Annotated in this window: 44 protein-coding genes and 1 rRNA gene (1 of these 45 running past the window's edge); 19 read left to right on the forward strand and 26 right to left on the reverse strand. The window is 45.0% G+C overall.

Annotated elements, in window-relative coordinates:
• A 16S ribosomal RNA gene (locus G493_RS0122805) occupies positions 1–200 on the reverse strand; the annotation flags it as partial.
• 450 nt (positions 201–650) lie between these two features.
• Between G493_RS0122805 and selA the strand changes: the two genes are divergently transcribed.
• From selA to G493_RS0122825, 4 genes are all read left to right on the forward strand, one after another.
• On the forward strand, positions 651–2,102 hold the full coding sequence (selA, locus tag G493_RS30895; protein WP_051309816.1) for an L-seryl-tRNA(Sec) selenium transferase: 1,452 nt from the start codon (positions 651–653) through the stop codon (positions 2,100–2,102).
• On the forward strand, positions 2,078–4,102 hold the full coding sequence (locus tag G493_RS0122815) for a tetratricopeptide repeat-containing diguanylate cyclase (protein WP_028582207.1): 2,025 nt from the start codon (positions 2,078–2,080) through the stop codon (positions 4,100–4,102). Before selA ends, G493_RS0122815 begins: the two co-directional genes overlap by 25 nt.
• Positions 4,103–4,165: 63 nt before the next feature.
• On the forward strand, positions 4,166–4,792 hold the full coding sequence (locus tag G493_RS0122820) for an LOG family protein (protein ID WP_051309875.1): 627 nt from the start codon (positions 4,166–4,168) through the stop codon (positions 4,790–4,792).
• Positions 4,793–4,824: 32 nt separating this feature from the next.
• Positions 4,825–5,907, forward strand: coding sequence for a type IV pilus twitching motility protein PilT (locus G493_RS0122825; RefSeq protein ID WP_028582209.1), 1,083 nt, complete (start codon positions 4,825–4,827; stop codon positions 5,905–5,907).
• Positions 5,908–5,997: 90 nt separating this feature from the next.
• Here the strand turns inward: G493_RS0122825 and G493_RS33225 are convergent, their stop codons facing one another.
• The 10 genes from G493_RS33225 to G493_RS0122875 form a co-directional block, all read right to left on the reverse strand.
• Positions 5,998–6,510, reverse strand: a complete 513-nt coding sequence (locus tag G493_RS33225; RefSeq protein WP_084813730.1) for a PilZ domain-containing protein — start codon at positions 6,508–6,510, stop codon at positions 5,998–6,000.
• Positions 6,511–6,649: 139 nt separating this feature from the next.
• Positions 6,650–9,157 (reverse strand): DNA internalization-related competence protein ComEC/Rec2, encoded by a 2,508-nt coding sequence (locus G493_RS0122835; protein WP_028582211.1) that lies wholly within the window; start codon positions 9,155–9,157, stop codon positions 6,650–6,652.
• Between the two features lie 9 nt (positions 9,158–9,166).
• Positions 9,167–10,471, reverse strand: coding sequence for a 3-deoxy-D-manno-octulosonic acid transferase (locus G493_RS30900; protein ID WP_051309818.1), 1,305 nt, complete (start codon positions 10,469–10,471; stop codon positions 9,167–9,169).
• A 429-nt stretch (positions 10,472–10,900) separates the two neighbouring features.
• Complete coding sequence (gene modC, locus G493_RS0122845) at positions 10,901–11,956, reverse strand: molybdenum ABC transporter ATP-binding protein (protein ID WP_028582212.1); 1,056 nt, start codon at positions 11,954–11,956, stop codon at positions 10,901–10,903.
• A 2-nt stretch (positions 11,957–11,958) separates the two neighbouring features.
• On the reverse strand, positions 11,959–12,639 hold the full coding sequence (gene modB / locus G493_RS0122850) for a molybdate ABC transporter permease subunit (RefSeq protein WP_028582213.1): 681 nt from the start codon (positions 12,637–12,639) through the stop codon (positions 11,959–11,961).
• A gap of 353 nt (positions 12,640–12,992) precedes the next feature.
• Entirely contained in the window at positions 12,993–13,745 is a 753-nt protein-coding gene (gene modA, locus G493_RS0122855) for a molybdate ABC transporter substrate-binding protein (protein ID WP_028582214.1), read from the reverse strand.
• A 34-nt stretch (positions 13,746–13,779) separates the two neighbouring features.
• Positions 13,780–14,568, reverse strand: a complete 789-nt coding sequence (locus G493_RS0122860; RefSeq protein ID WP_028582215.1) for a TOBE domain-containing protein — start codon at positions 14,566–14,568, stop codon at positions 13,780–13,782.
• A 450-nt stretch (positions 14,569–15,018) separates the two neighbouring features.
• On the reverse strand, positions 15,019–15,696 hold the full coding sequence (locus G493_RS0122865; RefSeq protein ID WP_035275778.1) for a lipid-binding SYLF domain-containing protein: 678 nt from the start codon (positions 15,694–15,696) through the stop codon (positions 15,019–15,021).
• Between the two features lie 81 nt (positions 15,697–15,777).
• Positions 15,778–17,217 (reverse strand): transferase, encoded by a 1,440-nt coding sequence (locus tag G493_RS0122870; protein ID WP_028582217.1) that lies wholly within the window; start codon positions 17,215–17,217, stop codon positions 15,778–15,780.
• A 222-nt stretch (positions 17,218–17,439) separates the two neighbouring features.
• Entirely contained in the window at positions 17,440–18,000 is a 561-nt protein-coding gene (locus tag G493_RS0122875) for a CBS domain-containing protein (RefSeq protein ID WP_028582218.1), read from the reverse strand.
• Between the two features lie 474 nt (positions 18,001–18,474).
• On the opposite strand from G493_RS0122875, the gene G493_RS0122885 reads away from it, so the two are divergent.
• From G493_RS0122885 to G493_RS0122895, 3 genes are read left to right on the forward strand one after another with little or no spacing between them, the layout of a single operon-like run.
• The gene (locus G493_RS0122885; protein WP_028582219.1) at positions 18,475–18,951 is read left to right on the forward strand and encodes an Lrp/AsnC family transcriptional regulator; all 477 of its coding nucleotides are present in this window, start codon (positions 18,475–18,477) and stop codon (positions 18,949–18,951) included.
• 1 nt (position 18,952) lies between these two features.
• Positions 18,953–20,212, forward strand: coding sequence for a diaminopimelate decarboxylase (locus G493_RS0122890; protein ID WP_028582220.1), 1,260 nt, complete (start codon positions 18,953–18,955; stop codon positions 20,210–20,212).
• 15 nt (positions 20,213–20,227) lie between these two features.
• The gene (locus G493_RS0122895; protein WP_028582221.1) at positions 20,228–20,965 is read left to right on the forward strand and encodes a 16S rRNA (uracil(1498)-N(3))-methyltransferase; all 738 of its coding nucleotides are present in this window, start codon (positions 20,228–20,230) and stop codon (positions 20,963–20,965) included.
• On the opposite strand, the gene murJ is transcribed toward G493_RS0122895, so the two are convergent.
• Entirely contained in the window at positions 20,929–22,551 is a 1,623-nt protein-coding gene (gene murJ, locus G493_RS30905; RefSeq protein WP_051309821.1) for a murein biosynthesis integral membrane protein MurJ, read from the reverse strand. The two genes, G493_RS0122895 and murJ, sit on opposite strands and share 37 nt — an antisense overlap.
• Positions 22,552–22,732: 181 nt before the next feature.
• Here murJ and fusA point away from each other — a divergent pair, with 181 nt between their 5' ends.
• Both fusA and G493_RS0122910 read left to right on the forward strand, forming a co-directional pair.
• Positions 22,733–24,799 carry an elongation factor G gene (fusA, locus tag G493_RS0122905; RefSeq protein WP_028582222.1) on the forward strand — a complete coding sequence of 689 codons (2,067 nt, stop codon included), beginning with the start codon at positions 22,733–22,735 and terminating at the stop codon, positions 24,797–24,799.
• 2 nt (positions 24,800–24,801) lie between these two features.
• Positions 24,802–25,320, forward strand: a complete 519-nt coding sequence (locus tag G493_RS0122910) for a MogA/MoaB family molybdenum cofactor biosynthesis protein (protein WP_028582223.1) — start codon at positions 24,802–24,804, stop codon at positions 25,318–25,320.
• Between the two features lie 334 nt (positions 25,321–25,654).
• Here G493_RS0122910 and purM read toward each other — a convergent pair whose 3' ends face one another.
• On the reverse strand, positions 25,655–26,704 hold the full coding sequence (gene purM / locus G493_RS0122915; protein ID WP_028582224.1) for a phosphoribosylformylglycinamidine cyclo-ligase: 1,050 nt from the start codon (positions 26,702–26,704) through the stop codon (positions 25,655–25,657).
• A 177-nt stretch (positions 26,705–26,881) separates the two neighbouring features.
• On the opposite strand from purM, the gene G493_RS0122920 reads away from it, so the two are divergent.
• From G493_RS0122920 to G493_RS0122935, 3 genes are all read left to right on the forward strand, one after another.
• Entirely contained in the window at positions 26,882–27,082 is a 201-nt protein-coding gene (locus G493_RS0122920) for a DUF2065 domain-containing protein (RefSeq protein ID WP_028582225.1), read from the forward strand.
• Between the two features lie 406 nt (positions 27,083–27,488).
• Entirely contained in the window at positions 27,489–28,871 is a 1,383-nt protein-coding gene (gene mgtE, locus G493_RS0122930) for a magnesium transporter (RefSeq protein WP_028582227.1), read from the forward strand.
• Between the two features lie 2 nt (positions 28,872–28,873).
• Positions 28,874–29,995, forward strand: coding sequence for a S1C family serine protease (locus tag G493_RS0122935; RefSeq protein WP_051309823.1), 1,122 nt, complete (start codon positions 28,874–28,876; stop codon positions 29,993–29,995).
• Positions 29,996–30,091: 96 nt separating this feature from the next.
• Here the strand turns inward: G493_RS0122935 and G493_RS0122940 are convergent, their stop codons facing one another.
• Together G493_RS0122940 and G493_RS30910 are read right to left on the reverse strand one after the other, a co-directional pair.
• Complete coding sequence (locus tag G493_RS0122940; protein WP_028582229.1) at positions 30,092–30,811, reverse strand: TIGR04211 family SH3 domain-containing protein; 720 nt, start codon at positions 30,809–30,811, stop codon at positions 30,092–30,094.
• Positions 30,812–31,036: 225 nt separating this feature from the next.
• Positions 31,037–32,173: a CNNM domain-containing protein gene (locus G493_RS30910; protein ID WP_084813732.1), complete on the reverse strand. Its 1,137-nt coding sequence runs from the start codon at positions 32,171–32,173 to the stop codon at positions 31,037–31,039.
• Between the two features lie 208 nt (positions 32,174–32,381).
• Here G493_RS30910 and G493_RS0122955 point away from each other — a divergent pair, with 208 nt between their 5' ends.
• The 5 genes from G493_RS0122955 to G493_RS0122985 all read left to right on the forward strand — a co-directional run bounded on the left by G493_RS0122955 (position 32,382) and on the right by G493_RS0122985 (position 40,064).
• Positions 32,382–33,920 (forward strand): leucyl aminopeptidase, encoded by a 1,539-nt coding sequence (locus tag G493_RS0122955; protein WP_028582230.1) that lies wholly within the window; start codon positions 32,382–32,384, stop codon positions 33,918–33,920.
• 256 nt (positions 33,921–34,176) lie between these two features.
• Positions 34,177–35,187: a class 1 fructose-bisphosphatase gene (gene fbp / locus G493_RS0122960; RefSeq protein WP_028582231.1), complete on the forward strand. Its 1,011-nt coding sequence runs from the start codon at positions 34,177–34,179 to the stop codon at positions 35,185–35,187.
• Between the two features lie 783 nt (positions 35,188–35,970).
• On the forward strand, positions 35,971–37,416 hold the full coding sequence (locus G493_RS30915; RefSeq protein WP_084813733.1) for an MltF family protein: 1,446 nt from the start codon (positions 35,971–35,973) through the stop codon (positions 37,414–37,416).
• A gap of 539 nt (positions 37,417–37,955) precedes the next feature.
• Positions 37,956–39,647: a 2-isopropylmalate synthase gene (leuA, locus tag G493_RS0122980; RefSeq protein ID WP_028582233.1), complete on the forward strand. Its 1,692-nt coding sequence runs from the start codon at positions 37,956–37,958 to the stop codon at positions 39,645–39,647.
• A gap of 102 nt (positions 39,648–39,749) precedes the next feature.
• Positions 39,750–40,064, forward strand: coding sequence for a hypothetical protein (locus tag G493_RS0122985; RefSeq protein WP_028582234.1), 315 nt, complete (start codon positions 39,750–39,752; stop codon positions 40,062–40,064).
• A 214-nt stretch (positions 40,065–40,278) separates the two neighbouring features.
• On the opposite strand, the gene G493_RS0122990 is transcribed toward G493_RS0122985, so the two are convergent.
• The 10 genes from G493_RS0122990 to G493_RS30940 all read right to left on the reverse strand — a co-directional run bounded on the left by G493_RS0122990 (position 40,279) and on the right by G493_RS30940 (position 52,687).
• Positions 40,279–40,494 (reverse strand): hypothetical protein, encoded by a 216-nt coding sequence (locus G493_RS0122990; RefSeq protein ID WP_028582235.1) that lies wholly within the window; start codon positions 40,492–40,494, stop codon positions 40,279–40,281.
• Between the two features lie 281 nt (positions 40,495–40,775).
• On the reverse strand, positions 40,776–42,170 hold the full coding sequence (locus G493_RS30920) for a sigma-54 interaction domain-containing protein (RefSeq protein ID WP_161629879.1): 1,395 nt from the start codon (positions 42,168–42,170) through the stop codon (positions 40,776–40,778).
• 202 nt (positions 42,171–42,372) lie between these two features.
• Entirely contained in the window at positions 42,373–44,715 is a 2,343-nt protein-coding gene (locus G493_RS0123000) for a putative bifunctional diguanylate cyclase/phosphodiesterase (protein ID WP_028582236.1), read from the reverse strand.
• Positions 44,702–45,790 carry a polyamine ABC transporter substrate-binding protein gene (locus G493_RS0123005; protein WP_161629880.1) on the reverse strand — a complete coding sequence of 363 codons (1,089 nt, stop codon included), beginning with the start codon at positions 45,788–45,790 and terminating at the stop codon, positions 44,702–44,704. Before G493_RS0123005 ends, G493_RS0123000 begins: the two co-directional genes overlap by 14 nt.
• Positions 45,791–46,424: 634 nt before the next feature.
• Entirely contained in the window at positions 46,425–47,636 is a 1,212-nt protein-coding gene (locus tag G493_RS0123010) for an ABC transporter permease (RefSeq protein ID WP_028582238.1), read from the reverse strand.
• A complete protein-coding gene (locus G493_RS0123015) occupies positions 47,636–48,346 on the reverse strand; it encodes an ABC transporter ATP-binding protein (protein WP_028582239.1) in 711 nt (236 codons plus the stop codon). Before G493_RS0123015 ends, G493_RS0123010 begins: the two co-directional genes overlap by 1 nt.
• Before the next feature lie 8 nt (positions 48,347–48,354).
• Entirely contained in the window at positions 48,355–49,650 is a 1,296-nt protein-coding gene (locus tag G493_RS30925) for an efflux RND transporter periplasmic adaptor subunit (RefSeq protein ID WP_035275813.1), read from the reverse strand.
• Between the two features lie 53 nt (positions 49,651–49,703).
• Positions 49,704–51,152 (reverse strand): efflux transporter outer membrane subunit, encoded by a 1,449-nt coding sequence (locus G493_RS30930; protein ID WP_051309828.1) that lies wholly within the window; start codon positions 51,150–51,152, stop codon positions 49,704–49,706.
• Positions 51,153–51,467: 315 nt separating this feature from the next.
• On the reverse strand, positions 51,468–51,968 hold the full coding sequence (locus G493_RS32690; RefSeq protein WP_051309830.1) for an EF-hand domain-containing protein: 501 nt from the start codon (positions 51,966–51,968) through the stop codon (positions 51,468–51,470).
• An 89-nt stretch (positions 51,969–52,057) separates the two neighbouring features.
• Positions 52,058–52,687 carry an SH3 domain-containing protein gene (locus tag G493_RS30940; protein ID WP_051309831.1) on the reverse strand — a complete coding sequence of 210 codons (630 nt, stop codon included), beginning with the start codon at positions 52,685–52,687 and terminating at the stop codon, positions 52,058–52,060.
• 602 nt (positions 52,688–53,289) lie between these two features.
• On the opposite strand from G493_RS30940, the gene G493_RS30945 reads away from it, so the two are divergent.
• Positions 53,290–54,690 carry an ATP-binding protein gene (locus tag G493_RS30945; protein ID WP_051309832.1) on the forward strand — a complete coding sequence of 467 codons (1,401 nt, stop codon included), beginning with the start codon at positions 53,290–53,292 and terminating at the stop codon, positions 54,688–54,690.
• 24 nt (positions 54,691–54,714) lie between these two features.
• Positions 54,715–55,401, forward strand: a complete 687-nt coding sequence (locus G493_RS0123045; RefSeq protein ID WP_035275782.1) for a response regulator — start codon at positions 54,715–54,717, stop codon at positions 55,399–55,401.
• Here the strand turns inward: G493_RS0123045 and G493_RS32695 are convergent.
• Positions 55,390–57,671 carry the 3' portion of a hybrid sensor histidine kinase/response regulator gene (locus tag G493_RS32695; protein WP_051309833.1) on the reverse strand. 37 nt of this gene lie beyond the right edge of the window, so the window shows 2,282 of its 2,319 coding nt (coding positions 38–2,319); the start codon falls outside the window, past its right edge — the gene reads right to left on this strand; the stop codon is at positions 55,390–55,392. The two genes, G493_RS0123045 and G493_RS32695, sit on opposite strands and share 12 nt — an antisense overlap.

Consider the following 57,671-nt stretch of genomic DNA (forward strand, 5'->3'; position numbering starts at 1 on the left):
GCAAAACTTATGAAAAGCAAGCATATCCGGTATTAGTCAGCCTTTCGGCTGGTTATCCCAAACATGGAGGTAGGTTATCTACGCGTTACTCACCCGTGCGCCACTCTACTCAAGTTCCGAAGAACTCTTTCGCGTTCGACTTGCATGTGTTAAGCACGCCGCCAGCGTTCGTTCTGAGCCAGGATCAAACTCTCCAGTTTATATCCTGACCAATCTTTCAAGATCGGACTTAACTTCTAAAAAATCTTTTTGAGTGCTGTGCACTCTTTGGCCCGCTTGTTTACTATTCAGTTTTCAAAGATCAAAGCCTCAACGAGGCCGTCCACGCTATGCGTTTTTGCTTCAGCGCGGAAGCTCAACTTAATCTATTTTTGTTTTTCCGTCAACAGAAAAGTTTTGCTTTTTGTTGTCTCGTTTGCGACGCTTTGTTGTCACGAGCAACGGGGCGGCAAAATACAGTACTTGGAGGTTCTTGTCAAAGATTTTTTTTTGAATTGAGTGAAAAAAAATAAAATGTGGTAAAAGCCGTCGTATTTCTCCAAACTGACATAGTGTTTGCCAGTGCGTCAGGTTTTATCGTAACATAAATCGTGTGTAAGCAAACACTGCTTTGAGTTATTGTAAACCGATTGACTTCAGTAGAACAACAGATGCAAGATATTAATACGAAATTACGCGCTATCCCAAAGGTTGATGAGTGTCTTCGCAGGCTGGAATCGCATTCGCAACTCGACCATATTCCATTGATGCAGAAAACCTATGCAATACGAAATTATCTTCAGTCACTCAGGCAGCGTTTGCTGGCCGATGACCCCTGTCCTGAGTTAGGTAAAGGTGAGGCACATTTTACCCAAGGTTTGGTTGGATATGTGCTATCCTCTGATAAGCCCAGGTTTCAACGTGTTGTTAACGGTAGTGGCGTGATTATTCATACAAACATGGGACGTTCGCTTTTGCCTCAGATCACTGTGGATATGCTTGCAAACGCTGCCAAATGGTACAGTAATCTTGAATTTGACCTGAAAACCGGTAAACGCGGCAGTCGTTATAGCCATGTTGAAGACCTCATTTGCCTGATAACAGGTGCTGAGGCTGCCCTGGTGGTCAACAATAATGCTGCTGCGGTGCTTATTGTTCTTGAGACTCTTGCAAAGCAACGTGAAGTAATTGTTTCCAGAGGACAACTGGTTGAAATAGGCGGTTCCTTTCGTATTCCTGAGGTTATGGAGAGAAGTGGAGCAAAGCTCGTGGAGGTCGGTGCAACCAATAGAACACATCTACGGGATTATGAAATTGCCATTAATGAACGTACAGGAGCGCTTTTACGTGTTCATTGCAGCAATTACCGTATTGTTGGATTTACCAAGGAGGTGAGTAATGAGGAATTGGTTGCCCTCGGTCATCAGCATTCACTTCCAGTAATAGAGGATTTGGGTTCAGGTTGCTTTGTTGACCTTAAGCAGTTTGGCCTGGAGCATGAACCTACTGTTCAGGAAGTTGTCAAGTCCGGCGTTGATGTAATAACTTTCAGTGGTGATAAACTTCTGGGTGGGCCACAAGCGGGAATTATTCTTGGAAAGAAAACATATATAGAAAAAATAAAACGTAACCCCCTCAATCGTGCTCTTCGAATTGATAAATTTACTTTGGCTGCGCTGGAGTCTGTACTGCGATTATATCGAGATGAGGAACGAGCCTTTCAGTTAATTCCAACTCTTGCCATGATTGCAGATCCCCTTGAGAGTTTGGCGAGTAAAGCTGAAGTTTGTATTGCTGCTTTAAAACAATCGGGTTTGTCCGGGTGTCGTTTTCAGGTAGTAGACAGCTATGCCAGGGTAGGGGGTGGGGCAATGCCTGAGCAGAGTTTAGCGAGTAAAGCTGTTGCTTTCACACCGGACTGCATGGGGCTTGTGGAATTTGAAAAACAACTGCGGGGTAGAGCAATTCCCATTATTGGTAGAATTGAAAATAGACAGTTGCTCATAGATATGCGCACCATTCAAGAAGATGAGATCTCTCTTGTGGTCCAGGCAATTTTTGAGATTTGTTCCGGGGTTGTAAATGAAAGAGAGGGATTGTGGGGCAATATAAAGAGAGTGTAGACCATTTTGAATTATTGGATTTTGTTTTGCTTCAGCCGGCTTTTGTGAGGCAGGTGCAAAGGGTATTTCCAGTATCAACCAGTGTGGAGTTTGTGTTTCATCATGATACTGTAGATTCTGGCTATGCCTCGCCAGTCCTTGAGGATAACCAGGTGGTATTTTTATTGCCCACTAAAGAGCAGGAAAGTGTTCTGGTACGTTGTTTCGATTATGATGTTATGCCATCTCAACTCGATGCAAATCAGCTCCAGAAATTGCAGGAAAGAATTCTATATGAATTGAACCTTGTACGGATGGCCTATATTGATCCTGTAAGTGGTATGTACAATCGACGTGCTTTACAGCTTTTTGAAACTGAAGGCGCAGAATACTCAGGAGCTTTTTTCCTTCTCCACATTGTTCCCGGTAGCCTGGCTTTACAGGCTACCACTTCACAGTATCTCAAGGTCCTTGAGGTTTTACACGGTCAAGGGCGTGGCTGCCGGTTTACTTTTGGCAGCAATCTGTTTGGAATGTTACTTTTTGAGACTGAACATGATGAAAATCTCCAGCTTGCCAGGCTATTGCTGAAAAGTTTAAAGCAGGAGCGTATCCGTCGGGTGCATATTGCACTATGTTGTACCAATTCTGGAAAGCATGTATTCACGAAGGCCTGGCAAGGAATATCGGAGGCAGAGCGTCGAGGTCCCTATGTTATATATGATTCCGCAGAACAATCGATCTGTCCATTTCGACAGCCTGAAAAAGAGATGCTGGCGAAATTACAGCATGCATGGAGGGGGTTGCAGGAGTTTTGGATCGTTGTCGCTGAATTGCAGGAAGAAGCTGACGTTGAGGCTGCTCTTGATGTAGTTGAAGGAGCTTTGAAGCCGCACCATTGTGCTCGGCTCCTTTGGGAGGGCAAAGGCTATTTTGTTGTACAGGGAGACTCTATCAGCTTGCCGGTAACCAAGCTTTCCGCTGCAAAAGAGGCACTTGCACGTACCGGAGTTGAAGGCGTTGGTGTGAGCCAGTGGCCGGGATTGGATACAAGAAAGAATCAGACAGTGGTAAATGCCCTTAAAGCATTACTGCATCGTACCTTTCTTGAACCTGGGACAACTGTGTGTTGCGACGCGCTCACTTTCAATATCAGTGGAGATTATTATTTTGAGCAAGGCGACTACAGGCTTGCTGCGAAAGAGTATAGGCTTGGCTTGCAGATGGATCCTGAGAATACCAATTTGCTTAATAGTCTCGGTGTGACCTTGACCGAGCTAAATCAGGCCAAGGGTGCTGCTAAGTGCTTTAAGGAGGTTCTCGCAAGGGATTCCCATAATTTTATGGCCCTTGTGAATTTAGGTTTTTTGCAAATGGCACAGGGAGATAAGGAACAGGCCCTTAGCCTGTTATCCAGAGGGTATTCTTGTGTGGAGAAGGAAAGTCATGTGGATGAAGAGCTGCTTCATTCGTTGAGTAGCTTGCTCATGGAAAAAGAGAACTATCCGCAAGCTGTAAAAGTGCTGAAGCGATGGGCTAAGCAATCTGGTAGTAATTTTCTGGTGTATCGTCTCCTTGGTATTAATTATTACAAAATGGCTGATTTCAGGCAAGCTTCTGTTGCCTGTCAACAGGCACTTAATATTTATCCCAATGATAATGTCAGTCTTAGTATCCTTGGTATGTGCTATGTTGAACTTGGAGAAGGGGTAGATATCGGAATACGTTTGTGTCGGCAAGCCATGGATTTGGATTCGGGTAATGCAGAGAATTGTATTCGTCTGGCTAAATGTTTGCTGGCTGCTTTACGCTGGGATGATGCGGTTCAGGCTTTACCACATCAGATTGGCGATCCTGTTCTCAAGTTTGAATCGTATATATTAAGGGCAAGAGTGCATCTGGAGAAAAAAGAAAACAGCGAAGCCATAATGCTTTTGAAAGGATTGAAAAAAAATAACAAGATTTCTTTAGAGCACAGGCAACAAGTGATAGAATTACTCAAGAGTATTGATGGAGAGTAAAAAAGGAGATCAGTTTTGAGCAAACAATTTGTTCACCGAGAAAAGCAGTATTGTCTTGATAATATGGAACGGGGTGATTCCTGGAGAATGTTTCGTATTTTGTCTGAGTTTGTCGAAGGGTTTGATACCATGTCTGGACTTAGTATGCCCGCTGTGACTATCTATGGCTCAGCAAGAACCCCAGAGACAAGCCCTGAATATATCACAGCCAGGGAGCTTGCTAAAAAACTGGCAACATTGGGGTATCCGATTATTACAGGCGGAGGCCCAGGGATAATGGAAGCCGCCAACAGAGGTGCTGCTGATGTCGGAGGACTGTCCATAGGGTTAAATATCGATCTGCCCCATGAACAGGAATCGAATCCATATGTTAATTTGCCTCTGGATTTCAGGTATTTTTTTGTCCGTAAAGTGATGTTTATGAAATATTCCATGGCTTTTATCTGTATGCCTGGCGGTTTCGGGTCTCTGGATGAGTTGTTTGAATCACTTACCCTTATACAAACACATAAGATTAAACCATTCCCTATAATACTTTTTGGATCATCTTTTTGGGGGGGATTAATTGATTGGATTCGAGAACAATTACTGAGCGGTGGTAGAATTTCGGAAGACGATCTCCTGCTTTTTGATGTTATGGACGATGTGGATGAAGTTGTACGATATATTCGCAAAACTCTTGTAATATGAGAGTGCTTTTGGATGGAATCAAGGAGTAGAGCATGGCTCAGATAGATGCATTTTTTAAATTGATGAATGATGAAGGTGCCTCGGATTTGCACATGATGGCAGGGCAGCAACCGGTCCTGCGTATTCGAGGTGATATGGAGCGGATCAAGTTCAAGACCATGGACGATGAAACGCTGAAACAGATGCTGTATGAGATTTGTCCTGAAGATAAAATAAAAATTTTTGAAGAAACCGGGGATATGGACTTTGGGTATGAAATTCCAGGTCTGGCCCGTTATCGTTGTAATTATTTCCAGCAAAAGTACGGGATAGGGGCCGTGTTCAGGGAAATCCCAAGCGATATTCTTACTGTGGATCAGCTCGGGCTGCCTAAAGTCGTTGCAAAACTGGCAAGCCTTCCCAAAGGCCTGGTTCTGGTGACAGGACCTACTGGTTCAGGTAAGTCTACAACGTTGGCCGCTATTCTTGATGAGTGTAATAAAACCAGGAAAGATCATATCCTGACCATTGAAGATCCCATAGAGTTTGTTCACAAGTCCCAGCAGTGCGTCATCAACCATCGTGAAGTGGGAACGCATACCAAAACATTTACAGCAGCCCTCAGGGGGGCATTGCGTGAAGATCCGGATATTATTCTGGTTGGCGAGCTTCGTGATCTTGAGACTATCTCTCTGGCTATGGAAGCGTCCATGACAGGTCATTTGGTTTTTGGAACTCTGCATACGATGAATGCCATGAAAACAGTTGATCGTGTGGTTGAGGTATTCCCGGCCAATCAGCAAGGTCAGGTTCGTTCAACGTTGGCAGACGCACTCAAAGCAGTGGTGTCTCAGACACTTTTTAAAAGGGTAGATGTAAAGGGCAGGGTGGCAGCACTTGAAATACTCATTTGTACTCCAGCCGTACGTAACCTCATTCGTGAGTCAAAAACATATCAAATACCGTCGGTTATGCAGACCGGAAAAAAATACGGTATGCAAACGTTGGATGACGCTATCATGGCTCATCTTGAGAAAAAAAGAATTAGTGCAGAGGATGCCTATTCCAACTGTATTGAAAAAGCGAAATTTGCTAAATTTCTCAAAAAGAATCCTGTGGACTTTACAGAAATTTAATATTTTCCGTGTTTCTGAGGTGTAATCGCCAGGTAACTGATCGCAATTCGTAACTAACTGAAAGAATAGTATTGTTAATCCCGTGATCAGTTACATCGCCTGGTATTTGATATAACGATACAAAACTCTTTTCTGCTTTTCATTCAGGTCCAGAAAACGTGCCCCTGTGACAAGTTTGGGAACAGGCATTTGCATGTTTTCTGGAGCGTGTTCGTATGTCGATAAGACTTCTATGGGGAGTTTTTCTAAAAGCGAGCCATCATCACAGCAATAGAGATCGATGTGTAGAGTTTGATTTTTCTGTAGACACAGATCGAAATTGCAGTCAAAACAGATCCCACCTTCACTTATGTTTTCTATGCGGGAATACTGAGTTTTTTTTCCGGGGATTTTCATGACAAATGTTCTTGGGAGCGTGACCCGCTGATGTCTGCGCAGGTCATATACCATTGTACAGATGCTGAAGGAAAGGAGTTTTTCCCCGCAATTGTTACACCTCAGTCTCGACGAAAAAGGGATTCTGCGAATCCAATTGTCACTTGGTATACGTTTGAGATCAGATCGTTCGCCGCATTGGGGACATTTTTTTCCTAAGATGACCATAAGTTAATGTATAACCAGGGGTATCTGTTGAGCACGTTGTCGTATAGCGATGATTGATAATTATATCCATTAAATATGTACACAGATTTTGAATGTTTTTCAAGGTGCTGGTGAACTGCTGGACTTATATTTTTAGTGATTACTTATTACTGTAGAGAATATTCTCTTTATAATCATATAATTGCATGTGGTTGTCACTGATATTGCAGCGCATGGTCCCGGAAATTGCTGTTGTTGTGAATGGAATGGAGAGTTTTTTCCAAAGGGCGACATTTCGTGGTGCCGGTAATCGATCCCGTTTAGCAAATCCGGAAGAAACGATGATGAATTTTGGTGATATTGTCTGCAGTAAATGACGACTTGTTGATGTCGTGCTACCGTGATGTGGCGCAACAAGTATGGTTGCGGCAGGAAGTGTCTGTTGGTTGAACAGCGCTTCTACGGACTTCGTAATATCTCCAGGCAATAGTATTGATGCGGAGGAGCCTGTTTGTAATAGTAATACCAGGCTGTTATCGTTTGTAGAGGTCTGTTTTGTTTCCGTCAATCCAGGGGTTCCCAGGCATAGCAAGGTATCTGTGCTGCCTTGATGCGCTCGTTCTCCTTTGCTTAACGACCTAATTTGCACTCCTTTCTCCTTTGCTTTGGTAAGCAGTCGAAGATAGCGCCATTCGTTGGTTTTTTGACCATTAATGTACAGTGTCTCCGGTGGATACTGATCGAGAAGATACGGTATGCCGTTGTAGTGATCACTGTGTGGGTGGGATATGACGAAAGTCTTGATTTTCCATATCCTCCTTTTTCGTAAAAACGGTGCTATGACTGCTTCCCCAACATTATACTTGGCTGATTGTTTCCCTCCGGCATCAATGAGTATGTTGGTTCCATCCTGTAATTCCAGAAGGGTTGAACTACCCTGCCCAACATCGATGAAATGAACTATGCTGCCAGAGCGTGAGGCTGGGTTCCATAAGGTATAGGTGAAAGAGTATAAAAGTAATGATGCTCCAATGGTTTGACTGATTATTTTCCAAGGCAGGGATAGAGAACGGATAAAAGTAAGGCTCAACAGGGTATAATAGCCTGCAATTTCCCACCAGGCCGGGCTGATCGTCCAGATTGAAGCAATCGGCAGTTGTGAGCCAAAGGAGAGAATATAATCACTTATGTAAAATCCAAACTCGCCGAGATGCAGCAGCGAAAGTGCTGCTTGGGGGAACATGTAGGAAAGCGGAAGGGCTGTTAAACCGAGAGGCAGTGCCCAAAAACAGAGTAATGGTTCTACCAGCAGGTTGACCATCGGGCCGATTAGAGAGATGCGCCCAAAGTGAGTTAACATAATAGGCAGGGTGGCCAGAGTAGCGCAAACTGAGATGAAAATTGCCATGGGCGGTAGAAGTAACAATGCCTTCCAGGGATAATTTTTTTTAAAAGCAAGCCACTTGGGGCCGATTTTTCTGGTAACAAGCACTATACCGAGCACTGCCATAAATGATAGTTGGAACGATGCTGTTGCCAGGGCAAGGGGAGATATGATCAAAACCAGCAGAGCTGCAGCTGCAATAAGGTGAATCGGAGACGTAAAGCGTTTGAGTAGTATGGCATATGTAGCAAGTATCGCCATGATAAGTGCTCGAAAAACAGGGAGGTTCATGCCTGCGATAAAACTGTAGGCCAAAAGAGCGGGTACGGTTAAGGTCAAGGCCAGGGATGGCACATGTGTGTGAAGTAACAGCCAGTGGGAACGCTTGAGCCAGAACATGAGAAAAAAAGTCATTCCCGCAGCAAGCAGACCAAGATGCAACCCACTGATAGCGAGAATGTGAAGCACGCCCCCTATTTTGAATTTTTCCAGTGTTTCCTTAGATACGTTTGCTCTATATCCAAGGAGGAGAGCCTGGTAGAGGCTTGCGCTTTCTCGGTCAAGATTGCTGGCAAAAAAAAACGTGAAGTGTTGGCGAAGTTGCTCGGGAAAATACCTGATTCTATCAAAGAGCGAAGTATCTGTACGTTGTATCGGTTCTATGAGCGTTGGTTTGGAAATCCATCCTGTAATAAAGATATCCTTTTCAGCAAGGTATCTGGCATAGTTGAATGTCCCAGGAGTTTTTCGCGGGCGTACCTGTGAGATTGTGGCCACTGTTATAAGTGAGGTCCCTGCCTGTATCTGCTGGTCAAGTTGTGCGCGGATGGCAAGTCGTACTTTACCTTCAATGGGGATGAATTTTTTTGAACCCTGATTCACATGTTTCATCATCTGACTCACCGCAAGTACCAGGCTGCTTTTTTCACCATCATACACAACCATGGATGTCACAGTGCCAATCAGAGTGACCTTTGTCTTTTGGTGTATATGGTTTGCCAGATGACCTGTGGACTTTGTGTGGAGAGTCCTCTTTTCCACCATGGCGTACCCTAATGCAGCAAAGGCAAGTAGAAGGACAACAAGAGATACTTTTATATCTGCAAACAGATGAGTAAACAGGCCCGCAACCAGGAGAAGCAAGGTTATGAGAAAAAGATGTGGGACCGCAAATGTCGTCTCAGTTTGCAGGGCTATTGCAATTCCCGTTGCGTAAGCGCATGTTACGAAAATAAGAAGATTGTTTCTGCAGAGGTCTACCCCTCTTGGTATAAGATGTTTCACTCTGCAACTTCAGTTTTGCGACGGGAGGAGCGCTGTTATCTCAACCATGAGCCGTTCAACAGCACCCCGGTGTGAAATCACCCATTTCTGAGCATGCTCTCCCATTAATGTACGTGTATCCTTGTCATCGAGCAGCCTGTGTACACATGTCATGAGGTCTGAAGAAGAGGTTAGCTGTAAAGCAGCATTACTTTTGGTAAGGCTGTGGGCAATTTCAGAAAAATCATCCATGTGCTGCCCAAAAAGAATCGCTTTACCATGGACAGCGGCTTCCAGAGGATTATGGCCCCCACAGGGGACGAGGCTGCCTCCAATGAAAACCAGATCAGCCGCCCTGTAGAGATCAGCCAGTTCCCCAATGGTGTCCAGAAGTAAAACATCAAACAATTTTTTTCTAGAGAGTTCTGTGCGTTTCAGACTTGTCAGGCCTCTTTTCTGGCAGAGTCCTTTCACTGCATCGGCCCGTTCTGTATCTCTCGGTGCAATGATTAACGTGGTGGGTAATTGCTCATGTATATGTTCGTAAGCTGCAAGTATTGGTTCTTCTTCTCCAGGATGAGTGGAACCGCATATCCAGATAAGTTTATTCTCAGGAAGAAAAAACTTCTGAAGGAGGGATTGAGGTAGCGATTGATGAGCTTGAACCTTCGGTATGGCGATGTCGACTTTTAAGTTGCCTAAAGTCCGTATTCTTTCAGGGGGGATACCAAGGCTTATCATAGATTTGGCATCCTGTTCCGTTTGCATGCAGAGTAACGAGAAGCATGAAAATAAAGGGGTGAAAAAACAGCGAAACCTGTGATAGTTTTTTGCTGATTTGGCAGAAATTCTTCCGTTAACCAAGACAACTGGAATGTGTTTGTGTTTCAGGGTAAGCAGCCAGTTTGGCCAAAAATCCGTTTCAATGAGAATGAACAGATCCGGCTGCAGTGTGTTGATGAAATGTCTTATTGTAAAAAAAATATCAAGAGGAGATGCAAGGATGACATCAGCGTATGGACGCATGATGCGTTGTGCCAGTTGCCCTCCAGAGCGGGTAGTGGAGGTAAAGATTATTACCGCCTCTGGAAATTGTTTTCTTGTCTGTTTAATTAAAGGCAGAGCTGAAGTCGTCTCACCTACAGAGAGCGCGTGTACCCAGAATACAGGGTGAATACATTGCTTCTCTTTAGAAATGTGTAATTGGGATAAATCTAATCCCAGTCGTTGCTTGATACGCGAACGATATTTTTTTTTGGACAGTGAAACAAGAAGTATCCCTGGTAAAAGAATCGGGGAAAGAAGTAATTGCAGGAAATTATACAATAGGTACAAGTGCTTTCTCTCGTAATTGTTATGTGCTTAACCACTCAGAGTGAACGTGATCATTCAGCGATCCACCTGGCTTGGGTTTGACCCTATATTCTACGCCAGCCTGCTTGCGAAAAAAGCAGGCAACCTGTAAGCAGCTACAAAATAAAGGGGAGTGTTCAAACGTAGGGTCACGGAAAAAATAAATTATTCAATCTTGCTTGTCTCTCAACTCGGTAATGTCATAGTGTCAATGGCTCAATACGGCCGGTATGGAACCATTGACGCTACAATGTTACCAAACCGATATCCTTCGCAATTTTGGGATATTTATTATTTTCCGCGATCCTTAGGATACTCCCCCCTATGGGATGTTATGTTTTCAGCAGCAATTAATGCGTGTGGCTGTGGCTATAGAGATAACGCATTATGCAACAGATTACTAATATCTGTTCAATATAAACGTTGAAGAGAGGAGGCCTTAAATACAGCTACAACGTTACATCCTTCAGTAAGATTCATTTCAAGAACCGAACGGGGGACTATTTGGGCTACCAATGATTGTCCCTGGCAGTTCAATTCCACGCCCACTCTGTTGCGGACCTGAAACATCTTTTTCACTGTACAGGGGAGCATGTTGCGGGCGCTGGTTGCCTGCGGGTGCTTTTTGAATAACAGAATGTCACGGGCGTCAAGTTCGAATTGTCCGGGGCCGGGATTGTCCTCTTTTACGAGTGTGAGAGGAACTGTTCCCCACCTATATTCGAGGAGATCGTCAACCGTTTTCGGAGATGAAAGGTCCAGCATATTGACATACCCTTGACCTTCCAATCCCATAAAGTCCCGTGCCATTTCTTCGGTGCGAAGCGTATTCTTGACACAGCCCTGCTGTACTATAAGTACTTGGTCAGTCATTAATCGCATTTCTCGTATACTATGGCTGATAAACAGCATGGGGATATTAAATTCTTCAAAAACTTTGTTCAGGTGAGGGATAATCTGATACTTTAACTGGCCGTCAAGCCCTGTGAGGGGCTCATCCAGTAAGATAAGGTGAGGACTGGCCAAAATGGTTCTGCCCAGGGCAACACGCTGGCGTTCACCGCCGGAAAGCCTTGTAACATTGCGACGAAGCAGGGGAGATAAATGTAAGGCCTGGATGAGGTGCGTCGGATCAATATGCCGTTCATCCCGAGGAGTGCGTTTTAATCCGTAGAAAAGGTTTTTTTCAACACTCATATGCGGGAAGAGATGCGCGTGCTGAAAAACGACACCCACCCGTCGAGCTTCCGGAGGAAGGTTGATTCCGGCAGTACTGTCAAAAAGGGTCTTGCCATTAAGCCTGATATATCCTTTATCAGGATTGAGCAGGCCCGCGATCATGTTCATCAGGGTGGATTTCCCGCTGCCAGAAGGACCGAACACCCCACATCTGGCTTTCTGAAGCGAACATTGCAAATGGCAACTGAATTCAGGGAATTTTTTTGAAACATCGATTTCCAGCTGCATCTCTAGCTCCTGGCCATGGTTCTATTGATTGTTTCCCCGACAAGCAGGACAACAAAACTCAATGCGATGGAAACAACACAAAGGGAAAGTGCCATCCTGTCGCCTCCTGGTGAAGAGGTATACTGATAAATGGCCAGGGGAATGGTTTGGGTAACCCCCGGTATATTTCCAGCCAGAACGATGGTAGCTCCGAATTCACCCAGGCTGCGTGCAAACATGAGCGTCATTCCGGCAAGTATTGCTCTGCCTGAAAGTGGAAGGACAATGGTGAGTACGGTGTCCCACCAGCGAGCGCCGAGAGTTCTTGATGCCTGCAGGTAATGTCGATCAATGGATTCCATTCCAAGGCGTATGGAGCGTACAAGTAATGGAAAACCCACCACTGAAGAAGCTATGATGGCGCCTGTCAGCGTGAAAATTACTTGAATGTTCAAGTCTTTAAGATGACTTCCTATCCAGCCGTTACGGCCAAAAAGAAGAAGAAGGAGGTAACCGATGACAACCGGCGGAAGGACCAGCGGCAGGTTGATAATTCCTTCGAGAATCGCCTTACCCGGAACTCTGGTAAAAGCGAGAACATAAGCAATGGCAAATCCAACGGGCAATGATATCAGGGTTGCCGTAGTTGCCACCTGGAGAGAAAGCAGGATTGCCTGATAATCCTGTGGAGATAACGTAAGCATGGATACAGCACTAACTTTATACGTTGATTTTTATAGATTTACCTGAGTCAGAAAGTGTTCCCGCCAAGCTTTCATATGGTTTGCAGGGGTGAAGAACAATTGCCTTATCGAGATTCAACAATGCCATCGATCAGGTGTTACAATATTGCTATATACTTGTTGGTACATGGCATTGTTGCCAGTCTTTATGGATATATACCCGGTAGCTTTTTACTACAGCAAGTAACATTTGTAAGAAAAAAGAGAAATGTCACCATATACCTGCAGTTTTTCAATTGCCAGGGAGCTTTATATGGTGCTTACGGCCACCCTGACAGGGGGCCGTAAGCGTTGTGGTAGTTACTTGAAAGGGGTTATTCAGCTGGTTGGAAACCATACTTTTTCAAAATATTCGTAGCCTGGTCGGATTGCATGAACGTTAAAAACGCTTGTGCTGTAGCTTTGCCTGCTCCGGAAACCGTAAGGCCCATGGGGTATGCGACTTTATCGTAAAGTTGGTCTGGAACAGTAAATACAATTTTAGCATGTTGGGCAAGGAGGGCATCTGTTCGGTAAACAAAAGCACCATCAACTTCTCCGCGGTCAGCATATAAGAGGGCCTGGCGCACATCTTTTGCCAACATCAGTTTATTATTCTCCTGAAGAGGAGCAAATACATGCGCAGCTTCCATTGCCTGTTTTGCATATTGGCCAGCAGGAACACTTTCCGGGGTACCAATGGCAATACGCTTAAGCGTAGCCAGAGCTTCCATTGAATCAATGGATATATTCGGCTCACCGACAAAAACAAGCTTGTTGAATGCAAAAATTCGATCTGTATTTGCTGCGATCATGTTTTTCTCTTTCAGGAACTTCATCCATTTTGGATTTGCTGAAACATACAGGTCAGCAGGTGCTCCCTGATCAATCTGTTTGGCCAGAGAGCCAGAACTTGCGTAGTTGGGCAGCAGGGTGGCGTCCGGGTGCTCTGTCTTGAATGTGCTGATTAATTCGTTAAAGGCGTCGGTCATGCTTGCCGCTACTGAGAGGTAGACCGTATCTGCAGCAAGTGCAGATCCTGTAAAAGTAAAAAATGCCAGAACAATGCTAAGAAAAAAACGTTTCATGATTAAAAATTCCTTCTTATAAAAATAATATGTATTACGTCGTTGCCAGGAGCACGTCAGATGCCTTAATAACAGCTGAAACCTTTGTGCCCACTTCTAGACCGAGACGCTCAACACTTGCAGAGGTGACGATAGATGTCACAGAACTGCCTCCAGGAAGATCAATGGTGATTTCGTCATTTACAGCACCCTGAAGTATCTGGCTGATGGTCCCTTTGAGTATATTGCGAGCAGATATGCTTTCAGGGGCAATGTCATGGGCCAGCAGAACTGAAGGTGCTTTGACGATGACAAGCACTTCCGAAGAAGGGGCGAGCTCCAGACGTTGTACAGAATTCTGCGTAATAACAGAAGTCAGTATATCGCCGCCTTTAAGCATAATAGTCACAACACTGTTGACTGCTCCCTCTTCAATTTTCTCGACCTGACCCAACCAGACATTACGAGCGCTGATTTTCAATTCAATCCTCCTGAGGGTTTTCAGCGTGTCCAACGCTGCTTTTGGATCGTTGCCATAAAATTGCATGAACTGGGAAAATTCTTTTTGAAATTGTTTCGTATTTTCTAAAAGTTGTTTTCCTTCCTCCGTTAATCTGGTGCCGCCCCCACCACTTCCACCGGTCTGCTTATTAATCAAAGGGTGAGGAAACAGGTTGTTGAGTTGATCAATTTTCTGCCAGGCAGACTTGTAACTTATGCCAACAGCTTTGGCTGCGCAGTTTATTGACCCCATACGGTCCAAAACCTGTAACAGCTCAATAGTAGGATTCTGTGGCTTCCAGCCGAGAACTTCGTGAATTTGTATGGATTGTTCTTTTGTCATCGATGACCTGTGTTTTCGTTGTTCTATAGAAGCATAACGCATTGTGAATGCTTACACTCAAAACAAATTTCATGCCAGTCTTTTTTTCAAATACTACGGAGTAAGCTGGTTATGCGACGTAAAAACAGCTGGTTGGGTAAGCGGAATGCTTTTGTTATCAAGGGGTGCCGCGAAAATGTTGGTGGGATTGGGTATTGTGGATGTGTAAATTTGGGCAGGGTTGTCTTTGGGGCGTACTGGAGTGTCCCATAGACTTTGTTAACTTGCGTGCCTGATATAAAAAGTATTTTTCGGAGTCTCGTTCCCTGCTTAACGATCAAATTTTTACATTATCCTCAAAAAATTATCCTCGGTGGGAAGCGTAGACTCCGATATTTCATATATGTCTGCAGTATTTATTCAGGTTTGTATCAATCTGAAAAAAATTCCTCTTCTCCGATAGTCTCCGGGTTATTGCCTGGTAACATTGGAAACCATCTCCCGAAGGGTGTCAGCTTGTGGGTTTGTCACTTTTTTTCTGATAATGATATCGGTTGGGCTGACAGTTTGATCATAATATGCCTGATTGCGTTTATCGTTTGGCTTAATCAATGCACCATCAAAAGACATTCCCATAAAGGCTCCCTTGGCTCGGGAATAGGTTATGACGTCGGCTGTCTGGGCTCTTGCACCTTTACCTACAGGCCCTGCTGCAACCGTACCGTCAACACCGAGTTTAAATGAACTGGTTAACAGTTTCTCCATTCCCCTTTCGCTCATAATCATCAGGATGGCTTCAGATGCTTCTGCGCCTATTTGTAGGCCAACGGAAAGTGACCCCACGCTATAAAAGGCAGGGTCTCCCCATTCCCCTGATTCTGTATCTCTTGCGACCAGCACGCCTGAGCCTCCAGAACCCCCTATTAAAAATGCTCCTTTTATACTCTGCGGGACAATTATAAGAGCTTTGGCATCTTTAACCTTTTCCCTGAACCAGTTCATATCTGGATCTGCACTGAAACTTCTGACCACGATTGAAGCTTTATTAACAAGGTTCTCGGCTTCCATCTTATCATTGGCGCATACATTCTGGCTGGCTGTAAAAATGCTTAACAGAAACAACATGGTTGTAATTTTCCATAGCCGCATAATAACCTCCTCTTAGGGTGTATTAGAATTTTCCTGTAAACCTTTTTGACATCAGAAGTTTTGCTGCAATGTATATACTCTTCAGGGTTCTCTTGGTGGGAGAATAGTTATGTTTGGATAGACTCCCTGTAATTCTCCAAAAAGAAAGGGCTGAATGTTATTGAGGGAGAGCTTGCGATTGTTTTGTGCATGCCCTTTAACGTTGTTGTTATGTTGGTGGAAGAAGGCACCGTTGACTTCAAGTATATGACATATTCTATGGTTAAAGGCGTCTACAAAGGCAGCGCCTCGACCCTCAAAATGCATGTTCTTTTTCTGTATGGAGGTGTTGACAAGGCTTAAATTTTCCAGAGATATACTGTTGTCCTCCAGCTCATCAAGGGTGGTTATAAGCCCCCAGACCAACGTTTCAGCAGGGATCTCAATGGGTTCTTTGCAGTCGATGATTGTGTGTGGCATGATGATGGAGCCTTTTCCTACAGATAACCTTGAGTCCGGAGTTCCGTGAAGGAAGCTGTTGAAACCCACAAAAACATTTTGTTGCAGATCCGCTTCGATAATTTTTGCGCCGTGGGCTGTGACATTGCATCCCTGCAAATGAGAGTTGATAATAAAACAATTTTCCTGAGCATTTGATCCTGGCCCCATGTAGGAATTTTCAAGATATGCTCTTTGGGCTACCAGTACATTTTCACAAATTTCAGTCTCTGGCTGGACAACTGCATAACGGTCCAGTGAAGCAGTTTCCGGCACCTGGAGAGTATCTTCAACGTTGGCCGTATCGAAAACTTTATTGAAAGATTCCTTATGGCTGTCAATAAAATCGACAAGTAAGCCCTGAGGTTTGTTTCCCGCTATATGATGAATGTAAGGTTCCAGTTTATCCGCAGGAAACTGATAGAAAAAGTTGAAGTGGCCTGGACTGTTGACCCAGATAGTTCCAGGCTGGACGTCAAGATGATTGATTTCGCCAGCTTGTACGTACGAGTAGGTACCAATTGCGCAATCGCGCATGCTGGTGAGGTCAATGGTTGCAAACGGGCCAAGAAAGCATCCGTCACAGGGAGAACCATGAATGTTCGCGTAGTCAAGAGAGAGGGTGTTTTTTATAAAAAATCTTTCCGGGGATTCTGGATCATGTGAAAAATTGTGGACCAGAGTTTTGATCAACGCACTTGTGGAAATATCAAACAGTTCGTCTTCTGTAAGTTCGATGCTGTAATTTTTATATTGAAAAGTGCAGCCTTTGCGCTTGAGTTCGTCACCACGAATGTCTGATTTGTACAATAGAGAGTTGGTCACCTGACACTTGCCCAGGAAATAACTGCCAGCCAGGCTGCTGTGAGTAAATTTCAGGTTAAGGGGAATATCAGAGGTTATACCGTAGAATGCGTAGAACTTATTCATCTGCTCCAACTCCACATGCCCGATAACAAATGGGCTGACGTCGAACCCTAGGTCCCTCAGGTTGATGTTTACTCTCTGGATAATTTTTTTGAATATCTTTTCAATTTCAAGCATATATCACCATGGTTGATTGGCTGATGTTCATGGGGACAGAGTCGTTTTGTGTTGAGCAAGAAATATCGTAGCTGCTCATGGGGAAATGATTGAGTTTAACGACTCTCCTGTATTTGTAACTGGTTACAAACAGTCTGAGATATTTCGCAAACAGGCCGGTGTAGCGTGTTTGGCAATATGTAGTCAGGCTGATCATGGAAAAATCAAATGCACTGTGAGTAGTTACGAAATATCCAGTTCTTTCATGGCATGGAAACTTGCGGTAAAGACATCTACCAGGCGGAGCACCCCGACTATGTCATCCTCTTGGGTGACCAGAAGAGATTGATGGGCACCGGCAACCATTTTGTGCATGGCCAGATCAAGTTCACTTAATTCAGAAACGTATTCATCCGGGGTCGGTTTCTGCATAAAATCATCAACGAGTTTTTTGGCAGCCTCTTTCAGTAGAGTGTTGGTGAACACCTTGCAATTCAAACGTGCTTTTTCCCGTTGTTGGCTGATATAGGCATCACTGAATTTATACATTTTTAACTGTTCGATGTGGCTATAGTCAGTTTCTGCTGATTCCATGGCCTTGAGGACGCGAAGTTGGCTTATCCTGCCGACAACTTTGTTGTGCTTATCAAGCACAAGTATAGCCCGATGGTGATATTTGCCATGTTCGAAGTTTTCCTGCGCGTTTTCCAGAGCAAGTATGGCATCGAAAAGGGTGGTACCTAAAGGCACCGTAGCATATTCACTTATTGGAACCATCAGGTCCTTAACTGTATGTTTTTTCACACGCATCCCTCTTGGGCGAAATGGAGTCAAGGTATGTAGGAAATACGTACCTGCTGAATTGATAGGTGCAGCTAATGTTTATTACTTTATCTCTTTTTCAATCTTTTTAAAGTGTTTTTGTGTGTCAAAATAGGAAGAAACCCTTGAGTGCAGATTTCTTTGGTACAAGGGATCAACAGCTAATGAACAAGTTTATGGCGTTGAAAGAATGGTTTTTAACGGAATTGGAAGTGAATGTACATCTGTGTGCAAAAATGTTGCTTGCTGGATAGATAACTACTTTTTTGTAGGCTGGTGAGGGTGGCGCTTTTTTTCGCATTCTCTGAAAATCGTTTTTTTGAGAATAATATTCTTGTTAAATTCATTTATAATGAATAACATTCACATGTTCTGTTGAAAAATGAACTTTATTTGTGGTGGTGGCAGTGTTTTTTGCATTACCAAGAACACAGACAGTTTAACGTACGGTGAGCCATGATTGACGATGTGAGTTTGAAAATTCTAGAAATTCTACAGGAAAAGGCACGTATTCCTAATGTGGAAGTTGCCAGGCAGATGGACATGGCCCCTTCCGCTGTTCTGGAGCGTATTCGTAAACTCGAACGCCAGGGAATCATTGACGGGTACGAGGTTCGTTTGAACCCGGATCAGTTTAATCGTCGGCTCATCGCTTTTGTCACAGTCAATGTTTGTGAGCAGAAGGCAAAGCAACCTCTGGGCCCGTATTTCGCTGCGTTACGGGAAATCCAGGAGGTTCATTATGTATCTGGAAAAGATTGCTATCTGCTGAAAGTGAGAGTGGCGGACAACGGGGATCTCTATCGTTTTCTACAGGAAAAAATCATACTCATGGCAGGAGTTATACATACGCAAACTACTCAGGTATTACATACTTTCAAAGAAACAGCAAAATTACCATTAACCAATAGTACCGTGGAACAGAGGAATTAATATGCCCATCTCAACTGATTATCGATCACGTTTATATCCAAAATTACCAGCAATATGTAATCATTATGGAACACCATTTCATATTTATGACGAACAGGGCATACGTGAGACCGGTCAACGCCTTAAAAAAGTTTTTAGCGGTATCAAGGAATTTCGAGAATATTATGCGGTCAAAGCTCTCCCGAACCCAAGTATTCTTCAGATTATGCAGGACATGGGGTTTGGGTTTGACTGCAGCTCAATAACCGAATTGATGCTCAGCCGCAGTATTGGAGCCAGGGGCGATGATATCATGTATACATCCAACAATACAAGTGAGAAAGAATTTGCCCTGGCCTCTGAAAACGGCGGATGTATACTGAACCTTGACGATATCAGCCTGATAGAAAAGGTTAAAACAATGCCTGAGTTGATTTGTTTTCGGTACAATCCAGGGGCTCGTCGCTCAGGCAATGATATTATTGGTAATCCTGTGGAAGCAAAATATGGTGTCAGCCATGAACAGATAATTGAGGCCTATCGCCAGGCTAAAGAGAAAGGAGCAAAACGTTTTGGTTTGCACACCATGCTTGCCTCCAATGAATTGTACCATGGATATATGGTACAAACCGCTCAGATGCTCCTGGACCTTGTTGAGGAAATCAGCGCTGAACTTGGGATTAAATTTGACTTTATCAACATCGGTGGTGGGTTAGGTATACCTTACACTCCAGAAGCTACAGCACTGGATCTGGAAGCAATGGCAAAAGGAATAACGCAGTTGTTTCAAGATTTTGAAACAAAAAATGGCTATATGCCAGCGTTGTACATGGAAAGTGGGCGTTTCATGACTGGTCCCCATGGAGTACTGGTGGTGAAGGCTATTAACCGCAAAGAGATATATCGTACCTATATTGGGGTGGATACTTGCATGAGCGCCTTAATGCGACCGGCATTGTATGGTGCATATCATCATATTGAAGTATTAGGTAAAGACAATGCAACTGGAGATGAGGTGGTTGATGTCGTTGGTTCTTTGTGTGAAAATAATGATAAATTCGCAATTCAACGCAGTTTACCAAAGATTGTTGACGGTGATACGCTCATTATCCATGATACAGGTGCTCACGGACATGCCATGGGGTTTAATTATAATGGCAAGTTGCGCCCCCAGGAACTTCTGTTCACCTCAACAGGGCAAGTCGAATTGATCCGTAGGGAAGAAGTGCCTGAAGATTATTTTGCTACTCTGAATTTTGAAGCTGATACACTGAATTTTTAAAATTGTTTGGGCACTATGAATTTGCTCCTTTTTACTCAAGAAGAATGTGATGGTGACAGGGTAACCCTGACAGATCGGAGGGCAGAACACCTGATACATGTTTTGGGCGTTAAACCCGGTGACCAGGTCAGGGTTGGCCAGGTTAACGGTCTTGCTGGCTGTGCTACGGTACACTCCGTTCATACCGACACTGTTGTTTTGCAGGTGAAACTTACACAGGCTCCCGGACCAGGTTTGGAAGTGGATCTTGTTTTGGCGTTACCAAGGCCCATTATGCTGCAGCGTATACTGAAACAGGCCACGGTGTTGGGTGTGCGTCGGTTTTTCCTTATTCGCTCCAATAAAGTAGAAAAATCTTTTTTTCACAGCCCTGTGTTGGCTGAAGACAAAATCAACAGCTTACTTCTGGAAGGCTTGGAGCAGGCCGGGGCTACTCACATGCCGGAAGTGGAAATCTATACTCGTTTCAAACCTTTTGCTCAGGATGTTTTACCGACACTCAACGGTATACGGCTGCTGGCTCATCCAAGAACTGAATGCACCTTTGCTACCATGGATAATCCATGGCTTGCCGGAAAGCGAATGATCTTAGCCATTGGTCCAGAAGGTGGATGGAATGATTTTGAAATAGATACCTTGGTCAAACAGGGATTCCTGCCATTTTCCATGGGGGAGCGTATCCTTCATGTAGACACCGCAGTTGTTGCCCTTTTGGCTCAGGTACAACTCCTTTTTGACCTGGCGAAGCGTTGAACCATTTTTTCCGTTAACATGGTAAACTCAGGGAGTTTCAATAGTTGGAGCAGCAGAGCATAGAGTACAGCTGCACTCCCTATTAAAATAAAAACCCCCGCTGCCTGCATGGGTAGCGGGCCCTGCAGCCATCCACGGAGAAGGCTTCGTCCCCACCATGTCGTAACTCCCATGATTATAGCAGCAATTCCGATTTTCAGTATGCCCCGTAGAAGATAACCTAGTGGCAGGCCTTCCAATTTTTGTGTCAAAGTAAGTGCCAGAAAAAGGAAGTTACAGGTCATTGCGCAGGATGTAGCCAACGCGATACCACGAAACTGCAGGTGATCGATAATCATAACAATGATGAGCAGGTTGGCGGCAACACCAATAAAACTTCCAATTACAGGGAATTTTGTTGTGTTAATGGCATAGAAAACCGGAACCATCACTTTGACTGAGGAATAGGCAAAAAGACCCAGGGCATAAAACTGTAAAGCTTGAGCAGTTTTCAACGTATCAACCCCGGTAAAAACCCCGTGTTCAAAAACCAGTCGTATAATGGGTTCAGCCAGAACCAGCAAACCCACAGTGGCTGGTATGGTAAGGCTGAACACCATGACAAGGGATGAGACAAATGTGGTTTTAAGCTTATCAATCTGTTTTTCGGCGGCTTGCCTGGCCAGTACCGGCATTGCTGCTATGGAAAAGGCTACGCCGAACAGACCAATGGGAAGTTGGACAAAACGGAACGCGTAATTGAGCCATGATACAGCCCCCTGCTCACATCCGGCAGCAAAATTTGTATTGATAAAGATATTGATCTGTGTCGCTGAAAGACCAATGGTTGCCGGCAGCATGAGCCAGAGAATCTTTTTTAAGCCAGGATGATTGGGCTGGATTCGGGGAATAAATCGGAATCCGGTTTTATAGAGCGTCGGCAACTGTATGCTTAGCTGCAAAAGTCCTCCAATCAGGGTTCCCACAGCCATGCCGGTAATGGCAGGCTGTCCAAATTTTGGAAAAAGTAATGAAAGAGTCACCCCGCCTAGGATGGAACCCAGATTAAAAAAGCTTGATGCTAGGGCAGGTATAAAAAAGCGGCCTTTGGTATTGAGTATCCCCATGACCACTGCGGAAAGCGAAATCAATATGAGGAAGGGGAACATAATTCTGGTGAGCTTGGCAGTGAGGGCAATTTTCCCATCAACATTTTGAAAGTCATGGGCCAGCAGATGAACAATGGGTTCGCTCCAGTAAATTCCTATAAGTACGAGGGCGCTCAATGCTATGGCAAAAAAGATAAGTACTGTGGATGCGAGTTCCCAAGTCGCCTTTTGTCCTTTGTTCGTATCGTATTCCGTGAAAACAGTAACAAAAGCAGCGGAGAGAGCACCTTCTCCAAAAAGATCACGCAAGAGATTGGGGATTCGAAAAGCGACCACAAATGCATCATAGCTCATACCTGCGCCAAAAAGTGCTGCGAAGAGTTGCTCTCTGACTAAACCTAACACTCTGCTGCACATGACAGCGCTGCCGACTGATCCTGCGGAACGGGCTATCTTTCCAGTTGAACTGCTTGGCTTGGTTGGTTGTGGTTGTTGCATTGGCGCTTCCCGGGGCGATTAGGTTATCCCTTGACTTTGCTTGGTCAATCTGAATATATAGAAAATTCACTTGCAGCGTAGATGGTTACCAGACCTGTTTTAAAAGAGAAAGTAATTTATATGAATCAATAAATCGTACTATACACTATCAATTCAAACACCCCTTTCACCGGAGGTACCCATGCAGGACGTACAGCAAATTAGAAATACGGTAATTCTTGGACATGGCAACAGCGGTAAGTCAACATTAGCGGAGGCGTTGTTGTTTACCGCCGGCTCGGTGAATCGTCTGGGTAAGGTTGATGATGGGACAGCTTCCATGGATTGCGAGCCGGAAGAACAGAAACGGCATGTATCCATAAGCACTGCATTTAATCATCTGACTTGGCAAAAAAATGAGATTTTTCTCCTGGATACCCCTGGAGATGATAACTTTGTCAATGAGACCCTCTTTGCCACCAATGTGGCAGATACCGCAATTCTGACTGTAGGTGCCGTTCTTGGAGTCCGACCGCAAACGGGAAAATTTGTGGGGATGGTACAGAATAAAAAATTGCCCTGCCTGATCTGCATAACAAAAATGGATCGGGAAAGAGCAAATTTCAGCAACACTGTGGAGCAGATCCGTGCAAATTTTGATCTGAACCCTGTTATCACTCATCTACCCATTGGAGCGGAAGAGAACTTCAAGGGGGTGATTGATGTGCTGGCGCAAAAGGCATTGTTGTTTGACGATACCGGCAAGACAACTGCAGCGGAAATTCCAGATGACATGGCCGATGAAGCTGAAACTCTGTATGAAACCCTCGCAGAGTATATTGCTGAAAGTGATGATGATCTGCTTGAAAAATTCCTGGAAGAAGGGGAGCTTACAGCTGAAGAAATGCAGGCAGGCCTGAACCAGGCTGTTGAAAAGGGGCTGATTTCCCCGGTGATTCCCTGTGCATCTTTTAAGAATTTTGGGTCAAGTGTTATTCTTGACGCCATTGTCGGGCTGTTGCCTTCCCCTGACAGGCGCCCGGCGATTGTTGGTACCAATCCTAAGGATGGAGAGCTTGTAGAGTTTGAGGCTGCTGTTGATGCTCCTTTTTCTGCATTAGTTTTTAAAACCATGGCAGATCCCTTTGCTGGTCGTTTGACTCTTTTTCGCGTTTTTTCAGGTACCCTCAGCGGCGATAATTTTTATAATGCCAATAAGGAACTTTCCGAGCGTTACGGTCAACTCTACCTTGTGGAAGGTAAGGAACAAAAGCCCGTTGATAAAGCCATACCAGGCATGATAGTGGCTGTGGCAAAACTCAAAGAGACCACGACTGGTGATACTCTGTGTACGGAGGCAAAACCGGTTATATTTGATTCGCCTGAGCCCTTGCCTTCCGTGCTCTCCTATGCTGTATCAGCGAAAAAGGGCGATGAAGAGAAACTCTTTGCCTCCATCACCAAACTCCTTGATGAAGACTTGACTCTTAAACTTACCAGAGAGCAACAGACAAGGGAAGTACTCCTGTCAGGTGTGGGACAAGTTCATCTTGAAGTGATTAACGAAAAACTCAAACGTAAGTTTGGGGTGGAAATGGAACTGAAAACACCCAAGGTTCCATATCGCGAAACCATTAAGGGCAACACTACTGTACAGGGTAAGCATAAGAAACAATCCGGTGGTCGTGGACAGTTCGGGGACTGTACGGTTGAACTCAGCCCTTTGCCACGTGGAGAGCAGTTTGAGTTCGTCGATTCCATTGTAGGTGGTGTTATTCCACAGCAGTATCGGCCGGCTGTTGAGAAAGGTATTATTGAAGCCATGGAAAAAGGTGTTCTGGCCGGATACCCATTTGTGGATCTGAAAGTCAACTTGATTGACGGCTCCTACCATAGTGTGGACTCATCTGAAATGGCATTTAAGGTGGCTGGATCGCTGGCCTTTAAAAAAGGAGTCATGGATGCTCAGCCAATATTGCTTGAACCGATTATGGAATTGGAAGTAAGAGTTCCTAAGGATTTTGTAGGCGACGTTATGGGCGATCTTAACAGTCGCAGGGGAAAAGTGCTGGGCATGGATTCCACAGATAAATCCGAGATCGTCAATGCCCATGTGCCACAGGCTGAGATATTACTTTATTCCCTTGATCTGACATCCATGACAGGAGGCCAGGGAACTTTTACGGTGAATTTTTCACACTATGAAGAGGTTCCAAGTCATATTGCTGAAAAAATTATTGAAGGGCACAAAAATCAAGCAGATGAATAAACATGGCTGATGTACATTCAACAGAGCCACGCTACAGTTGTGGGGTCCTTACCTTAAGTGATAAGGGCTCCCAGGGAAAGCGTGAAGATACAAGTGGACCTATGCTGCGGGAGATGCTTTCTGAATCCGGATATTCGGTTCAGGAATACTGTATTCTTCCCGATGACCCTGAGATAATAGAGCAAACCCTTCTCAAATGGGTCGATGATCTGGGGTTGGATCTTATCGTGACAACCGGAGGGACCGGTGTAGCTCCTTCTGATCGTACACCTGAAGCTACCAGGAGAGTTGTTGAGCTCGAAATACCGGGAATCAGTGAGGCTATGCGTATGGCCAGTCTGAAAAAAACAATTCAGGCTGTCTGGTCACGTGGTATTGCCGGAATCCGAAAGCAGTCTCTGATTATTAATTTGCCTGGAAGTGAAAAGGCTGCAAGGGAAAATCTGGAAGCCGTGTTGCCCGCTCTGCAACATGGCATATATAAGCTTAAGGGAGGATCTGCAGATTGCGGACAACCGTAATGGTAGACATCTTTTCAGCTTTTATTTGTCCATGAATGGTCTTTTGGGAGTCTCGTCCCTGGCCTATTTCCCCAATTTTTGGGTTATGCTTAAAGTTTCATTTTCGAAAGGAAGCGTAGAAATCCTCAATTTTGGACAGACGCAAATATAGCAAAAAAGCATGATATCAACGATATCATGCTTTTTTTTTATTCCATAATGTTGTGAACATTAGACCGGGGGGGGCACCCCAGGGGCGAACTTGCCCGCACTTCTCATGACTGTTTTGGTTACATTGCATGCGGGCTTTTGAGGGACATGGTAAAAGTGCGGGAGTATAATTTCTCGCTCCAGATTACATAAAAATGACCTGTTTACCTTCACTTCCCTTGGTGGCAGTCACTTCACCGATGAGATATGCTTTTTCTCCAATTGCAGTAAATTGGTGAATAATATCCTCTACGTTTTCTTCATCTACAATGGCAAGCATGCCAATGCCCATATTGAAGGTTCTGTACATTTCCTCTTCAGAAATCTTGCCATGTTCCTGCAGGAAAGAAAAAACAGGGAGTACCGGCCAACTACCCTTTTGCAGGTGAGCATCACAACCTCCAGGAAGAATACGGGGGATGTTGTCTATGAATCCGCCTCCTGTGTTATGAACCAGTCCGTTAATGGGGAATCTGCGCAGTATGTTGGTAATGGCATCAACATAGATACGTGTCGGACGTAGTAATTCTTCACCCAGGGTGCAGCCAAATTCTTCAATTTCCTGGTCTATCTTCAAGCCAAGCTCTTGAAACATAACGTGTCGGACAAGGGAATATCCGTTGGAATGTAGACCCGACGAGGCAAGACCAATAATTTTATTGCCGACCTTGATGTCACTTCCATCGATTATTGCATTACGGTCACCAATCCCAACGACAAATCCGGCGAGGTCGTAATCTCCTGGCTGGTACAGGCCTGGCATCTCCGCTGTCTCACCGCCAATCAATGAACATTGTGCTATTTTACACCCCTTGGCGATTCCTTTTACTACTTCCGTGGCAACCTCAAGATCAAGTTTGCTCACAGAGAAGTAGTCAAGAAAAAATAGCGGCTTGGCACCACTGACCACAACATCGTTCACGCACATGGCGACAAGGTCAATACCAATGGTATCATGTTTATTGCAGAGCTTAGCTATGGCAAGCTTGGTTCCAACGCCGTCTGTTGAAGCGATGAGCACCGGATCGTTATAATCCGAGTTACCAATGGCGAAAAGTCCGGAAAAACCACCAATATCACTCAGCACTCCGCGCCGGTGGGTTTCGGAGACTATGTTTTTGATTTTAGATATAAAAAGATTGCCCTTGTTAATATCCACACCAGCTTCGGCGTATTTATTAGTTGAATTTGTCATATATATTCAGTATGCAGGCAGATTTTGTGACATCGCCTGACAGTTAAAATAGCAATGGATCCGTCTATTTTATAGACCGTAGATACTCGTATCTTCAGATTACTTTTTTTAGTTGAGTATTGTCAATATGTTTGTCGTTGATTGCTTCTATCCGTTCTTTCTGGTAAGAAATACTTTATGAAATTGCTTATTACTCTCATAGGCTTGGTTTTTATTCTAGAAGGATTACCCTATATGGTAGCTCCCGAGGCAATGAAACGCTGGTTGAGGCAGATCCTGGAATTGCCCATGGATCAGTTGCGCATTGTCGGGGCGGTATCCATGGCCATTGGGTTTCTTCTCTGCTGGATTGGCCAGAAAAGCGGCTTGTTCGGCTGAAGGGCTAAACCAAGTTCCTACCTCATTGTTTATTGTTGTCAGGGCATTTATGATATTGTCCTTCTTTTTTAATCATTTGACTTTATATAGAGTCGTTCAGTAAGATATTCTGTTCAAATTCAGTGGTCAATGGTACCACGGAGCAGGCAAACTGCTGCGCAACCATATTTTGGTATCAGCCTTGGAAAAATGCTCCTTTCAGATCATGTGTCAGGTGATTTCAAAGACTTTTTCTTGCCTTTGATGATGCTTTTACGGGGCTGGAGATGTTGTGTTGTAAATATTCTTTTTCCACAGACCTGCACAAAGGTGGCGTTTTCAAGCTGGAACAGGTCGTGGCAAAGAATGCTTGCGTTTTGAAAGAGTTACCCACAGTTTTTACCCTCCTCAGGAGTGGGAGCCTGTTATGGAAAAAACACCGAGAAGAGAAATGATAGGGCTTGAAGGCAAGGTGTTGCGTGATACCTTGCGGCGTTTGCACAGGCGTAATGCCGTCGAAAATATCCGCAAGCTTATCATGAAAACGCATCCGGCTGATCTGGCTTATGTGTTCCGCTCGTTGAGTTTTGTTGAGCAAAAAGATATTTTTGAGATTCTTGCTCAAACAGATAAAGTTGCTGATTTTTTTAGTGAGCTTGACGAACAGATCATGCTCGACCTGGTTGAAGGTTTAACACCACAGTTTATGGCGAATGTGGTAACCGAAATGGCCTATGATGACGCAGCTGACCTGTTAGAAGCCCTTCCCATGGATGTTGCCATGGAAATCCGTACGCACATGGAAGTTAAGGATCGGTACGAAGTTGAAGAACTTCTGAAATATGATCCGGACACTGCCGGTGGTATCATGTCACCGGATTTCATGTACCTTGATGAAGACCTTACCGTTGAGGACGCTATTGCCAAGGTTCAGAAACGCAGTGAAGAAAAGGAGATGGTTTTCTATCTGTATATCACCCACGGGGAAGGACAGCTGGCTGGGGTGCTTTCGCTACGGGAATTACTTCTTCATCCAATGCACAGGAAATTGAAGAATATTATGAATACCAATGTGATCACTGTGGCCACAGATACTCCCCAGGACGAGGTGGCGCATATTGTTTCACAATATAACATGCTCGCAGTTCCAGTTGTGGACGCCGCCTTCAATATGGTCGGTATAGTTACCGTTGATGACGTTATTGATGTATTACGTGAAGAAGCCAACGAAGATTTTATGCAGATGGCAGGTGCCGGACGTGACCAGGAAATTCTGCTGAAGCCACTGTATAAGAAAATTTTAATCCGTGCTCCCTGGCTTTTAGCTTCCTGGTTAGGTGGTATCGGTTCAATGTATATTATCAACTCCTTTCAGGATGCACTCTCAAAAGTCTTGGCGTTAGCGTCTTTCATTCCCATAATCACAGGTATGGGGGGGAACATTGCTACTCAGTCAAGCACCATTATTGTACGTGGATTGGCCACAGGTCGTGTTAATCTTCAACAGGTTTTTCAGGTGGTTGTTAAAGAAACCTGTGTAGGCGTAGCCCTCGGAACGTTTTTTGGACTTCTTCTTGGAACCATAGCCTTTTTTAGCTATGCAGATCCCGTTCACCTCGGTTTTGTCGTTGGTTTTTCTGTTTTTGTCGTTATGACAATGGCCGCCACTGTGGGAACCTTAGTTCCTCTGTTGCTGAAGAGGCTGAACATTGATGCTGCGGTGGCCACAGGTCCTTTTATAACAACCTCTGTTGATGTACTTGGAGTCGGGTTGTTTTTCTTTGTCGCGAAGACCATGTTGAATTTATAGTTATGAATAGAAAAGGTTTTCCACAGGGAGGGCAGGTAAAGCGCCCTTACCTCATTGTTGCTCTTGTTTGTGTTATTCTATGGCTGCTGTATCAAACCTTTCAGCCTGCTCTTCTAGACCCCAAAGCTGTTTCACGGCCGGTGGCGGCTCGTGGAGATCTCGCTGCAGATGAGCAGAACACCATTGACATTTTTCGTAATTCTGCTCCTTCAGTGGTGTACATCACCAGTATCGCAGTCAGAAGAAATTTATTTAATTTAAACGTCTATGAAATGCCGCAGGGAACAGGCTCGGGATTTATTTGGGATAGTTCAGGCCGGATTGTGACGAACTATCATGTAATTTCTGATGCAAACCGTATTGACGTGACGCTGGCGGACCACAGTACCTGGAAAGCTGTTCTGGTTGGAATGGCGCCTGACCGGGATTTGGCTGTTTTGCAGATTTCTGCACCTGCCAGTAAGCTCAAACCGATACCCATTGGTGAATCATCCAATCTTCTTGTCGGACAGAAGGTTTTTGCCATTGGAAATCCGTTTGGCCTGGATCAGACTTTGACAACCGGAATCGTGAGTGCACTGGGACGTGAAATTACATCTGTAACAGGGCGAACAATTCATGATGTCATTCAGACAGATGCGGCAATTAACCCTGGCAATTCCGGCGGGCCACTTTTGGATAGTGCCGGAAGGCTTATAGGAGTTAATACAGCCATTTACAGCCCCTCTGGTGCGAGCTCAGGTATTGGGTTTGCCGTTCCCGTTGGCGAGGTTAACCGGGTGGTGCCGCAGATCATCCGCCACGGCAAAATTATCAGACCTGGCCTAGGTATTACTCTGGCCAATCAACGTTTGACCGAGGAGCTTGAGCTGGAAGGAGTATTGGTTCTCAAGGTCGTTACTGGATCAACAGCGGAAAAAGCGGGATTGCGAGCTACCAGGCAGGTCCCTGGAGGCTTGATCCTGGGAGATGTTATTCTGGCGGTCAATGGAGAGTCTGTAAAAAATTATGATTCTCTTCGCGATGAAGTTGAGAAGTATCGTGTAGGAGAGAAGGTTATACTGCTTATTTCAAGGGATGGTCACAAAATAGATGTAGAGGTTACTCTCGAAGCTATGAATTGAGTCCGGTATATTCGCCATCCTCACTCACCCAGTGAGGATGGCTTTATTTTTTCGTTCTGTTCAGATTTCATCAGTGGTCTGCTGAACTGGCATGGCTTATGAGAGCAAGCTGGACCGTCTCTTTTTTGTGCTTTTTGTGAATCGACCCAGTAACCAGCCTATCAGGAGAACGCCTGCCCCGGCCATAAACCATATTATAGTTTCATTTTTCTTTAGCACGGAATTTTCGATCTGCAGTCTTGAGAGTTCTTCTTGTAATTCTGAGATTTCTGATCTGGCCTCAGCCAGAGAGTGCTTCGTGAGCTGCACATCTGCAGTATCGCTTTTCAATTCTTCGAACTGATCCCTGATATCTGTTCGCTCTGCTATACATTCAGACAGATTATGTTCTGTCTGGCCATGCACTTCTGTCAATTCCGTAAACTGTTTTTCAAGGACTGCTGTTTTTTCTGTTAGTGTCTCTTTCTCTATGGTTAAGTTTTGCACTTGTTTGTCAAGAGGAGGCTGATTGCTTAAATATCTTTTCAGAAGCCAGCCTTCCTTATTATTGCCAAGATGAACCTTGGCCCAGTCTCCAGAGTACTCGATAAGCTCAACAGCCTTGCCATCTTCAACCACTGCGATGATTTTATAGTCTGTACCTTGACCTCGTCGTACCGGAATTTCTGTTGCTGGCTTGATATACAGCGTTTGCGCATGGAGTTGTTGCGGGGGGGTAAGGATAAGACAAAATGCAAACCCGAGCAGGAAATTGCATAGCCTGAATTGGCGAGAGAAAGGCTGTAAAGATAGGGGCGGAACGGTTAACGGATTCATTCTGGATACTCTTTGATATATATTGTTTACGTGCATTCGCAGGAAACAGTGGTGCTAACCACTGGACGCTTTTTATAGCAGTTGTCTTGTTTCGTAAAAAAAAGGTATGTTTACCATTCTTTGCCGGCAGTTGCCAGTTTCTTTACAAGGTTTCCTGGGAGCATGTTTAACAACATGGGAACTGAACACTGGTAGCATTCGGTGCACCTGACAAATAAGAGGGTGTCAATCATCAGCTTTCTGCTCAGGAATTACTGATGATGGACGAACCTCCTCCTTGCCAGCAGGGATAGGTTCGGACACCAGTGTATTGATGTCTATATCTGAGGGGTAATCTTTTCTCTGCATCCTGAGTCTTGCCAGGTCTCGCATATTTTTATTTTTATCCGATTCATCGACGATTTCCCGGCCTATTATCTCTTCAATTATATCTTCAAGGCTTATTACGCCTGTTACGCTGCCGTATTCATCAACTGCCACCATCAGGTGCTGATGTGTTTCAAAAAAATCAATAAAAACGCGGTCAAGGGGAGCTGTTTCAGGGACAAAATGGACAGGCCTGGTAAAGCGTTCCAGGGTGATATCTTCTTGATCCAGAGCGGCAGCGACGAGTATATCCTGGCTTAAAACAAGTCCAATGACATTATCAGGATCTCCGTCATAAACAGGAATTCTGCTGTGCATTTTCCAGGCTTCATCGTTCTGGTCGGTTGCCTCACGGATGGAAAGTGATTTATCTATGGAAAAAGTAACCGTCCGGGGCGTCATAACTTTTCGAACGGTTTTTTGCCCAAGTTGCAGGATATTACCTATGACCAGTTCCTGGTCAGCCTCTATCTGGCCTGATTTACGACTCAGGCTCACAATTGTTTTAATTTCTTCGGCTGAGACTTGTTCCATTTGATTGCTTGCCGGGACCAGGCGCGTGATAACTCGGCACAGCCAGATAATCGGACGTAAGGTGAAAATCATACCCCGAAGCGGCTTGACAATCACGGGAGCCAGTTTTCTGCTATATACTACCCCGATGGTCTTGGGGAGAATTTCTGAGAATAAAAGGATGGCAAGTGTAAAGAGGATGGAAAACCAGATCAGGCTTCCAGATCCAAAAACCGCTACTGCTGCAGCACCGGCAACTGAGGCGCCAATGGTGTTTGCAATAGTGTTGAGGGTGAGGATGGCCGTAATGGGTTGTTCAATGTTATTTTTTAGTTCCATCAGGCCTTGGGCCTGTTTGGGATGTTCCTGGCTGAGTAATTCTATATGGGGCAGGGAAATGGAATAGAGCACAGCTTCAAAAACACTGCATGCTGCAGAAATAAGGATCGCAAAGCAGACAGATATCACGAGTACGGCAACCAATTGTTCCTCCTTGGTAAAGGCTTTTTTTTGCTATCTTAGCGGAAAATAAAAGTTTTGCCAATTGAGCTTAAACATACTTTAGTGTATGAAAAAAGATTGTAACCTTTGCATTTCGTTTACCCTGTCTTATAACGCGCAAACAGGAATGCATGAATAGAGCAAGCCATCTCTTTATGGGATGAATAATACAGAATAACAAGAGGAAAATATGATTAAACTCACAAGTAAGGCACCTGATGAATTCAGTGGAGATCTCCTGGTGTATTTTTTGGAGAAGGAAGATGCAAAAATTTCCGCAGAAACAGATGGATTGATCAATCGAGCCTTGCATAGAGCCCGGGAGCATGGAGATTTCACTGGAGCAAAAGATGATACATTCCTTTTTTACCCTGGACTGACCAGTGAGGATGATATTGGTGGTGCAAAGGCAGTTCTCTTTATCGGCTTGGGAGAACAAGATGACGATCCTGCTGTTCGTAAAGAACAGTTACGGCTTGCAGCAGGGCTTGCAGCGAAAACAGGAGGCAATATGAAGGCCAGGGAATTGCTGGCTGTGTTGCCTAAAGAGTATATGCTCGCACCTAATGAGATCGCAGAGTGTGTTACTGAAGGCCTGTTACTGGGCAATTATAGATTTACCCTATACAAGACCAAAGAAGATATTCCTGAAAAAGAAAAGGTTGTGGGTAATTTTATATTGAGTGATGGCGGTTTATCAGCAACCGCGGTACGCAGAGGGATGAACAGAGGAAAGATTCTGGCAGAGGCTGTGTATGCCTGCCGGGATATGTCCAATCAGCCTGCAAATAAGTGGACTCCCTCTGAATTTGCCGAGTTTGCCAAGAAGATTTCAAAACAGTATGGTCTGAAATGCAAGGTTATTGAAAAGCCAGCCATGGTCAAACTTGGCATGGGAGGAATACTTGGTGTCAATCAGGGGTCTGCGCAGCCGCCAAAGCTTGTAATACTTGAATATCGTACCAAAAAAGATAACCCTACAGTGATGCTGGTAGGCAAAGGGTTGACCTTTGATTCCGGAGGTATCAGCCTCAAGCCTGCAGCTGGCATGGAAGATATGAAGTATGATATGTGCGGAGGCGCAGCAGTTATTACCGCGATGCAGGCTATAGCCATGGATAAGCCCGAAAATGTGAACGTTATTGGTTTGGTGCCTGCCACTGAAAATCTTTCCGGCAGTGCGGCCATTAAACCCGGCGATATAATTGTACATTATGGTGGCAAGACATCTGAGGTGGTCAATACCGATGCCGAGGGGCGCCTGATTCTGGCAGATGCACTGGCCTATGGTGTTGAAACATACAGCCCTGAGGCTATTGTCGATCTGGCTACATTGACTGGTGCTGTAATAGTCGGTTTAGGTCATCATCGAACCGGCCTGATGGCAAACAACGATGAGCTTGCAGAACGACTGCTTACTGCGGGAAACCAGGTCGGGGAACCCGAATGGCGTCTCCCACTTGGACCTGAGTATCGCAAACAGATGGATTCCAAAGTTGCCGATATAAAGAACACAGGCACAAAAGGTGGTGGCGCTATTACTGCGGCCTGTTATCTGCAGGAATTTGTTGGTGATACGCCTTGGGCTCATCTGGATATCGCAGGAACCGCCTGGGATTTTACCGAAAAGTCATATGTGCCCAAAGGACCTTCCGGTACTGGAACACGCACATTGGTGGAACTTGTCCGCGAATGGAAGCCGCTGAACAGGACAGAAAAGGATTCCTGATAGATAGTCACCATGCGGCAAGTAACACTATTTACGACGTATCTCTTGTGACAGGGTAACTGTTCGCTGTGAACCTGATCTTTCCACGATCAGCCTGGCTTACGTATGATCCAATACGCTGCGCCGGTCAGATTGCGAAAATCTCAGGCAGCCTGTGATCAGTTACAAATACAGGTGAGTTTCAAATTTATCCGTTTCCCCTATGAGTAGTTACGTTACAGGTAAATAATTAACGAGTATAACCAGTGGAGGAGCAATGCTCGAGAAACGTAAAGGAATTACCGTATCCCGCCAGATAATGGATGACCAGTTACTGCATAAAGATGCCACAGGTGCTTTGACTGGTGTGTTGAATGATTTGGTTGTAGCGGGGAAAATAATCAGTGCAGAGGTAAATATGGCAGGCCTTGCTGATGTTCTGGGCCAGTCTGGAAAGATTAATATTCAGGGAGAAACTGTTCAGAAATTGGATGTCTTCGCCAATCAGACCATAAAAAGACGCATGGAACAATGTGGCCATATCTGTATCATGGCATCTGAAGAAGACGATGAGACGATACCTGTTCTGGATGGATATGAGGGTACTTATACAATAGCATTTGATCCTCTGGACGGATCTTCCAATATAGATGTGAATGTGAGTATCGGCACCATTTTTTCCATTCACCGACGCATAAGCGATTCGGGGCAGGGCACAGAAGCTGATCTGTTGCAAAAGGGAACCAAGCAGGTCGCTGCAGGTTACATCATTTATGGTTCCTCCACAGTTATGGTGTACACTAGCGGCTCCGGAGTTCACGGGTTTACTCTGGATCCAAGTGTCGGAGAGTTTTTTCTCTCACATCCATATATCAAAATACCTGAAAAGGGGCCTTATTACAGTGTTAATGAAGCATACAGCCCTTTCTGGCATGACAGCACCAGGCAGTTTATTGATTACCTGAAGAGTGATGCTGAAGGGATGGGTGGTTACAGTGCACGCTATATAGGTTCTCTGGTTGCCGATTTTCATCGAAACCTGGTCAAAGGCGGTATCTTTCTTTATCCGCGAGACAAAAAAAGTCCTGAAAAATCCGATGGCAAGCTACGCTTATTATATGAAGCCGCACCTCTTGCCATGGTGGTGGAACAGGCAGGTGGTCGTGCCATAACTGATGATGGAAGACGTATTCTTGATATTGAACCAACCAGCCTGCACCAACGGGTTCCGTTGATTATCGGTTCCAAGGAGGAGGTGGATCTCGCGGAAAGTTTTTTTAAGGCTTAAACCGTATCATTATAGTTTTGAGACAGGAATCAGGATCCCTTTACACAGTTGGGTGCAACTGTAGTGCCTAGGAGTCTGTCGGAGAATTGCTATTTTTTCTCAGATTAAGGCATTTTTAGGAAATCAGGCACAGCCAGATAGTTGATATTACGAGCATTGATTTTTTGAAAATAACACAAATATGGGGAAGAGGTTTCTCCGACAGACTCCTGGCGGGCGGTTACACTCATCTTCGCAATATGGACGTATTCGGGGCAAATTGAGAGAAAAATGCTGCATCACATCTTGTTTTTAATAAGATGATGCCGGAAGCAGGAAGCTTTTTTTGATACATGAGGAGGATATGATGAAGCCTTATGTTCGCGGTATGGTGGTGTAGCCGGTCTACAATAAAACTATTTCAAGTTATCTTTCCGGATTTCCGTCAATATGTTTTCGGGTTTGGTTTGTCTGGGGAACACGATAGCCTGTTCTTTTCCTTTGAGCAAAAATTGCAGGATAAAATTTTCTTGCTCGGAGCGCTCTCTTGTCAGTTGTACCTTGTTTCAAATCATTAACGTTTTTGCTATTCACACTGGCTGAAAGGAGACTGTTATTATGCACAAAGGTGTTGTCCCTTTCATTATTCTTCAGATGCTTGTGTTGGCATCTCTTGTTATTCTTCAAGGAGCTTATGGTTTTTAGGGGAACTTTTCATTGGCAATCATAGAACGTTGATTCTTGGTATCCAAAGATACCTGTAAAACGCTATCAACCTATGTTAACTGCAAAAGAGGTGGGATCATGAAGCCGTCGATGTTGTTTGTTGTCCTGGTTGGATTGTTGAGTGTTACCGGATTATTCTGTACTGCTGTTGCTGCTGATGTGGATGCGAACCACAAAACGCAGAGATCGATCACCAAGCAAGTGAAAAGGGTGGGGGATCTGGACATGATGCAGAAAAAACACGTCATTCGGTTTTTGGTGCCGTATAGTAAGACGTTTTATTTCCTTGATAAAGGGAGACAACGAGGACTTACCTTTGATTTTGTGACACTTTTTGAAAAGGAATTGAACAAGAACAGGAAAAAAGGGCAGCTTCCCCTCAAGGTGGTGATTATACCCACAGGAAGAGATAAATTATTTAAGTATCTTGCCGAGGGCTATGGCGATGTGGCGGCTGGTAACCTGACCATCACTGAGGAGCGTTTGAAAACAGTAGATTTTGCTTCGCCATTTGCCATGCATGCCGAAGAAGTGGTGGTAAGCGGTGCCGATGTTGCACCTGTGGCAAACCTGGACGATCTTGCGGGAAAATCTGTTTATGTCAGAAAGTCAAGCAGCTATTATGGACACTTGCAGGATCTGAATAAAAAGCTGTCAGCGCAGGGTAAAAAGGCGGTTGAGATTCAGGCCGCTGATGAACTCCTGGAAGATGAAGATATTCTTGAAATGGTCAGTGCCGGGGTCATCCCCTTGACAGTTGTGGATAAGCATAAAGTGGATTTCTGGAAACAGATCCTTCCTGACCTAAATATAGGGATGAGTACGCATCAAGGGGGAATGATAGCCTGGGCAATTCGTAAAAACAGTCCGAAATTAAAGAAAAAAATAAATGAGTTTGTTGATCAGAACAGAAAAGGTTCCTTACATTTTAACATGTTGTTTAAGCGCTACTTGCAAAATACGAAGTATGTAAAGAATAACACGACAGAAAGCGAGTTAAAACGGTTTCGTCAGTTGGTTGATCTTTTTAAAAGATACGGGAATGAGTACAGATTTGACTGGTTGATGGTTGCCGCTCAGGCCTATCAGGAATCGGGGCTGGATCAAACGAAGAAAAGTGCGGCTGGAGCCATTGGAATTATGCAGGTGCTTCCAACGACAGCTGCTGATCCGAACGTAAATGTCAAACAAATAGAAGTACTTGAAAATAATATCCATGCTGGTACCAAATATCTCCGTTTTATGGTGGATCGTTATTTCGATAATGAAACTGTTAACACTGTAAACAGGCATCTTTTTGCTTTTGCTGCCTATAATGCAGGGCCGGCTCGAGTTGCACAACTTCGCAAGGAAGCCGAAGAATCTGGACTGGACCCCAATGTATGGTTTAATAATGTGGAGAGAATTGCTGCTAAAAGAATCGGCCGGGAAACTGTTCAGTATGTTTCTAATATTTATAAATATTATATTTCCTATAAATTGATAGCAGACAAGATAGAAAAAAAGGCAAAACTATCCAAGTGAGTACAGGCTGTTTTTCTTTAGAGGTGCTGCATTTCTTTCTTGACTTTCGTCCCGTAAAATATACTATAGGAGAAACTTTATCCAAGGAAACACAATGATATTACATCTCGCTCTACCTCTTCAAAATCTACTAGGAACCACAAACGTGGTGCAAGAGGGAGTTCTGCCTTAGCGAGTCAGTATCTACATAGACCTTTTGAGCCACGGTTTGTAAAAACCGTGGCTTTTTTTTTGGGGGGTGTAGATAGTTCACAGATTAAACGTTCTTCGGTTGTTTCCTGCAGTAACCCCAGGCTATCTCCGTTCACCAGGAGTTGACACAGGACAAAGGAAATCCGGGAAGAGTGAATATCTGTAAATGGTGACTTTTTTACAGAGTTAGAAGCGGGGGCGAGACAATTGTTATCTTCTGGATGCTGCCAGAACCAGAACACGCGCCTGGAGTTGCTATATCTTTTCAGCCTTGGACTTTTGTTTGCACAACATATTATTATTGGCCCCATAAAGGGGTATCTTTTGACTGCACAGTGGAGAATCTCATGGATGCGGAAGTATTAAAAAAATACCGACCTTATCAACCAGTGGATCTGCCTGATCGCACTTGGCCTTCGAACGTAATTAAAAAGTCGCCTGTATGGTGTAGCGTTGATCTTCGCGACGGTAACCAGGCGCTCATTCAGCCAATGAGTCTGGAAGAAAAGCTGGAGATGTTCCAGTTGCTCATTAATATAGGGTTTAAAGAGATTGAGGTCGGATTCCCTTCTGCATCCCAAATAGAATATGATTTTATGCGTTTGCTCATTGATGGCAACCGTATTCCTGGTGATGTTGTAATCCAGACCCTGACGCAATCACGGGAAAGCCTCATCAAGAAGACTTTTGCATCTCTTAAGGGGTGTAAAGAGGCTATTGTGCATTTGTACAATTCCACTTCCACTTTACAGCGCAATGTGGTCTTTAAAAAAGGAAGAAAAGAAATAATTGAACTGGGTGTGGCTGGAGCTAAACTGATTCGGCAAGAGGCTGCGAAAACTGACACCCGTATCCGGTATGAGTACTCACCGGAAAGCTTTACCGGCACCGAACTGCCCTATGCCCTTGAAATTTGTGAGGCAATCATGGACGTGTGGGAACCTACCCCCGATAATCCCATGATAATCAATTTGCCTGCAACTGTGGAGATGTCAACACCCAATATTTATGCCGATCAGATTGAATGGTTCTGCCGGAACCTGAAAAATCGTGATGCGGCTCTTATCAGTCTCCATGCACATAACGATCGAGGTACTGCGGTCGCAGCTACTGAACTTGCCTTAATGGCCGGAGCTGATCGTGTAGAGGGGACCTTGTTCGCCAATGGAGAGCGAACAGGAAATGTGGACCTGGTAACACTGGCTTTGAATATGTTTACCCAGGGGATTGATCCCGGACTTGATTTTTCCAATATCAATAAGGTGATCAATGTGACGGAACGATGCACTAAAATTAAATTGCATCCTCGCCACCCGTATGCAGGAGAGCTGGTTTATACTGCATTTTCAGGATCACATCAGGATGCCATTAACAAGGGAATGGCTGCCATTGAGGACAACGAGGAAACCGGCTGGGCTGTCCCTTACTTGCCCATTGATCCAAGAGATGTGGGGAGAACGTATGAATCCATCATTCGTATCAACAGCCAATCCGGTAAAGGTGGTGTAGCTTACATAATGGACAGGGAATTTGGCTATAAATTGCCTAAGGAAATGCATCCTGGTTTTGGCCGCGTTGTTCAAGAGGTTGCTGATGCATGCGGCGATGAATTAAGCCCGGAAATGATAATGCATACTTTTGAAAAGGAATACCTGTTCAATAGCAACGGGTTTGCTTTGAAGGCATTTAATGTACTCAAAAGACATATTGATTCCGCTGAAGAACTTTCTTCTGCAGAAGTTGAAGCTGTGCTGAAAATTCATGGGCAGGAAAAAAATCTCCATGCTGTGGGAAATGGTCCGCTGGATGCATTCTGCAAAGCCCTGCGTGAAATGGGAGGCCTTTCCTTTACTCTGCACGCCTACCACGAGCACGCCTTGACAAAGGGAAGTTCCTCCAAAGCAGTGACCTATATTGAGATCATTGATGAAGATGAAGAAGGTTGGTGGGGTGCAGGTGTGGATACAGATATCATTATCTCGTCCATTAAAGCGTTATTGAGTGCTTTGAATCGAGCTGATAACAAGCCTGGGAAATAGAACGAAGCTGCAAACTGGTCGAGTAACTACTCACTGGGAAGGCTGGTACTGGAAGACTGAGGTGTTCGCAAGCGGGCTGATCATGGAAAGGTCAGGTGTGTTGTGTGCAGTTACCTGATCGAACTCAATGAAATCGAGGCATCTCCTTTGGAGGGAGTGCATTATAAAAATTACCATGGGAAATGCAGAATGAGTAGAGGGATTGTACGCCAACTGAATATGCTTCTTCACGCCATTGTGGAGTGGTTGCTGGTGGCAGTGGGCATCATGCTGGCAGTCATTGCTCTGCGAGGAATTGATGTGGCAGGCGCCAGATACGGAGTAACCGCCATTGGTCTCCTCCTTTCCATAGCCGGATTGTTTTTCCGTTTTCGAAGAATTCGTCTGTATTCAACCAGAAAGCGGAAACAAGAATAGAACGAACCTTTACACAAAAAGAACCCTTCTTTGAAAGACCGAAATTTTACAGAAGGGTTCTCTCGCCAAGGCCGTCGTGCCGTAACTCATCACGGATGCTGTGTCTTCTTGGTTTCACCCACCTCCGAAATGTACCTTATGGGAGCCCGTGGATAGGTGAAGATGGTGAAAAGCTACTTTTTTATATCTGCAAAACGTTGCAGGTAAAGACGTCCTAATCAAAATCTTCCTCGTCGTCCACTTCATCATAATCGTCTTCGAGCAACTCTAATTTGAGTGGAGACAGCGAATCGACGAGATATTCGGCTTCGCAATCGTTGCAGTATACAATGTCGTCTTCTTCGATGTAGTCATCAATGATGACATCACCTCCACAAATCTCACATTCAACACTCAGTTCATCTTCTTCAAGATAATCTTCAGCAAACATCTTTCTCTCCTTTGATAAACTGCTAATCCGTATTTATCACAATTATATTTTCAGTAGATCCGAGGCACCGGGCATATAGCGGTGCAAAAATCCTGCAAATGGCCGCTAACAATGTAGATGCTGTACATTTTGCAAAGCAGGTAATATGCCAAAAAAAGCAGATTGAAAAATAACTGAAAAACAGTTGCTTGAAGCTTGACAAGAAGGTTGGATGCAAGAGTGTTGCATAAAAGGTTCCTATACAATCTCACCTGTCTGGAAGAGAATTCTCTACTGTACTGTTATTGCATAAGAACGTCTTGATTGTCGCGTTCCGGAACTCTTGCTTCCGATTGTCGGAAATATTCTTTTCTCAGTCCATGGGCCTGCATTTTGGAATACATGGCCCTGGGGCTGAGGCCGGCATGTCTTGCTGATTCACCGATGCGTCCTTTGGTATACTCGAGGAGTTCAATCAGATATTTTCGTTCAGCATCCCGATTCTGTTTGGATTTATACTCTTTTAGGGTGAGTCCGGGGCTGAAGGCAGACTGGTCGGAGATCTCCTGAGTCAGGGGTTGTCCATGGGAAGCTGTTGCGAATTCTATTATTCCCGGAGTAATGATTGGTCCATTTGCTTTTAACAGAGCTCGTTCAATTACATTTTGTAGCTCTCGAATGTTACCTGGCCATCGATGGGCTGTGAAACGTTGTAGAACTTCCGGTGATATCGCTTCCACATAGCTGCGGGCAGGCGTCCTTTTCTTGTTGAAAAAATGTGTAGTCAACAGAGAAATATCATCCAGCCTGTGGCGTAACGGCGGCAGGGTAAGTGGGTATACGGCAAGACGATAATAGAGATCAGAACGAAGCTTGCGGCTGTCAAGTAGTTGTTGTGGCTGGATGTTGGTGGCGGCAATAATGCGCAGGTTCAACGCCGTATCTTTATTGTTGCCCAGGCGCTGCAGTTTTTGTTCCTGTATTACCCGTAAAAGACGGACCTGCATGGCTGACGACATGGATTCCAGTTCATCGAGAAAAAGTGTTCCTCCATTGGCATATTCCAGCTTTCCTATGCGTTGATTAAAAGCACCGGAAAAAGATCCCCGTTCATGACCAAATAACTCACTTTCCAAAAGGGTGTCTGGAAGCGCACCACAATTGATAGCCATAAAAGGGCCGCTTTTTCTCTGGGAGCAATTGTGAATAATTGAGGCGATGAGTTCTTTTCCTGTTCCTGTTTCACCGCTGATAAGAACGGTAGAATCTGTTCTAGCTACGGATTTGATACCATCGACAACTTCTGCCATATATGGATTATTGGTAATTAACGCCTCGATGCCGGGGGTTGGGTCCATTTCACCGTTCAGGTAATTTTGCCGGAAGCGTGACTGACGTTCGTGGTAAAGTTTTTCTGCAAAAGGCAGAATCTGTTCCGGTTGGACAGATACTGATGAAATACTTTTTTCCTGTAATGATTGAGGAATGATCTGTCTTGTCTTGTCATCTGTTTCATTTCCAAGAATGACAACCGTTGCAAATTCGGCCAGGATTCCAAGACGATCAGTGTTGCAAGGGTGTTTTTGCAGTTGGTTCCTGGATATACATATAATATCAAAAATGATTGAGGAGCTTAGGGCCGTAAAGGTCTCCTCGGTAAGTGCATGCATTACCTGACATTGCATTGCACTGGCCATGGAACCAGCGGATATGTTTTTCAGGTCCGGAAACCCGTAGAGTAACATTCTGAACATAAGGCAAATATATCACACTCCCTATCTGGGCGGGCTTGATTATTGTAGTACTTTACCAAGGTGTACACGTGTCGGTATTACCACGTAGCTGTTAGCAGCATTTTTTCTATGCACTGAAATACCGCATGTTCCCTATCCTTTGTGTTTACTCAGGGTTACTTGTACTTCCCGTCGCAAAAAGTTTTTTCGGAACTTTTTGTATGAGTTCTGGAAGGGGAAAAGGTTTGCAATAATAGTACCCCTGCAGGCAGTCACAGCCAGCCTCTCTGAGTTGAATGGCGTCCTCCCCGGTCTCGACTCCTTCTGCAGTCACAAGTATTTTCTGGGCATGACAGAGATCAATGAGCGAGCGTAACAGGGTATGTTTGCCGCTGGCCAGGGTTTTTTCTACAAATGTTTTATCCAGCTTCACCATATGAATGGGGAGTTCAACCAATTGCAGCAGGGATGTGTACCCGGAACCAAGATCATCTATGGCAAGCTCAAAACCAAGATTCCCCAGATCAGTTAGATTTGTCAGCCCGGTGTCTGAATGCTTTTGGTAGAAGGTTTCAGTAAGTTCCAGGGTAAACATTGACGGGTCTATATCATGCTGTTTAATGATGGGCAATATTTCCTGTTGAAAATTTGCTTTGGAAAGTTCCGCTGCCGAAATGTTTATGGAAACTTTGACCTGATTACCGAAATGCTCGCGGAGCTGTCTTGAATGCATAAACGCCTGATCAATGACCCACAGATCAACGTCTCTGTAGATACCGAGACTTTCTACAATCGGGATAAATTCAGCAGGTGGCACAAAGCCCAGTGTGGGTGAGAACCAGCGTATGAGAGCTTCGAAAGAATAAATAGTTTCCGAATCAGACCGCACAATAGGCATATAGTGCAGTTCCAATTCTTCATAGTTGAGTTTTTTCAGCTCTATCTCAAGAAGCTGCTGTCGTCTGGATATCTCCGTCAACTCTTGGGAATAATATGAGACAGTATTTTTGCCACTTTTTTTGGATTCATACATCGCAGAATCTGCATTGACGATCAGATCCTCCGCCGTTGCCCCGTCATGGGGGTAACTGGCGATACCCATACTGAGGGTTACCGGAAACGTGCCTTCTTCACACGTGAACCCATCTTTGCAGAGATGAAGTATACGTTCAGCAATACGGGAAATGGCCTTGGTGTTGGAAAAACCATGGACGATTACAGCAAATTCATCCCCTGCCAGCCTTGCCACCGTTGTATCCTGCTCTTTAATGGTTATGACATAATCACTCCCCCTCACGACTTCATGCAGGCGGAAGGCAAACGCCTTGAGAAGAGCATCTCCGGTGGTGTGACCATAGTAGTCGTTAACATACTTGAAGTTATCAAGATCAATATAGATCAGGCAGACATTGGTTTTATTGTGTTCTGCCCGCTTAATCAGCTTGGTGAGAATCAGGTTGAAAACTCGTCTGTTATACAGTGTGGTCAGGGTATCGCGTTCTGCGAGTTCTTTGGTTCCTTCGTAGGTTTCCTTCAGTTTGTCGTAGAGCTGCGCAAAAGAGCGGTTCAGGCTTCCTATCTCATCGTTGCTTTCATGAATTATGATTTCTTTTGTGGCATCAAGGTCTGTTCTTTTCAGTTGCTGTTCAAGTCGATGAATGGGATGTAGTACGTATCGCTGTAAGAGAAACTGCAGGGCAAAGTGCGTGAGGCAGAGAAGGATCAGGAATAATATCCCAAATCGGATAAGGGTTTGATTCAGTTCTTTCTGGATTATTTCGGCAGGGACTTGAATACTTATTGCACCAAAACCTGGCAGTAATTTTTTCTCCTCAAAGTTCTTCGGAGAATGATCTGTGTTTTGGGTTGTTAATAGGGAGACAATCCTGTCTTCTTTTTTTAGCGTGTCAACTCTGTGATAAAATTCAGTAGGACTCAGGGTGACAACCACAGCTATGGTATTTTTTGAGCCAAAATCAAAGCTTTCTTTTAATGTGATGCGGTCAACCGCTTTGTAAATGGCTATTCGCTTCAAATCATTGAAATAATGCATTGCTGAAGGTGTCCTGTTTTTCAGCAGGGTTGTAACCCAATCGTTGATGGCAGGAGCAGGGTCGGCAAATGGGTTGTCACTGGATTCATAATAGTATTCCTGCTTTCCTGTTCCCGTGACAAAAAGGAGAGAGAAATGGTCGCTGGAAAGGGCTGTAAGGTCTTTTAAGATGGTATCCAGACCGCTGCCAAGTGCGATGGATTTCATCTGGTCATCGTCACTGTCCAGAAAACGGCGCAACGCATCACTTTGCATAATGGATGCAAGAATACCTCTGGCCATGAGACTGTATTGCGAAAAGCTTCCTGCCAGCTCTGTGGCCTGCATCAGCAGTGAGCTGCGGGTTTGGGCGCGGATAAAATTTCTTTCCACCAGATAAAGTCCCGATGACATAATGCAAAAGGTCAATAGCAGGACAGTGATGATAAGAAAAGGAACCTTTTTACTGAGTTTCATGTTGTCTTTGAATGGCGTCGAAAATTCTTCTTCTTTGCCTGATGTTTTTGTCAGAAAGAATTCTGTACATTTGGGCTTTTTGAAAAAAATCTTCAGGTGGAAAAAGTGTTTCGTCTTTTGCTGCTTCCGACGACATGAATTGTCTGGCAGCACTCACAGGTGGCGCGGCGTATATCTCTTCGGTATTAACAGCCACAACCTCAGGGTCTGCGAGATAGTTGAGGAATTGCAGCGCCTCCTTTTTGTGTGTCGAGTTAGCAGGAATGGATAGACAATCGACCCAGATCACTGTTCCTTCCTCAGGTATTATGTATTGCCAGTTTTCTGAACCAGATGCGTCATTTAACGAATACTGGTCGCCACTGTAGCCAAGCGCCATGTGCATCCGTTTGCCATTTCCTGGATGCTGCAGGTTTGTAAGCGCATACTTATAATTTAACACCCAGGGCACCTGTTTCTGAAGAAGTGTATAAGCCTCCTTGAGTTCACTTTCTTTTTCCGTGTTGACATTGTAGCCAAGAGAGAGCAGAGGAGGAATCAGGCTGTCTGTCATATCTTCTACCATGACCACATGTCCCTGGTGTTCCGTTTCCGGACTGAGGAGCTGTTTCCAGGATGTTGGCGTTTTTTTGAATTTTGTCGCGTCATAAACAATGCCAACTGTGCCGTAAAAATAGGGGAGACCAAAGTTGCCACAACTTTCCTGCCAGCGTTTATCTATGTTTTTCATGTTTGGAATTTCAGATTTGGATATGCCAAGAATTTTATTGTTTTTTCCAAATATTTGAGCTGAGATCGAATCGAAAATGACCAGGTCAAAACGATTAGTACTTATTGAAGCTATGGTTTCATCCCGCACTTGGTCGCTATCAAAATATTCCAGCTTAACAGCAATTCCGGAGTGCTTTTGAAAATCCTTTACAACCTGCTCAGCAATATAGTTTTCCCAGGTATACAGGGTCAGTTCCTGCGCATTACTGAGGCTGTAAGGGTATACAACTGTGAAGAACAAGAGCAGTAGAGAGGTAAAGATATGACAATGGTTTTCGGCATTACCAAATTTGTACGTTTGCATAGAAAAGCCCTGAGAAAATAGCATAAAAGGTGGTGGTTGGAAATCCGATTGCAGCACAGCTGAAAACATCACTTTTTTTTTCGAGTGCCACCGAAAAAAGGTATCGTTATCTTTTTTGTATGAATATTTGGAAGGGAATGTCAAATTTCTTTTGCTCTGTTCCATCATATCTTGATTGAATTCAGGAGGCAGAGCCAACTGACGTATCAACTGACAGGTTGGAATACGTCGGTACGACAAACATTGCTTATAAGGTGTATCGGATACGTATGGAATTTTAGGGTCGCGGAAAATAATAACTATCCAAAATTGCGAAGACGTTACCGGGTTGAGAGACAAGCAAGATTGGATGATGTATTTTTTCCGTGACCCTTCAGGCTCTTCTCCATAAACAGTCTTTTCACCGGGAGCGGTGTTGTCTTCAAATTTTTATCTACGGAATATCAGTTGTATGCCTATGGTAAAAGTCTGTAGCTCCCTCTCTTTCCGGCGAAATTCTTCATTTATGGCAACTGCTTACAGACTGCCTGAGGTCTTCGCAAGCAGGCTGATACAGCGTATAGAAGCATACGTAAGCAGGCCTGCTTGCGGGAAGGTTCGATGCACTGCTTGGAGCAGTTACGTAAAAACATAGTTACTCATAGCGCAATGCTTCAATGGGATCCATCTGTGCGGCTTTTTTTGCAGGAACATAGCCAAATACAATACCAACTGCGCCGGAAAAGAAAAATGCCGCAGCTACAATACCTGGTTTGAAAACAAATGGGACACCTATCAATTTTGAACAGAGGGCCGCTCCTCCAAGTCCAAGCAGAATCCCTATCAATCCGCCAAGGGATGACAGGGAAACGGATTCCACCAGAAACTGTAGTAAAACATCCCGTTCCAGGGCCCCAATGGCGAGCCTGGTGCCAATTTCTCTTGTACGTTCCGTCACCGAGACCAGCATGATATTCATGATCCCAATTCCCCCCACCAGCAAACTCACCCCGGCCACAGCGCTGAGAAGGGCTGTAAGTACGGTTGTGGTTCCCGTAAGGGTATCGATTATTTCCTTCATGTCGCGCACATGGAAATCCGCCTCCTGGCCCGGAGCAATACCCCTTCGTTCCCGCATGAGCAACTCAATCTCCTTTTGGACACCCGTTGTGGAAACTCCTTCTTGTACAGCTACCAGGATCGTACGTACGTCACTGTTTCCTGCCATTCGCCTCTGCAGGGTTTTCAATGGGATAACCACCAGGTCATCCTGGTCAGTACCGAAATTGGATTGACCTTTTTCCTTGAGCGTTCCGATGATTTTGAATGAGATTTTCCCCAGTCGCATGGTTTTTCCTGTAGGCGATTCATTGGCAAAAAGCTCTTTCTGTATGGTTTTGCCGATAAGACAGACTGATTTGCCGGCCTGGAGTTCACTGTCACTGAACGTTCTTCCTTCATCCAAGTCCCATCCCTGGACGATGAAAAAATCATTGGTTCCACCGGTTACGGACGTGGACCAGTTGTTGCTTCCATAGATAGCCTGGCCTGATGTTTCGGCGACAGGGGCAACTGCCTGCAAACCGGCTATACTGTTCTTGATGGCTGTGGCATCTTCAATTTTGAATGGGTCTGAGCTGCTGCGAGCTCCGCCAGGTCCGCGCATTCCCTGGCCCGGGCGCACATGAAGAACATTAGAGCCAAGTTTGGAAATATCAGAAGTTACCTTTTGGGTTGCACCACTGCCCAGTGTAACCATGCTGATAACCGCTGATACCCCTATAACGATACCCAGAATGGTCAGGGCCGAACGTAGTTTATTACGCCTGATGGTCTTCTGGGCAAGAAGAAACGTTTCCCAGAGCATCATAGTGTATCCTCCACTGCAGTATCTGAGATAATATGTCCATCCTGAAATTGCATCTGGCGCTTACAGAATTCCGCCATGTCCGGTTCATGGGTTACCATGATAATGGTGATACCATCACGTTGATTGAAGGTACGCAGCATCTCCATTATTTCAATACTGCGAACCGAGTCCAGATTACCCGTAGGTTCGTCGGCGAGGAGCACTCTTGGCTTACCGACAATTGCACGGGCAATGGCGACGCGCTGCTGCTGGCCTCCTGAAAGTTCTCCCGGAGTGTGGTTCTGCCATTTTTCCAAGCCCACGGCACAGAGAGCTTCCTGGGCCATCTCTCTGCGATGGCGGGCAGGTATTTTTCTGTATATCAGGGGAAGCTCGACATTTTCTATGGCTGAGGTTCTGTTGAGCAGGTTAAATCCCTGAAAAATAAACCCGAGAAACTGTCGACGCAGTACGGCCCGTTGATCCCTGGAGAGACTTCCCACGGCAACTCCATCAAAATAGTATTGACCGCTGCCGGGCGTATCCAGACAACCAAGTATGTTAAGACTGGTAGATTTTCCGGAACCGCTCGGCCCCATCATGGCCACAAATTCACCCTGATGGATTTGTAGGTCAACGGCGTCTAGAGCTTTAACAGCTGCCTGGCCTTTCCCATAGATTTTACTTACCCCTTGCAGTTGAATGAGGGGGGTGGTGTCTGTTTGCATGTATCTGCCTAACGAGTTTGACTTATAGCGGTTGTTATAACCTGATTGTCTGCAGAAAGCTGATCTGACTGAACAGCAGTCATTACCCCATCCGTGGCTATTTTACTGACCCTTACAGGTTGAGGTTGGCCTTGGTGCAGAATCCAGAGCGTCGCTTCTCCCTGTTCATTCCCTGGTCGTATTTCTACTTGTTTACCTGATCTCTTAAAGCGAGGTGGTCCTGGCATGATAGAGTTGAGTATTCCCTGTTTTTCGCGTGACGGTTGAGATGGTTTGGGGGGAGAGAAACGTAGGGCCGCATTGGGAATAAGCAAGGTATTTGTATGTTTCTGCACGGTAATATCTGCCGTCGCAGTCATTCCTGGTCGTAGCGTAAGGTCTGGATTATCAACTTTGAGTACAGTTTGATAGGTAATAACTCCGTCGTTTTCATCAGCAGCATACCGTACCTGAGTTATCTCCGCCTGAAAACTACGTTCCGGATACGCATCAACTGTAAAGGTGGCTGACTGACCTTCCTTTACCTGTCCAACATCAGCCTCATCCACATCCACGAGCAGTTCCATGTTGCGCAGATCCTCCGCCAGTGTGTAGAGAACCGGGGCTTCCAGGGAGGCCGCAACTGTCTGGCCAACTTCCACACTTTTAGAGAGAACCACTCCATTGATAGGAGAATAGATGACGGTCTTTTTCAAATCACTCTCATCTGAATCCAGGGACGCCTGTGCACTGTCAATGGCTGCCTGAGCAGCATCCAGAGCAGCAGCAGCCCGTTGGCAGTCGGCTTCAGTCTCTTCCATATCTTCAAGGGATGGGAGTTTACCCTGGGTCAGTTCTCTGGTTTTTTGGTATCGCTTCAATTTTTTTTCACAGGCTGATTGTGTGGCCAGAGCTTCCTGGTAATTGGCTTTTGCTGTTGCCACTCCTGATTTTGATTTAGCAACCGTTGCCCTGTATTTGGAATCATCCAGATATGCCAATGGTTGATCTTTTTCAACAGCATCGTTATAATCAGCCGTCATTTTGAGAATCCGGCCAGAGAGCTCGCTTCCCACATCCACTTCATTGGTCGCTGCCAGATTTCCTGTTGCTGTCACGGTTACCACCAGGTCTCCCCGTTGAACCGGAGCTGTCTGAAAACTAACCTGCGCTTTGCTAGAACCTTTCTTTTGTATAAAAAAGACAGCTGCACAGACAATCGTCACCACAATCAGGAGGATGGCAATACGATGGAATGTACTTTTCTTACGTTTCCCTGCCTTTTTAATGACGTCTTGTACGGATAATTCTGTATCGTTTTGCATAGTTTCTGGTTTGTTATCGTATTTAAATGATTGCATTTCCCCAGGTTTGACTGTCACCTTGTCGGGTTAGTCTTTGTGACAGTGGTATGAGGTGCATCCGTTTCGGACATAGATTGCCATCCTCCACCAAGGGCTTTATACAGTCGAATCAGATTGGAAAGTACTGTTCCTGAGCTTTGAGCGATCTGATCCTCAAAGGAAAGCAATGACCGTTGGGCATCCAGTACATCGCTGAATCCTGTCATGCCGGTGGCATACTGGTGTTCAGCAAGTTGTTCAGCCAGGCGGGCAGCTTTACTGCCTTCCTGTAGACGCTGGAGTTTCTGCTGTTCATTGGCGTAGGCAATAATTGCATTTTCTACCTCTTCAGTGGCATTAAGAACCGCTGCCTTGTATTGGAGGATCTGTTGCTGCATCTGTTCATCCTCGATTTTCACCTGGTTGCGAAGGGCGCCTGCCCGAAATATCGGCCAACTGAAAGTGGGGCCAAGGGACCAGAGGCGGGTGGGAGCATTGATCAGTTTGTCTGCTGAGATAGCTTCCAGACCTATGGAACCTGTTAAACTCAGTTTGGGATAGAGTTCAGCTTTTGCTTCACCTACTCTGGCAGTCTGGGCTGCAAGCTCTCTCTCTGCCTGTCGTATGTCAGGCCTGCGACGCAGTAAATCCGCAGGCACGCCAATGGCCAGTTCCATCGAGGCTGTTGGAATAGGTCTTTGTTCAAGGAACTGCTGTTGCAGGGTACCAGCTGGTTTACCTGTGAGAATGGCCAGGCTGTTGATGTATTCTTGAAACCCTGTCTGCATGTCAGGGATATTTGCTTTGGAACTCTCCAGGTTATAACGGGCCTGGGCAATGGCCAATTCATCACCTCTGCCAGCCTTGGAGAGAGCGGTGAGCAGGTCCAGGGTCTGTTGTTGAGAGAGTATGTTTTCCCTGGCTACCCGTAATCGTTCCTGATAGGTTCGTACCTGTATATAGTCCAGGGCTACTTCTGCTATAAGGCTGACGCGTGTGTCCCGCAGGGATTCCACCGAAGCTTCATAGTCAGCCTGGCTTGCTTCTACGGACTTGCGCACTCCCCCAAAGAGGTCAATTTCCCAGGAAGCATCAAAACCGGCAGAGTAGGCATCTGTTTCCCTTCCTTCGCCGCCTGAATCTCTGGTGTAGCTTTTTCTTGCTGACCCGGAGCCATCCAGGGTAGGGAAGAGTGAGGCACGGGTGACAATGCGTTCCAGTCTGGCCTGACGTACCCTGGACTGAACCTCCTGAAGATCCAGGTTATGCAGCAGGGCTTGATCAATAAGGTCTATCAGTTGAGGGTCTTCAAGAGTGTTCCACCATGAGGCTAAGGTTGAGCTTTGTTCCTGCACAGTCTGCTGATACTGTGCGGTCCAATTCTTACCGACCTCGATTTCCGGAGGAGAATATGCCGGGCCGACAACACTGCAACCCGTGAGCATGAACAGCAGAACAAAAGAATGTATGTTTTTTATGGGCATATTCGTCTTCCTGTTACTTGGAGGTGTTCCCCCAGGAGAGTGTGATACTTTCTGCATTGTGAAAGGTTTGCTTTTGGTTCATTGAGAGTTTTTTTACAAAGCCGCAATGGCTTTGAGAAAGGCTGTCTCCTTGATATACAGAGAGAAATAATAGCAGGCCTATCTTCAACCTGTAAGCGAATGATATGTGTTTGAAAGTCATTTCTTTATTTTATAGTATGCCCGTTTCATGTTCTGATAGCGTACCGCAGTTTGTTGGAATCAACGCAGAACAACCGGGTACCAGGTGTTCTGCAAAAAATACGCGTTACAGGATCACATGGGAGGTCGACCACCAGGGCCGCCGTTTCTCTGAGCCTCTGCCTCTTCCTTGGTAATGTACCCGTCATTGTTGGTGTCGAGCTTACTGAAAAGGTCTGAAGGACCGCTGAATTCCTTTTTGGATACCTTGCCATCTTTGTTGACATCATCCCCTTCAAACCCTTTTCCGTGTGGTGCCCCTCCCTTTCCTGGTCCACCTTGCCTGTTCTGCTCTTCTTTCATAGTTTCAGGAACCTTTGGTGTAGGTAATTCATCGGAGGTAAGTGCACCGTCTCCATTAAGATCCAACTGGTCAAAACGTTCCGGCGTATCAGGAAATTCGGTAAGTGTGATCTGGCCATCTCCATCCAGGTCATAACGCTCAAGAACTGATTGATTGGATGATTCTTTCTGTTGGGGGGGAGGTTGCTTTCCCGCGAGAGACGGTTGTACCCGCATGGTCAACAGGATAGCCAATGCAAAAAAGAGACGTATAAAAGTTTGTCTTCCGCTCATTGGTAATACCTTATCTATAGTTTGTATTTGTCTGGGGCATACCGGCCATTGTGTATAAGTCATGGAGAGAAAAACACAGTTTCTGCGTTTTACCCTTGTGCAGGCTGTCTCAAAGGCTGTGTATACCGTTCCATAACCCAGCCCATAGCCCCATTGGGAAGGCGTACATAATACCATCCTGGAGCTGTGCCCTTGATTTCAAGCTGCATTCCCCGGGTCACCTGGCTGGTAACCGGATGGTTTATTCCTGGGCCTGAGCGAACGTTAAGAGTATGAGCGTCCACAATGATGAACTGACCTGCCATCATAGCTGGCTGAGGTGGAGCAGCTGGTTTTTCAACTACGATATAACCTTGAGGGGCTTTTTGGTAATAGACGCCTGCAAAGAGAAAATAAGTCATTCCGGCAATAAGGAGTGTTTCAACCCCCGGTGGCAGATGTCTGATCATTACGCCATGGGGTGGAGTTATGGAGCGAAATCCTTTTGGACCCCGTTGGTAATAGTGTCCCTGATGATACATATATTCCTGGCCGTGGTATTTGATTACACTGTGGCCTTGGGGCAGTTGCTGCATGTAATTGTTAGGGCCTGGTGGATTTTGAGGCCAGCGGCCATTATTACCTGCAAAGGCAGTGCTGCATGAGAAAAGTGCAACGATGCAGGTTGTGGCTATAAGTTGGCTCGCTCTTCTTTTTTTTGGATATTGTTTTAATTTCATGAGGTTTTCCTCAGGCTATATGGTTGTCATTGGTTCCTGCTTTGCAACGATTGGATGTAGCAGGAATAACCGGAGTCCAGCGTCATTTTCACTATACATTACAATAAACTGTAAATGTGGAGAGAATATGTAGAAATTGTGTGTTTTTGTGAAAATGGACTCTGGGGCTTGAAAGATCGTATGAATTGGTATTTGGTAACTACTCATAGGGCAAATGACTAAGGGTCACGGAAAACAAATTATCCAATCTTGCTTGTCTCTCAACTCGGTAACGTCGTCGCGTCAATGGCTCAATACGGCCAGTATGGAACCATTGACGCGACGACGTTAAGCCGATATCCTACGCAATTTTTGGACATTTATTATTTTCCGCGACCCTACGCTTGGCAACTTCCCTGTATTTGTAACCGATTACTACGGGGTAGCCGAGGTTTTACCAAACACTCTTGCCCAGCGTATGGGGTAGTATGCCAGGCTGATTGTGGAAAGATCTGATTTACTGTAAGCAATCACACTAGTTGTATCGCTATAAAGGCCTTGATGGAGATGGCAGGTGGGGCTCTGAGGTATACCATGGAAAAATTAATTAAGGGATTGTTCCAATGAAGGTTCGTTTTACGCTCACCCATAAACTTTTTGCCGCCTTTCTTCTTATATTGGCCATCGTTGTTGGGGCCATGTTTTTGGCAAGGCATATATTCTTTTACAATTTTCGGACCTATATTCGGCAGGTGGAGGTTGAAAAGCTGCAGGCTCTTGTGCCTGCTCTGCAGCAAGAGTACCTGCAATACGGTAACTGGCAAGGGATTACATCCGATGTGGGGCATTGGAGTAATGTTTTAAGTATTGCCTCTGAAATCCAGAAAGTGATTCCACCGCCGGGAAGACGGAATGGAAAAAAAACTGGGGGGGCTGAGGTCCTGCTTTGTGATGCACAATTGAATCCCGTAATTGGCAGTCCTGAGCCCGATGACTATGTTCAACTGGTCCCGGTGGAAGTTGATAACCGGATTGTTGGTTGGCTGGGGTTGGAGAAGAAAGAGCCTTTACGTTCAGGTCTTCCTGCAGCCCTGATTAAAAGACAGACACAGCATCTTGTTATTCTTTGTTTGGTTGTGGTCGCGCTGACAGGATTGATAGCCTATCTGTTTTCCAGGCAAATGGTGTATCCTATCCGTGAATTGATCCGTGGAACGCGTGAGTTAACAAATCGGAATTTTCATGTTCTGGTAAAGACAGGGACTGTGGATGAGTTTGGTCAACTGGCAGAACATTTTAACAGCATGGCCCAGACGTTGAGACATTACGAAAGCATGCGTCGGCAATGGCTGACAGATATTTCCCATGAATTACGTACCCCTCTGGCTGTTCTTCGAGGTGAGATAGAGGCTATCCAGGACGGTATTCGCGAGCCATCAGATGAAAACCTTGCATCTTTGCATGTAGAAGTGGTTCGTATCAGTACGTTGGTAGAGGATTTGCATCAACTGAGTCTGGCAGATTCGTACAGCTTTTGTTTTGAAAAGACACTTGTTGATATCCACCGTCTGCTCAAGGAAAGTGTGGACGGCTACCAGGTTGCGTTGCAGAAAAAGGAAATACATGTTCACCTGGCCCTGGACGCTCCAGTTGAAATGTTTGCGTATGCTGATGCAGACAGGATGATGCAGGTATTTGGTAATATTTTGGCTAATTGCAGTAAATACTGTAAAAGAAATGCAGAGGTTTACATTTCCACATGGGAAGAGCAACAAACATCACATATATGCATTGAAGACAGCGGGCCAGGGGTAGAGCCAACAGAACTTGGCAGGATTTTCGACCGCCTTTATCGAGTTGATGATTCCCGGAACAGGGAGTTTGGAGGCAGTGGACTGGGACTTTCCATCTGCAAACAGATAATTGAAGGTCATGGTGGTACAATTTGGGCAAAGCAGAGCGATAAAGGAGGCCTTGCCATATGCATATCATTACCAACTGAAAGGAAAAAGCATGTTGTTTGATTGCATGCAGACGAGATTCATCACATGGATGGAAAACAGGAACATATATTGGTTGTTGAAGATGAAATTAAAATAGCCGATGTCCTGCGCGATTACCTGGCTAGGTCGGGGTATCAGGTAACTTGTGTCAACCGGGGAGACCATGTGTTGGAGAGATTTCAGGCTTTGTCACCTTCGCTCATCTTACTTGATCTTATGTTGCCGGGAATGGACGGCATAACCATTTGTCGTGAGTTACGTCGCTTTACGAATATTCCAATTATCATGGTTACAGCAAAGGTTGAAGAGGTGGACCGTCTTGTAGGGCTCGAAATTGGAGCTGACGATTATATTTGTAAGCCATTCAGCCCACGAGAAGTCGTGGCCCGTGTCAAGGCTGTTTTGCGCAGAACAACTATGAATGAAAAGAAGCGCAAAGGCGTTGCCGGACCTATTGTCATCGATGAAAAGGCGCATACTGTCAGTATACACCATGAATTACTTGCTCTTACTCCTTCGGAGTTCGGTCTGCTGCAGGTGCTGGTTGCAGCTCCTGGCCGGGTATTTTCACGGAGTGAATTGATTAACAAAGTGCAGGGATATCAGTTTGAGGGGTATGATCGTACTGTTGACAGTCATATCAAGAATCTGCGGAAGAAGATTGCCGAAAAATTACCTGAACAGGACGTTATCCTCACCATTTACGGCCTGGGGTATAAATTAGTTATCTGATTGTTCCGCCAAGGCTTCTTCCATGATTTTACTCAATTCTGGCATCCGGTATGGCTTGTGAAGAAAGCCGGTAATATCAAAGTGTGCAATTTCTGAGAGCTGCTCTTTTTTGGCAAAGCCTGATGAGAGTATGATTTTGACATCAGTATTTATTTCACGAATGCGTTTGATTGCCTCCTTGCCATCCATAACCGGCATAATGATATCTATGATGATAACATCAATCAATTCCCCTTTGTCACGGATGAATTGCACCGCTTCCTCTCCAGATTCAGCAAGTTGAACCGTATACCCCAATTCTTTCAGCATCTGCTGTCCAACTATTCGCATTATTTCTTCGTCATCAACCAGTAAAACATTACCAGATCCTTTTCTGTACCCGGTATTCGCCGGTTTGTTTGAGACTGAATCTTCCGAACAGGGTAATAACAGGGTAAAAGTGGTGCCTCTCTCCAGGATGCTGTCTACCGTGATGGACCCATTATGGGCTTTTACGGTACCGTATACCGCAGCCAGGCCGAGCCCTGCGCCATCTCCCTGTTGTTTGGTTGTAAAAAACGGGGTAAATATTTTTTCTATGTGTTCAGGCTTGATGCCTGTGCCATTATCTTCAAATGCAATTTGAATGTATTCACCTTCAGATATTTCAAAGGAACTGTTTGTGCAAAAAGCTGCATCGAGAATCAGATTACTGGTTCGGATATGCAACGTTCCACCATTTGGCATCGCATGACTGGCATTTATACCCAGGTTGATAAAAGCATTGAGCAGGCCGGAAGAGTCACCGGTTATAACAGGGTTTTCTGCTTGGAGTACTTTGTTGATTCTTACTTTTTTATCAATGGTTCTGGAAAGGATGTCAACTGCATCAGTAAGCAGGACATGGATATCTATGGCTGTTGAGACTATTTTTCCCTTGCGCCCAAAAGCAAGGAGTTTTTTGGTCAGTTCAGCTGCTCTAGTTGCGGATTTAATGATGATATTGATATATTTTTCGTTTCTGGGGTTATCAGAATCAGTGGTGGTCTGCAGCAACTGGGCTGCCCCGAGCACTCCACCAAGCATGTTGTTAAAATCATGGGCAATCCCTCCAGCAAGTTGCCCAATAGCATCCATTTTATTACTGTGGTGAAGTTGCAGTTCCAGCTCATGTTCTTTGGTAACATCATCAATCCTGATGACCGCTCCTGGATTTTGTGCAGAGTGTGTTGTGAGCGGATAAATGGTCAGGTCTTCATACACAGGGGTGGTGCCGATCAATCGTTCCCGGTTGGTGATTTTCCTGGTTTCACCGTATTCCATACTTTTGGCAATCAGCGTGTAGACTTCCTTAAGTTCCGGATAGACTGTATGAAGAGGTTTTGCGAATGCTTCCTGCGCAGAAATACCTGTTAGTTTTTCCGCCTTCAAATTCCAAAGCGTAATAACAAGCTTTGCGTCTATTCCGATAATTGCGGAAGGCATGGAATTGATGATATCTGCGAGATACCCTTTGAGATCCCTTAATTCGTTCTCGACCCTTTTTCTTTCCTCCACTTCCAGGCTGAGTTGGGTGATCTGTTCGCGTATGGCATTTCTCATGCGATCAAAACTGTCGGCAAGTACGCCTATCTCATCATTGGTGCTAATTGTGATAGGATGATCCAGATGTCCCTGTGAAATGTTTACAGTCGCAGTGGTCAGGGTTTTAATAGGGTAAATTATTTTTGCTATGATCAAAGACAGAAGTGATGCAACCACCACACTGATAGTAAACATTATGCCAAAGAGAAGGGAGCTGAACTGCTGGACATCCTCGTATTTTTTTCTCAAAGGTACTGCGTAGGCAATAACCCATTTCCATGGTCGAAACACCCTGTAAATATACCATGTTTTTTCGCCTGCAAAGGTTGTATAGAATTGACCGCTTTCAGTCTCTGGATAAATAAACGGGGTACCATTGTCCTCTTTCAGTGTTTGCCCTGTCGGCACCGAAGGGTGAAGGAGAATGGTGGCCTGTTCGTTCATAAGGATCGGTTTGACCGGGCTATGTAATTGCCGGTAATAGATGTTTGTCAGTCTGTTGATTTCAGTTGTCTGGAAGTCGTCAATATAGGCCTCAACCATTCCGGTTTCTTCTAATTGAGTATTGACCTGCTGCAGGGACTCCCAGACCACGTCAATTTTTTCAGAAAAGATTTTTTGCTGGCTTTTATCAATTATATTAGTAAGCTGCCTTTTTGAGAGGGCATGAACGCTTAAGGTGATCAAAAAGAGTGAGCCAATGATAA

Origin of the sequence: Desulfogranum japonicum DSM 18378, from assembly GCF_000429945.1 — a bacterium.
GTDB classification, from domain to species: domain Bacteria; phylum Desulfobacterota; class Desulfobulbia; order Desulfobulbales; family Desulfobulbaceae; genus Desulfogranum; species Desulfogranum japonicum.

Coding starts and splice junctions, on each gene's coding strand:
- modB (WP_028582213.1), bottom strand. CDS start 12,639: ATGCTTACGTTATCTCCACAGGATTATCAGGCAATCCTGCTTTCTCTC.
- G493_RS0122865 (WP_035275778.1), bottom strand. CDS start 15,696: ATGCGGCTATGGAAAATTACAACCATGTTGTTTCTGTTAAGCATTTTT.
- G493_RS30945 (WP_051309832.1), top strand. CDS start 53,290: ATGAAGGTTCGTTTTACGCTCACCCATAAACTTTTTGCCGCCTTTCTT.
- G493_RS0122955 (WP_028582230.1), top strand. CDS start 32,382: ATGATTAAACTCACAAGTAAGGCACCTGATGAATTCAGTGGAGATCTC.
- G493_RS33225 (WP_084813730.1), bottom strand. CDS start 6,510: ATGGTCATCTTAGGAAAAAAATGTCCCCAATGCGGCGAACGATCTGAT.
- G493_RS30930 (WP_051309828.1), bottom strand. CDS start 51,152: ATGCCCATAAAAAACATACATTCTTTTGTTCTGCTGTTCATGCTCACG.
- G493_RS32690 (WP_051309830.1), bottom strand. CDS start 51,968: ATGAGCGGAAGACAAACTTTTATACGTCTCTTTTTTGCATTGGCTATC.
- modA (WP_028582214.1), bottom strand. CDS start 13,745: ATGAAACGTTTTTTTCTTAGCATTGTTCTGGCATTTTTTACTTTTACA.
- selA (WP_051309816.1), top strand. CDS start 651: ATGCAAGATATTAATACGAAATTACGCGCTATCCCAAAGGTTGATGAG.
- purM (WP_028582224.1), bottom strand. CDS start 26,704: ATGACAAATTCAACTAATAAATACGCCGAAGCTGGTGTGGATATTAAC.
- G493_RS0122820 (WP_051309875.1), top strand. CDS start 4,166: ATGGAACGGGGTGATTCCTGGAGAATGTTTCGTATTTTGTCTGAGTTT.
- G493_RS0122870 (WP_028582217.1), bottom strand. CDS start 17,217: ATGCTTGAAATTGAAAAGATATTCAAAAAAATTATCCAGAGAGTAAAC.
- G493_RS0122825 (WP_028582209.1), top strand. CDS start 4,825: ATGGCTCAGATAGATGCATTTTTTAAATTGATGAATGATGAAGGTGCC.
- murJ (WP_051309821.1), bottom strand. CDS start 22,551: ATGCAACAACCACAACCAACCAAGCCAAGCAGTTCAACTGGAAAGATA.
- G493_RS0122940 (WP_028582229.1), bottom strand. CDS start 30,811: ATGAATCCGTTAACCGTTCCGCCCCTATCTTTACAGCCTTTCTCTCGC.
- G493_RS0123015 (WP_028582239.1), bottom strand. CDS start 48,346: ATGCAAACAGACACCACCCCCCTCATTCAACTGCAAGGGGTAAGTAAA.
- G493_RS0122860 (WP_028582215.1), bottom strand. CDS start 14,568: ATGACAAAAGAACAATCCATACAAATTCACGAAGTTCTCGGCTGGAAG.
- fbp (WP_028582231.1), top strand. CDS start 34,177: ATGCTCGAGAAACGTAAAGGAATTACCGTATCCCGCCAGATAATGGAT.
- G493_RS0122990 (WP_028582235.1), bottom strand. CDS start 40,494: ATGTTTGCTGAAGATTATCTTGAAGAAGATGAACTGAGTGTTGAATGT.
- G493_RS0122885 (WP_028582219.1), top strand. CDS start 18,475: ATGATTGACGATGTGAGTTTGAAAATTCTAGAAATTCTACAGGAAAAG.
- G493_RS30915 (WP_084813733.1), top strand. CDS start 35,971: ATGAAGCCGTCGATGTTGTTTGTTGTCCTGGTTGGATTGTTGAGTGTT.
- G493_RS0122935 (WP_051309823.1), top strand. CDS start 28,874: ATGAATAGAAAAGGTTTTCCACAGGGAGGGCAGGTAAAGCGCCCTTAC.
- modC (WP_028582212.1), bottom strand. CDS start 11,956: ATGCAGCTGGAAATCGATGTTTCAAAAAAATTCCCTGAATTCAGTTGC.
- G493_RS30940 (WP_051309831.1), bottom strand. CDS start 52,687: ATGAAATTAAAACAATATCCAAAAAAAAGAAGAGCGAGCCAACTTATA.
- G493_RS0123045 (WP_035275782.1), top strand. CDS start 54,715: ATGGATGGAAAACAGGAACATATATTGGTTGTTGAAGATGAAATTAAA.
- G493_RS0122920 (WP_028582225.1), top strand. CDS start 26,882: ATGAAATTGCTTATTACTCTCATAGGCTTGGTTTTTATTCTAGAAGGA.
- mgtE (WP_028582227.1), top strand. CDS start 27,489: ATGGAAAAAACACCGAGAAGAGAAATGATAGGGCTTGAAGGCAAGGTG.
- fusA (WP_028582222.1), top strand. CDS start 22,733: ATGCAGGACGTACAGCAAATTAGAAATACGGTAATTCTTGGACATGGC.
- G493_RS0123000 (WP_028582236.1), bottom strand. CDS start 44,715: ATGAAACTCAGTAAAAAGGTTCCTTTTCTTATCATCACTGTCCTGCTA.
- G493_RS0122890 (WP_028582220.1), top strand. CDS start 18,953: ATGCCCATCTCAACTGATTATCGATCACGTTTATATCCAAAATTACCA.
- G493_RS30920 (WP_161629879.1), bottom strand. CDS start 42,170: ATGGCCAGTGCAATGCAATGTCAGGTAATGCATGCACTTACCGAGGAG.
- G493_RS0123005 (WP_161629880.1), bottom strand. CDS start 45,790: ATGCAAACGTACAAATTTGGTAATGCCGAAAACCATTGTCATATCTTT.
- leuA (WP_028582233.1), top strand. CDS start 37,956: ATGGATGCGGAAGTATTAAAAAAATACCGACCTTATCAACCAGTGGAT.
- G493_RS0123010 (WP_028582238.1), bottom strand. CDS start 47,636: ATGCTCTGGGAAACGTTTCTTCTTGCCCAGAAGACCATCAGGCGTAAT.
- G493_RS30925 (WP_035275813.1), bottom strand. CDS start 49,650: ATGCAAAACGATACAGAATTATCCGTACAAGACGTCATTAAAAAGGCA.
- G493_RS0122895 (WP_028582221.1), top strand. CDS start 20,228: ATGAATTTGCTCCTTTTTACTCAAGAAGAATGTGATGGTGACAGGGTA.
- G493_RS0122910 (WP_028582223.1), top strand. CDS start 24,802: ATGGCTGATGTACATTCAACAGAGCCACGCTACAGTTGTGGGGTCCTT.